The sequence below is a fragment of the Mesorhizobium sp. M0676 genome, from assembly GCF_040320535.1.
In the GTDB taxonomy this organism is placed as follows: domain Bacteria; phylum Pseudomonadota; class Alphaproteobacteria; order Rhizobiales; family Rhizobiaceae; genus Mesorhizobium.
This window is the reverse complement of sequence record NZ_JAMYPU010000003.1, coordinates 170715-228385: the sequence shown is the minus strand read 5'-3', so window position 1 is coordinate 228385 and position 57671 is coordinate 170715. Positions and strand designations below refer to the sequence as shown.

49 protein-coding genes and 1 pseudogene (2 of these 50 cut by a window edge) are annotated in these 57671 nt (G+C 62.8%); 33 read left to right on the top strand and 17 right to left on the bottom strand.

Translation table 11 applies throughout. The features are described from left to right. Window positions 1-1542: the 5' portion of a dipeptide ABC transporter ATP-binding protein gene (locus NKI35_RS05015; RefSeq protein ID WP_352738871.1), read on the bottom strand. Its footprint begins 261 nt before the window's first position; the window shows 1542 of its 1803 coding nt (coding positions 1-1542); it begins with the start codon at window positions 1540-1542; its stop codon lies off the left edge, out of view. 191 nt (window positions 1543-1733) lie between these two features. On the opposite strand from NKI35_RS05015, the gene NKI35_RS05010 reads away from it, so the two are divergent. The 8 genes from NKI35_RS05010 (at window position 1734) to NKI35_RS04975 (ending at window position 10221) form a co-directional block, all read left to right on the top strand. Next, window positions 1734-3092: an LLM class flavin-dependent oxidoreductase gene (locus NKI35_RS05010; RefSeq protein ID WP_352738869.1), complete on the top strand. Its 1359-nt coding sequence runs from the start codon at window positions 1734-1736 to the stop codon at window positions 3090-3092. A 15-nt stretch (window positions 3093-3107) separates the two neighbouring features. Then, window positions 3108-3884: a DUF427 domain-containing protein gene (locus tag NKI35_RS05005; RefSeq protein ID WP_352738867.1), complete on the top strand. Its 777-nt coding sequence runs from the start codon at window positions 3108-3110 to the stop codon at window positions 3882-3884. A 33-nt stretch (window positions 3885-3917) separates the two neighbouring features. After that, entirely contained in the window at window positions 3918-5558 is a 1641-nt protein-coding gene (locus NKI35_RS05000; protein WP_352738865.1) for an ABC transporter substrate-binding protein, read from the top strand. A gap of 37 nt (window positions 5559-5595) precedes the next feature. Next, entirely contained in the window at window positions 5596-6555 is a 960-nt protein-coding gene (locus tag NKI35_RS04995) for an ABC transporter permease (protein WP_352738863.1), read from the top strand. Continuing rightward, window positions 6552-7433: an ABC transporter permease gene (locus NKI35_RS04990; RefSeq protein ID WP_023694219.1), complete on the top strand. Its 882-nt coding sequence runs from the start codon at window positions 6552-6554 to the stop codon at window positions 7431-7433. Before NKI35_RS04995 ends, NKI35_RS04990 begins: the two co-directional genes overlap by 4 nt. A 100-nt stretch (window positions 7434-7533) precedes the next feature. Then, window positions 7534-8019, top strand: coding sequence for a hypothetical protein (locus NKI35_RS04985; RefSeq protein ID WP_023694218.1), 486 nt, complete (start codon window positions 7534-7536; stop codon window positions 8017-8019). Window positions 8020-8184: 165 nt separating this feature from the next. Further along, window positions 8185-9624 (top strand): aldehyde dehydrogenase family protein, encoded by a 1440-nt coding sequence (locus NKI35_RS04980; RefSeq protein ID WP_023694217.1) that lies wholly within the window; start codon window positions 8185-8187, stop codon window positions 9622-9624. A 15-nt stretch (window positions 9625-9639) separates the two neighbouring features. After that, complete coding sequence (locus NKI35_RS04975; protein WP_023831212.1) at window positions 9640-10221, top strand: DUF1349 domain-containing protein; 582 nt, start codon at window positions 9640-9642, stop codon at window positions 10219-10221. Window positions 10222-10240: 19 nt separating this feature from the next. Here NKI35_RS04975 and NKI35_RS04970 read toward each other — a convergent pair whose 3' ends face one another. Then, window positions 10241-11020: a helix-turn-helix transcriptional regulator gene (locus NKI35_RS04970; protein ID WP_352738860.1), complete on the bottom strand. Its 780-nt coding sequence runs from the start codon at window positions 11018-11020 to the stop codon at window positions 10241-10243. A gap of 110 nt (window positions 11021-11130) precedes the next feature. Here NKI35_RS04970 and NKI35_RS04965 point away from each other — a divergent pair, with 110 nt between their 5' ends. The 5 genes from NKI35_RS04965 (at window position 11131) to NKI35_RS04945 (ending at window position 18490) form a co-directional block, all read left to right on the top strand. Then, a complete protein-coding gene (locus NKI35_RS04965) occupies window positions 11131-13290 on the top strand; it encodes a hydantoinase/oxoprolinase family protein (RefSeq protein ID WP_352738857.1) in 2160 nt (719 codons plus the stop codon). A 12-nt stretch (window positions 13291-13302) separates the two neighbouring features. After that, window positions 13303-15507 carry a hydantoinase B/oxoprolinase family protein gene (locus NKI35_RS04960; RefSeq protein WP_352738855.1) on the top strand — a complete coding sequence of 735 codons (2205 nt, stop codon included), beginning with the start codon at window positions 13303-13305 and terminating at the stop codon, window positions 15505-15507. Next, complete coding sequence (locus NKI35_RS04955; RefSeq protein WP_352738853.1) at window positions 15504-15989, top strand: acetone carboxylase subunit gamma; 486 nt, start codon at window positions 15504-15506, stop codon at window positions 15987-15989. The genes NKI35_RS04960 and NKI35_RS04955 overlap by 4 nt, the downstream gene beginning before the upstream one ends. 101 nt (window positions 15990-16090) lie before the next feature. Beyond that, the gene (locus NKI35_RS04950) at window positions 16091-16918 is read left to right on the top strand and encodes an SDR family NAD(P)-dependent oxidoreductase (RefSeq protein ID WP_352738851.1); all 828 of its coding nucleotides are present in this window, start codon (window positions 16091-16093) and stop codon (window positions 16916-16918) included. 288 nt (window positions 16919-17206) lie between these two features. Beyond that, the gene (locus NKI35_RS04945) at window positions 17207-18490 is read left to right on the top strand and encodes an O-antigen ligase family protein (protein ID WP_023689977.1); all 1284 of its coding nucleotides are present in this window, start codon (window positions 17207-17209) and stop codon (window positions 18488-18490) included. Between the two features lie 10 nt (window positions 18491-18500). Here the strand turns inward: NKI35_RS04945 and NKI35_RS04940 are convergent, their stop codons facing one another. The 3 genes from NKI35_RS04940 to NKI35_RS04930 form a co-directional block, all read right to left on the bottom strand. Continuing rightward, on the bottom strand, window positions 18501-19592 hold the full coding sequence (locus tag NKI35_RS04940; RefSeq protein ID WP_352738849.1) for an acyltransferase family protein: 1092 nt from the start codon (window positions 19590-19592) through the stop codon (window positions 18501-18503). A gap of 177 nt (window positions 19593-19769) precedes the next feature. Continuing rightward, window positions 19770-20993 (bottom strand): polysaccharide biosynthesis/export family protein, encoded by a 1224-nt coding sequence (locus NKI35_RS04935; RefSeq protein WP_032904309.1) that lies wholly within the window; start codon window positions 20991-20993, stop codon window positions 19770-19772. A gap of 217 nt (window positions 20994-21210) precedes the next feature. Further along, window positions 21211-21888 carry a sugar transferase gene (locus NKI35_RS04930; RefSeq protein ID WP_023668816.1) on the bottom strand — a complete coding sequence of 226 codons (678 nt, stop codon included), beginning with the start codon at window positions 21886-21888 and terminating at the stop codon, window positions 21211-21213. A gap of 607 nt (window positions 21889-22495) precedes the next feature. Here NKI35_RS04930 and NKI35_RS04925 point away from each other — a divergent pair. Beyond that, the gene (locus NKI35_RS04925; RefSeq protein WP_023668815.1) at window positions 22496-22768 is read left to right on the top strand and encodes an exopolysaccharide production repressor protein; all 273 of its coding nucleotides are present in this window, start codon (window positions 22496-22498) and stop codon (window positions 22766-22768) included. 47 nt (window positions 22769-22815) lie between these two features. On the opposite strand, the gene NKI35_RS04920 is transcribed toward NKI35_RS04925, so the two are convergent. The 6 genes from NKI35_RS04920 to NKI35_RS04895 form a co-directional block, all read right to left on the bottom strand. Then, a complete protein-coding gene (locus NKI35_RS04920) occupies window positions 22816-24651 on the bottom strand; it encodes an ABC transporter ATP-binding protein (protein WP_352738847.1) in 1836 nt (611 codons plus the stop codon). A 5-nt stretch (window positions 24652-24656) separates the two neighbouring features. After that, window positions 24657-25634, bottom strand: coding sequence for a phosphoenolpyruvate carboxykinase (ATP) (locus NKI35_RS04915; RefSeq protein ID WP_352738846.1), 978 nt, complete (start codon window positions 25632-25634; stop codon window positions 24657-24659). Beyond that, complete coding sequence (locus NKI35_RS04910; protein WP_352738844.1) at window positions 25631-27550, bottom strand: lasso peptide isopeptide bond-forming cyclase; 1920 nt, start codon at window positions 27548-27550, stop codon at window positions 25631-25633. Before NKI35_RS04910 ends, NKI35_RS04915 begins: the two co-directional genes overlap by 4 nt. Window positions 27551-27553: 3 nt before the next feature. Then, window positions 27554-27928, bottom strand: coding sequence for a lasso peptide biosynthesis B2 protein (locus NKI35_RS04905; RefSeq protein ID WP_023684235.1), 375 nt, complete (start codon window positions 27926-27928; stop codon window positions 27554-27556). A 25-nt stretch (window positions 27929-27953) separates the two neighbouring features. Continuing rightward, window positions 27954-28253, bottom strand: coding sequence for a PqqD family protein (locus NKI35_RS04900; protein WP_352654632.1), 300 nt, complete (start codon window positions 28251-28253; stop codon window positions 27954-27956). Between the two features lie 134 nt (window positions 28254-28387). Then, window positions 28388-28540, bottom strand: coding sequence for a lasso RiPP family leader peptide-containing protein (locus tag NKI35_RS04895; RefSeq protein WP_023684233.1), 153 nt, complete (start codon window positions 28538-28540; stop codon window positions 28388-28390). Window positions 28541-29026: 486 nt separating this feature from the next. On the opposite strand from NKI35_RS04895, the gene NKI35_RS04890 reads away from it, so the two are divergent. From NKI35_RS04890 to NKI35_RS04850, 9 genes are all read left to right on the top strand, one after another. Next, window positions 29027-30151, top strand: coding sequence for a nucleotidyltransferase family protein (locus tag NKI35_RS04890; protein ID WP_352738841.1), 1125 nt, complete (start codon window positions 29027-29029; stop codon window positions 30149-30151). A gap of 142 nt (window positions 30152-30293) precedes the next feature. Further along, a complete protein-coding gene (locus tag NKI35_RS04885; RefSeq protein WP_023742531.1) occupies window positions 30294-31316 on the top strand; it encodes a glycosyltransferase family 2 protein in 1023 nt (340 codons plus the stop codon). A gap of 127 nt (window positions 31317-31443) precedes the next feature. Further along, window positions 31444-31839, top strand: coding sequence for a cytochrome P450 family protein (locus NKI35_RS04880; protein WP_352738967.1), 396 nt, complete (start codon window positions 31444-31446; stop codon window positions 31837-31839). 121 nt (window positions 31840-31960) lie between these two features. Then, entirely contained in the window at window positions 31961-32860 is a 900-nt protein-coding gene (gene exoK, locus NKI35_RS04875) for an endo-1,3-1,4-beta-glycanase ExoK (protein ID WP_352738839.1), read from the top strand. A 54-nt stretch (window positions 32861-32914) separates the two neighbouring features. Then, the gene (locus NKI35_RS04870; RefSeq protein ID WP_352738837.1) at window positions 32915-34246 is read left to right on the top strand and encodes a UDP-glucose dehydrogenase family protein; all 1332 of its coding nucleotides are present in this window, start codon (window positions 32915-32917) and stop codon (window positions 34244-34246) included. A 31-nt stretch (window positions 34247-34277) separates the two neighbouring features. Next, the gene (locus tag NKI35_RS04865) at window positions 34278-35357 is read left to right on the top strand and encodes a glycosyltransferase (protein ID WP_023668804.1); all 1080 of its coding nucleotides are present in this window, start codon (window positions 34278-34280) and stop codon (window positions 35355-35357) included. Window positions 35358-35580: 223 nt separating this feature from the next. Further along, window positions 35581-36822: a glycosyltransferase gene (locus tag NKI35_RS04860; RefSeq protein ID WP_023736210.1), complete on the top strand. Its 1242-nt coding sequence runs from the start codon at window positions 35581-35583 to the stop codon at window positions 36820-36822. Between the two features lie 221 nt (window positions 36823-37043). Next, window positions 37044-38213 (top strand): glycosyltransferase, encoded by a 1170-nt coding sequence (locus tag NKI35_RS04855; RefSeq protein WP_023736209.1) that lies wholly within the window; start codon window positions 37044-37046, stop codon window positions 38211-38213. After that, entirely contained in the window at window positions 38210-39673 is a 1464-nt protein-coding gene (locus tag NKI35_RS04850; RefSeq protein ID WP_023684224.1) for a lipopolysaccharide biosynthesis protein, read from the top strand. The genes NKI35_RS04855 and NKI35_RS04850 overlap by 4 nt, the downstream gene beginning before the upstream one ends. A 225-nt stretch (window positions 39674-39898) precedes the next feature. Here NKI35_RS04850 and NKI35_RS04845 read toward each other — a convergent pair. Continuing rightward, window positions 39899-40948, bottom strand: a pseudogene (locus NKI35_RS04845) (polysaccharide pyruvyl transferase family protein); the annotation flags it as partial. A 294-nt stretch (window positions 40949-41242) separates the two neighbouring features. On the opposite strand from NKI35_RS04845, the gene NKI35_RS04840 reads away from it, so the two are divergent. The 6 genes from NKI35_RS04840 (at window position 41243) to NKI35_RS04815 (ending at window position 48878) form a co-directional block, all read left to right on the top strand. Further along, window positions 41243-42415: a glycosyltransferase gene (locus NKI35_RS04840; protein ID WP_023729637.1), complete on the top strand. Its 1173-nt coding sequence runs from the start codon at window positions 41243-41245 to the stop codon at window positions 42413-42415. A gap of 42 nt (window positions 42416-42457) precedes the next feature. Continuing rightward, window positions 42458-43453 carry a glycosyltransferase family 2 protein gene (locus NKI35_RS04835; protein WP_352738834.1) on the top strand — a complete coding sequence of 332 codons (996 nt, stop codon included), beginning with the start codon at window positions 42458-42460 and terminating at the stop codon, window positions 43451-43453. Beyond that, window positions 43450-44397, top strand: a complete 948-nt coding sequence (locus tag NKI35_RS04830; protein ID WP_352738832.1) for a glycosyltransferase family 2 protein — start codon at window positions 43450-43452, stop codon at window positions 44395-44397. The genes NKI35_RS04835 and NKI35_RS04830 overlap by 4 nt, the downstream gene beginning before the upstream one ends. Next, complete coding sequence (locus NKI35_RS04825; protein WP_023668796.1) at window positions 44387-45337, top strand: glycosyltransferase family 2 protein; 951 nt, start codon at window positions 44387-44389, stop codon at window positions 45335-45337. The genes NKI35_RS04830 and NKI35_RS04825 overlap by 11 nt, the downstream gene beginning before the upstream one ends. Before the next feature lie 75 nt (window positions 45338-45412). Continuing rightward, window positions 45413-46309, top strand: coding sequence for a UTP--glucose-1-phosphate uridylyltransferase GalU (gene galU, locus NKI35_RS04820; protein WP_023668795.1), 897 nt, complete (start codon window positions 45413-45415; stop codon window positions 46307-46309). Between the two features lie 190 nt (window positions 46310-46499). Continuing rightward, window positions 46500-48878 (top strand): polysaccharide biosynthesis tyrosine autokinase, encoded by a 2379-nt coding sequence (locus NKI35_RS04815; protein ID WP_023816349.1) that lies wholly within the window; start codon window positions 46500-46502, stop codon window positions 48876-48878. An 89-nt stretch (window positions 48879-48967) separates the two neighbouring features. Here the strand turns inward: NKI35_RS04815 and NKI35_RS04810 are convergent, their stop codons facing one another. Together NKI35_RS04810 and NKI35_RS04805 are read right to left on the bottom strand one after the other, a co-directional pair. Continuing rightward, a complete protein-coding gene (locus tag NKI35_RS04810) occupies window positions 48968-49669 on the bottom strand; it encodes a metallophosphoesterase family protein (protein ID WP_352738829.1) in 702 nt (233 codons plus the stop codon). Between the two features lie 71 nt (window positions 49670-49740). Next, the gene (locus NKI35_RS04805) at window positions 49741-51648 is read right to left on the bottom strand and encodes a propionyl-CoA synthetase (protein ID WP_352738825.1); all 1908 of its coding nucleotides are present in this window, start codon (window positions 51646-51648) and stop codon (window positions 49741-49743) included. Between the two features lie 218 nt (window positions 51649-51866). Here NKI35_RS04805 and NKI35_RS04800 point away from each other — a divergent pair, with 218 nt between their 5' ends. The 4 genes from NKI35_RS04800 to NKI35_RS04785 all read left to right on the top strand — a co-directional run bounded on the left by NKI35_RS04800 (window position 51867) and on the right by NKI35_RS04785 (window position 54923). Continuing rightward, window positions 51867-52664, top strand: a complete 798-nt coding sequence (locus NKI35_RS04800; RefSeq protein WP_023689998.1) for a DUF2259 domain-containing protein — start codon at window positions 51867-51869, stop codon at window positions 52662-52664. 545 nt (window positions 52665-53209) lie between these two features. Continuing rightward, a complete protein-coding gene (locus tag NKI35_RS04795; RefSeq protein ID WP_023684213.1) occupies window positions 53210-53497 on the top strand; it encodes a PqqD family protein in 288 nt (95 codons plus the stop codon). Next, on the top strand, window positions 53497-53931 hold the full coding sequence (locus tag NKI35_RS04790) for a lasso peptide biosynthesis B2 protein (RefSeq protein ID WP_023668789.1): 435 nt from the start codon (window positions 53497-53499) through the stop codon (window positions 53929-53931). Before NKI35_RS04795 ends, NKI35_RS04790 begins: the two co-directional genes overlap by 1 nt. Continuing rightward, the gene (locus tag NKI35_RS04785; RefSeq protein ID WP_023694189.1) at window positions 53928-54923 is read left to right on the top strand and encodes a phosphoenolpyruvate carboxykinase (ATP); all 996 of its coding nucleotides are present in this window, start codon (window positions 53928-53930) and stop codon (window positions 54921-54923) included. The genes NKI35_RS04790 and NKI35_RS04785 overlap by 4 nt, the downstream gene beginning before the upstream one ends. An 8-nt stretch (window positions 54924-54931) precedes the next feature. Here the strand turns inward: NKI35_RS04785 and NKI35_RS04780 are convergent, their stop codons facing one another. From NKI35_RS04780 to NKI35_RS04770, 3 genes are all read right to left on the bottom strand, one after another. Then, entirely contained in the window at window positions 54932-55957 is a 1026-nt protein-coding gene (locus NKI35_RS04780) for a nucleotidyltransferase family protein (protein ID WP_352738965.1), read from the bottom strand. A 448-nt stretch (window positions 55958-56405) separates the two neighbouring features. Continuing rightward, entirely contained in the window at window positions 56406-57392 is a 987-nt protein-coding gene (gene dhaK / locus NKI35_RS04775; protein ID WP_352738823.1) for a dihydroxyacetone kinase subunit DhaK, read from the bottom strand. Window positions 57393-57414: 22 nt separating this feature from the next. Next, on the bottom strand, window positions 57415-57671 hold the 3' portion of the coding sequence (locus NKI35_RS04770; protein WP_023668784.1) for a hypothetical protein. 169 nt of this gene lie beyond the right edge of the window; only the last 257 of its 426 coding nucleotides appear in the window; the start codon falls outside the window, past its right edge; it ends in the stop codon at window positions 57415-57417.

Below are 57671 nucleotides of genomic sequence, written 5' to 3'. Positions count from 1 at the left end.
GACCAGCCGGCCGCGATAAAGCACGCCGATCCGGTCGGCCATATAGCGCACCACCCTTAGGTCGTGGCTGATGAACAGATAGGTGGTGTCCTTGTCGCGCTGCAGGTCGTTGAGCAAATTGAGCACGGTCGCCTGCACGGAAACGTCGAGCGCAGAGGTCGGCTCGTCCAACACCACGAGCTTCGGCACGCCGGCAAAGGCGCGCGCAATCGCCGCCCGTTGGCGCTGGCCACCAGACAGCGATCTCGGCTTCTGGTCGATGGTCGTAGCGGCAAGACGAACCGAGGCCAGCAGATCGCCGACACGCTGCTTCACCTCGCTGCGGCTAAAGCCGGCGAGCCGCCGCAGCGGACGGCCGAGGATCCTGCCGATCCGCTGGCGCGGATTGAGCGTGCGGTCGGGTGACTGGAACACCATCTGCACGTCGCGCCGTTCGCTCAGGCTTCTTTTCTCGACGCGCGGCGCGACAGTGCTGCCGAACAGCTCGACCGACCCAGCGTCCGGCGTCTGGAGGCCAGTCACGATCCTTGCCAATGTCGACTTGCCGGAGCCGGATTCGCCGATCAGCCCGAACGTCTCGCCCTGGGCTATCTCCAGGTCGATATCGTGCAGGACGGCCTGAGAGCCGAAGGCGTGGCTGATGCCTTTGCAGGCGACGGCGATCGGACGTGCGGCTTCCGGTTGATCGCTGCGGACAGGCTTCGACGGGCCGGTTGTGTGCATCTCGGCCAGCCTGCCGTCGCGCTTGGTGAAGTTGAGCGCCGGGATCGAGGCGATCAGCGCCTTGGTGTACGCGTGAACAGGGTTCTCGAAGACATCGTTGGCGATGCCGCTTTCGACGACGGTCCCCGACTGCATCACGGCCACCCGATCGCAGGCCCGGCGGACCATGTTGATGTCATGGCTGATCAGCAGAACGCTGGTTTTGTGATCGCGGCGCAAATCCTGCAGGATGGCGACGATCTCGGACTGGACGCTGGCGTCAAGCGCCGTCGTCGGCTCGTCCAGCACCAGCAGCGACGGGTCGAGCGCAATGGCAATCGCGATGTTGGCGCGCTGCTGCATGCCGCCCGACAATTCGTGCGGATAGAGATCGAGCACCCGTTCCGGATTGCTCACCCTGACGCGGCCAAGCAGCTCGGCGGCGCGGGTGCGTGCTTCGTCCTGCCGAACCGGGCGATGCCGCATGATCGTTTCGGTGATCTGCCGGCCGATCGTCATGGCCGGATTGAGTGCGGCGCCCGGATGCTGGTAGACAGCGGCGATGCGGTCACCCCTTAGCCGGCGAAGCTGCTCGCTGGAAAGATCGCGGATCTCGCGGCCCTGGAATTCGAGCGCCGACGCGGCGATCCGGGCGTTACTCGGCAGATAGCGCAGAATAGCGAGAGCCACCGAGCTCTTGCCCGATCCGGACTCGCCGACAAGGCCGAGCGCTTCGCCTTCGCCGATGGCGAGCGACACGCCGTTGACGGCCGGATGCGATCCCCGGCGTCCATCATAGGCGACGGTGAGCTGCTCGACGTTCAGAACCGATGACGACATGTCTTGCTGAAACCACTTTCTTCCGGCGCGGTCTTCGAGGGCAATCGCTTCCGCTTTCGCGCCGCACAATCTCTATAAAATTACTCGAATTAAGCTGGAGCGCAATCTACCTTTGACCGCTCAGGAGAGATTGTCGCAGCCGGTCGAGGCATCGCGACGGTCGCCTGAAGCAGTTCTGCAAGGAGACCGGCATGGCACGCGACCACATGATCCTCAGCGCGTTTTTCTTCAATCCGCAGGGCGATCATCGCATGTCGTGGCGCCATCCGCGCGCGCCGGGCCGCGAAGTGCTCGACTTCGACTTCTACCGCGATCTCGTCCAGTCTGCCGAGCGCGCCAGGATCGATACGATCTTCGTCGCCGACCATGTCGCGATCTGGGATTCCGTACAGAGCGGCGTAGCCCATTACGCCAATGCCCGCCTGGAACCGCTGACGCTGTTGTCGGCGCTTGCCGGCGTGACCAGGCATATCGGCCTCATCACCACCGCCTCGAGCTCCTACAGCGAGCCCTACAATGTCGCCCGCATGTTTGCCTCGCTCGACCATATCAGCAAGGGCAGGGCGTCTTGGAATGTGGTGACGTCGGCCATGGACGAGGAGGCCCGCAATTTCGGCCGCGACGGCAATATCGAGCACGCCTTTCGCTATGAGCGCGCCACCGAATTCCTCGATATCGTCAAGGCACTGTGGGACAGCTGGGAAGACGAAGCCCTGCTTATCGACAAGGCATCGGGCTATTTCGCCGATCCCGACAAGGTCCATGCGATCAACCACAAGGGCCCGCACTTCAAGGTGCGCGGACCGCTCAATGTCTCGCGCCCGCCGCAGGGCCATCCGCTGATCGTCCAGGCCGGCTCGTCCGAAGACGGCAAGAATTTCGCTACCGCGCATGCCGATGCGCACTTTGCCATCTACAGCACCAAGGAAGACGGCATCAAATATAGGCAGGACATCAACGAGCGCCTCGCCCGTTACGGCCGCAAGCCCGAGAGCTTCAAGATCCTGCCGGGCATCCTGCCGATCGTCGCAGCTTCCGAAGCGGAGGGACGCGAGCGGCAGGAGTATCTGCAGAGCTTGCTTCCCGATAGGGTCGGCATCGACCTTCTCTCGAGCTGGAGCGGCGTCGATCTCTCCGTATATCCGCCGGACGGCCCGCTGCCGCCGCTGCCGGACGAGAGCACCTTCAATGGCGGCCGCACCTCGCTCAATCGCGTCAAGGAATGGTCGAAGCAGAACCTCACTCTGCGCGAGATCGCTCGTAAGCTCGCCAACAGCGGTTCGGTGCCGACTGTCGTCGGTACGCCCATACAGATCGCCGACCAGCTGCAGGACTGGTTCGAGGCAGGTGCCGCCGACGGCTTCAACTTGATGTTCCCGCTGCTGCCGGAGGACTGGGTGAATTTTGCCGAGCAGGTCGTGCCGGAACTGCAGCGCCGCGGCGTATTCCCAACCGAATACGCGCCGGGAACGCTGCGCGACCGCTTCGGCCTGGCGCGGCCGGCCAACCGCTTTGCCGAACAGCGCGACAATGCGCGCGCCGTATCCTGACTTGGGGCAACTGATATGACCGCAGCGCCAAAACTTCAGCCCCGCGAAGCCACGGCTCCGCAGCTCATCAATGTTCTGCACAGCCCCAAGCGCATTCGGGTCAAATTCGCCGGCCGCACCATCGCCGACAGCCGCAACGTCCTGGTGCTGCGCTCCAACCATTTTCTGCCGATCTATTTCTTCCCGGCCTCCTCGGTGGACCGCTCGCTCTTGAAGCCGTCCGAGCATCGCCAGCCGCATCCAGTCGGCGGCGAAACCACCTATTGGGACCTGGAGACGGGATCGAAAGCTTCTCCCAATGCGGCCTGGTCGTTTGTCGCGCCGCCGGATGAAAGCCTGTCGCCACTGGCCGGCCGCATCGCCTTCACCTGGAAAGCGGTCGACCAATGGTTCGAGGAGGAGGAAGAAGTCTTCGTCCACGCCCGCGACCCATACGCCCGCATCGACGCTCTGCAGAGTTCAAGCCATGTCCAGATCTGGTTCGACGGCGAAGTGATCGCCGACAGCCATCGCCCGGTGCTGCTGTTCGAAACGCATCTGCCGACGCGTTTCTATTTGCATCCGGACGATGTCAGGCTCGACCGTCTGGTCGACTCGGAGAGCACGACGCGCTGTCCCTACAAGGGCATCGCCTCCTACTGGTCGGGCCGGCGCGCCGACGGCTCGGTGAGCCCTGATATCGCCTGGAGCTACCGCGATCCCATTGCCGAAATGCCCAAGATCAAGTGCCTCATCGCCTTCTACCCGCAAGCCGTCGACCGCATCCATCTCGACGGCGAACCCGTCGCCTAACATCCATCAGTCATTTCAGACAGGGGTTTCAGAATGACCAACTGCAACGATATCGAGCTTCGCAATCTTTCCGGCGATATCTGGAATGTCGCCGTCGACGAACACCAGGCCGGCTTCCTCAAGCGCCGCGATCTCCTGAAATACGCAGCCTTGATCGGCCTCACAGGCTTTGCCGCCTCGCAGGGACTTGTTGGTTTCGGCACGGCGCGCGCTGCCGGCGCCGGCGGCACGGTCCGCGTTGGGCTCGGACAGCCGACCAAGGCGATCGATCCCGTCTCCATCACCGATCCGGCCAGCATCGGCGTCATCAGCCAGGTCGGCGAATATCTCATCCTCGACGATCCCAAGGACGGTCTGCAGCCCAAGCTCGCTCTGTCGTGGGAGGCCGACGAGACCGCCAGCCGCTGGACCTTCAAATTGCGGCCGGGCGTGAAATTCCACGACGGCCGCACCGTCACCGCCAAGGATGTGGTGGCGAGCTTCGAGCGGCTGGTCGATCCGGCCAGCGGTTCGTCCGCTTTGTCGGCCTATAAGGGCATCCTGTCCAAGGGCGGCGCCAAGGTCGTCGACGACCAGACAGTCGCCTTCGATCTCGACGGGCCCAACAGCAACTTCCCCTTCTATGTCTCGTCCGACGTCTACAATGCCGTCATCCTGCCGGCCGACTATGCCGCCGATTTCGAGAAGAATTTCAACGGCACCGGCCCGTTCAAGCTCGAATCCTTCCGCCCCAAGCAGGGCGCCAGCTTCGTGCGCAACCCTGACTATTGGGGCGACAAGGCGCTGCCCGACCGCGTCGAAATCAAGTTCTTCGACGAAGAGCAGGCGCAGGTGCTGGCGCTGCAGGCCGGCCAGCTCGACGTCATCCCGAGCACGACCCGGCTGGAATTGGCGATCGAGGGCAATCCCAACTTCAAGCTGCTCAGCGTGCAGGCAAGTTCGCATGACGAGGTGCATCTGCGGACCGACCAGGCGCCGTTCACCGACAAGCGCATTCGCCGCGCCTTGGCGCTCACCATTGACCGCGAGGCGGTGGTCAAGGGCTTGCTCAAGGGCCGCGCCATCGTCGGTAACGACACCCCGTTCGCGCCGATCTTCCCCTCGGCCGATCCGTCGGTGCCGCAGCGCAAGCAGGACATCGCCGAGGCCAAGCGCCTGCTTGGCGAAGCCGGCGTGCCGAACGGCTTCCCGGTGACGCTGACCACCGAGCGCGCCTATGACATTCCCGATTATGCCGTGCTGATCCAGAATTTTGCCAAGAAGGCCGGCATCGACATCAAGCTCAACGTGCTGCCGCAGGACGCCTATTATGGCTCGGCGAAGTTCGGCTCGTCGCCATGGCTCGATTCCAATCTCGGCATTACCGATTTTGGCCATCGCGGCACGCCCGACATCTTCCTCAACGCGACGCTGAAGAGTTCGGGCGCCTGGAATGCGGCGCATTTCAACAACCCGGCCTATGACGGGCTGCTGCTCGAATACGGCAAGGCCCGCGACCTTCAGGCGCAACGCCTTGCCGCGAGCAAGATCCAGACCTTGCTGCTGGACGAGACGCCGCTGATCATCAGCTACTTCTCGCAATACAGCCGCATCGTCTCGTCGAAGGTCGAGGGCGTCCGCTTCACGGCGATCTCGCATCTGCTGCTCGACCGCGTGACGTTCGCCCAGGCATGATTGCGAGACGTCCAGCCACTCCGGGCACTAAAATCCGATGCTGACCGGCCGCACTGTGTCGGTGCGGGCAGCCTCGCTTCTGCTCACGCTGTGGCTGGTCAGCGTGCTGGTGTTCTTCGCCGGGCAGGTTCTGCCCGGCGATGTCGGTCGCCTCATGCTCGGGCCGTTCGCCGATGCCGAGGCCGTCGCGGCGCTGAACAGGCAGCTCGGCGCCGACCAGCCGGTGCTCGTGCAATACTGGCACTGGTTCAGCAGCGTGCTGTCAGGCGATTTCGGCACCTCCCTGTCGCTGCGTCTGCCGGTGGCGCCCTTCGTTCTGGAAAGCCTCAAGCGCTCGGCGGCCCTTGCCGGAATTATCCTCGTCTTTCTGCTGCCGCTGGGCATCGGCGCCGGCATCGTCGCCGGTCTCAACCAGGGCCGCTTTATCGACCGCCTGATCGTACTCGCCGGCGTGTCCTTCGGCATTGTCCCGGACTTCGTCTCCGGCCTGCTGTTGCTCATCGTCTTCGGCCTGTGGCTGAACTGGTTCCCGATCACCGGCGCTGCTCCCGATGGCGCCGGGCTCTGGGTCAGTGGCTATTACCTGATCCTGCCGGCGCTGCCGCTGGTGCTGAACCTTGCCGGCTACATCGCCCGCATGACGCGGGCCGGCGTGATCGAGGCGCTGGCCGCCGACTATACACGCACCGCCGTCCTGAAGGGCCTCGAGCGTCGCGAGATACTCATCCGGCACGTGCTGCGTAATGCGCTGACGCCGACCATCGCCGTGCTGGCGACGCAGACCGGTTACATGCTGGGTGGTCTGGTGGTCATCGAAGCCCTGTTCGGCATACAGGGCCTCGGCAACCTTGTCCTCAACGCCGCCAAGGCGCGCGATTTCCCGATGCTCGAAGCCGGCGTGCTGGTCATGGCGACCATCTTCGTGCTGTCGGCCGCGGCAGGCGATCTCGTGAATGCCTTGCTCGATCCGCGGCAGCGCCGCCGTGTGTCGCCATGATGGAACTGATGGAATTGCCGGAGCGCCGTACGCTGGGCTGGCGGGCAGCAAGTCGCATCCGCGAGACCGTTTCGCAGCTGCCGCCCTCTGTCATCATCGGCTCGCTGATCCTGCTGTTCTGGGTCGGCTGCGCCGTGTTCGGCAGCCTGTTTGTGCCCTACGATCCCTATGCCGAGGATTTCCTCGCCATGCTGGCGCCGCCTGATGCCGCGCACTGGTTCGGCACCGACCAACTTGGCCGCGACGTGCTGTCGCGCATCGTCGTCGGCTCGCGTGACATCCTGCTGGTCGCGCCGGCAGCAACACTGCTCGGCGTTGCCGCCGGCAGCGTGCTTGGCCTCGTGCTCGGCTATTTCGACGGGCTGATCGACGCCATCGGCGCCAGGCTGCTCGACACGCTGATGGCCTTTCCCTTCATCGTTCTCGTCACCATGACGCTGGTCGCGCTTGGGCCATCGAACCTCACCGTCATCCTTGTGATCGGCATCGCCTATGCCCCGCTGGTGGCACGGACGGTGCGTGCCGCCGTGCGCGAGCAGCGCGAACGCGACTATGTCAGCGCCGCTCGTCTCGGCGGCGAGAGCGCTCTTTCCATCATGTTCCTCGAGATCCTGCCTAATGTCAGGGAAACCATCCTCATCGAGCTGGTCACAAGGCTTGGCTACGCCTTCTTTTCGATCGCCACGCTGAGCTTCCTCGGCCTCGGCATCCAGCCTCCCTCAGCCGATTGGGGACTGGCGGTCGCCGACGGCTACGGCTTCCTGACCGGCGGCAAATGGTGGGTGGTGATCTTCAACTCCGCAGCCATCGTTTCGCTTGTCATGGCAACCAATCTGATCGCGCAAGGCATGGGGGCCTTCGAAAACAGCGACCGGTGAAGAGCGGAACGCTCAGCAAAGCTGACGCGCAATCGCGGACCGTGCGCTAAAATCGTTCCTCGTGATTCGGCTCTGACAGGGCCTCAAAGCAAGGAACGGCATGAGCAAGGCCCTCATTACATTCGCATTGGTCGCGGTGCTCACCGCATTGCTCATGGCGCTCAGCCTGGCGGTGGCCAGGCACGGCTATCCCTATGGCGCGATCGGCGTGAGGCGGCTGGACGGCATTGCCGATGCCGGCTCGTTCCTGCCGCTCGCCGCCGTCTATTTTTTCGGCGCCATGCTGATGATGATCCTGCCGATCCGCGCCGCCGGCATCGTCTTGACCCATGCTGCGGATGCGCTGTTCTGGGCGGTGATTGCCCTGTTCGCCACAATTGTCGGCTGTCTCGTCGCCCGCTGGGCTTTCGGCCAGAGCAGCGTGCTGTGGGCGCTCCTGAACTGGCGTTTCCTGTTCGCCGCGGCCATCGTTGGCAGCCATTTCACCATGAACGAGCTGCGCCGCAACATCCTGCTCAGGAGCCTGTTCTTCGTCATCTTCGCCGCGGCGACGCTGGCTTGCCTGTTCTGGACTTTTCCGACCTGACAGGGCCGCTTTATATTGTCCATCTTGAGGTCGCGGCTTTCATAGCCGCGCGCCATCGGCTATCCAGTCCGCAGCTAGATTTCAGCCCTCACAGTGTCGTCATTTGTCTGATAAATGATTCAGGCATACGGCACCCCCAGCGAACCAATACAAGGAAACCGCGACATGAGCCTGTTTCGTAAAAATCTGATCGATGGCGAGTGGGTAGGCGAGGCCGGCTCGCGCAACATCAATCCCTCGAACACTGGCGATGTCGTTGGCGAATATGCCTCGGCCGGCGCCGAACAGGCAAAGCAGGCCATAGCGGCGGCCAAAGCCGCCTTCCCGGCCTGGTCGCGCTCCGCGCCGCTGGTGCGCCACGCCGTGCTGAAAAAGGCCTCGGACGAGATCATGGCGCGCAAGGACGAGATCGGCCGCGCGCTGTCGCGCGAGGAGGGCAAGACGCTGGCCGAGGGCATTGGCGAGACCATCCGCGCCGCCCAGATCTTCGACTTCTTCGCCGGCGAGACGCTGCGCCTGTCGGGTGAATTGGTGCCCAGCGTTCGCCCGGGCGTCGGCGTCGAGATCACCCGCGAAGCCGTCGGCGTCGTCGGCATTATCACGCCGTGGAATTTCCCCATCGCCATTCCCACCTGGAAAATCGCGCCGGCACTCACGCATGGCAACACCATCGTCTTTAAGCCGGCCGAACTCGTCCCCGAAAGCGCCTGGACCATTGTCGACATCCTGCACCGCGCCGGCCTGCCGAAAGGCGTGCTCAACCTGGTCATGGGCAAGGGCTCGGTGGTCGGCCAGGCCATGCTCGACAGCCCCGACCTCAACGCCATCACCTTCACCGGCTCGGTCGGCACCGGCAAACGCGTCGCCGCGGCAAGCGTCGAGCACATGCGCAAGTTCCAGCTCGAAATGGGCGGCAAGAACCCGATGGTTGTGCTCGACGACGCCGACCTCGCCACGGCTGTCGAGTGCGCCATCAACGGCGCCTATTTCTCGACCGGCCAGCGCTGCACGGCATCGTCGCGCCTGGTGGTGACCGAAGGCATTCACGACCGCTTCGTTGCCGCGCTCAAGGAGCGCCTGGAAAAGCTCGTCATCGGCGATGCGCTCGATGCCAAGACCCAGATCGGGCCCGTCGTCGATGCGAGCCAGCTGAAGCAGGACGAGGACTATATCGCCATCGGCAGCCAGGAAGGCGCCAACCTCGCCTTCGGCGGCGAGCGGCTGGACCGCGAAACACCCGGCTTCTATCTCAGGCCGGCGCTGTTCACCGAGAGCACCAACGCCATGCGCATTTCGCGGGAAGAAATCTTCGGGCCGGTCGCCAACGTCATTCGCGTCAAGGACTATGACGAGGCGCTTGCGGTTGCCAATGACACCCCCTTCGGCCTGACCTCCGGCATCTGCACCTCTAGCCTCAAGCATGCCACGCATTTCCGGCGCAATTCCGAGGCCGGCATGGTGATGGTCAATCTGCCGACCGCCGGCGTCGACTTCCACGTCCCGTTCGGCGGCCGCAAGGGCTCGAGCTACGGCCCACGCGAGCAGGGCCGCTATGCCGCGGAATTCTACACCACGGTGAAGACAGCCTACACATTTGCCGGCTGATCGACGGGTGACCCGATGACAGCGGCGAAAAAGGAACTGACCTGGCTCAACCCGCCGCCGCATCATGCCTTCGGCGATGGCATCGTGCATGTGCGCACCGGCGGGGAAACCGACTTCTGGCGCGAAACCTTTTACGGTTTCTGGCGTGACAATGGCCATTTCCTGTATCGGCCGGTCGAGGGTGACTTCAGCGCCGAAGTCACCGTCAAGGGCGACTACAAGGTGCTCTACGACCAGGCCGGGCTGATGCTGCGGCTGAGTGAAACGCACTGGATCAAGGCCGGCATCGAATACACCGACGGGCTGGCTTACTTTTCGGTGGTGGTCACCAACGACACCTCGGACTGGTCGCTGCTCAGCATTCCCACCGGCCCCGACGGCGTGCGCATCCGGCTGACCCGCCATGCCGAGGCGATCCGCATCCAATATCTTGATACCACCGACGGCAAGTGGAAGCCGGTGCGGCTGGCTTATTTCCCGATCTCCAAATCCGTCGATGTCGGCATGATGTGCTGCTCGCCGCAGCGCGAAGGGTTTGAGGTAACATTCTCCGGCTTTACTGTCGGCCTGCCGATTTCCAGGCAATTGCACGACTGACGGCCATGTCGATGGCGGACTAACCGTCTGCCCGATGCTGGAAGAACTGCAAAAACAGCTCCCGTTCGGTGGTTATGTCGAGCTTCTCGTAGATGCGGCGGCGGTGGTTCTTCACCGTGCCGACGGCGATGCCGAGCCGTTCCGCGATGTTGGCGGTCGGATGTCCTGCCAGGATCAACTGCACCAATTCCCGCTCGCGCAGCGACAGCTCCGGCCATAGGCTCGCCGGGATGGTCGGCTCCTGCCGGGGCGAGGCGCCGGGGCCGGTCGGCGCCGATGTGCGGGAGAATTCCGTCCCCCGCGCCTCAATGTCGAGTGCATGCAGCGCCTCGAACACCGGCAGCCGCTCGTCCAGCAGGGCGATCTCGCTCTCCTTGAAGGTGGAGGTCGAGCGGTCGAGGAAGATGCCGAGGCACCAGTCGCCGCCATCGGCCAGCATGATGCCGACCTCATCGCAGATTTCCGACTGCGCCAGGAAGCCGGCTATGTACTGGCCGCGCTTGGCCTCGTCATCGGCAAGCCGCTTCAGCGGCAGGATGCCCAGCCGGCGTTCACGCCGCCACGAGGCATAGAACGGGTCGAAGACGTAGTAATTGTCGAGATAGCGCCGGACCATCTCGTCGGAGAAGCGCCGGTGCTTGATGAATTCCGGCGTCTTCGTCGCCGAATATCGGGTCACGGTGACGAGATCGTGCTCGATATCCGCGCCGATCAGGTCGATCAGGCAGTCGACATGCCTGTCCGTACCGGTGGCGGCAATCGCCCGGGCGAGCAGCCCCCAGATATTGCCCATGCGCATGCCCTTTTCTCGGCGATCCCGGTCCGGCAGTCATTGTGTCTTTTGGCATATGGCGCCAGGCCGCCCAAGGAATCTAGCTTGAGCCATCCTAGAGCAATCCTGAGGCGACCGTGACACAACCCAACCTCACCAGTCCCATCGTCGGCAATCCAATCGTCATCGGCATCGACGCCGGCGGCACCATGACCGACACGATCCTTGTCGACCAGGACGGCCACTTCAAGATCGGCAAGTCGGCAACCACGCCCAAGAACGAGGCCGAAGGCTTCCTCGCATCGGCCGAAGACGCGGCCGACGCCTGGGGCATCTCGCTGGAGCAGCTGTTCTCCGGCGTCCACGTCGTGCTCTATTCCGGCACCGGCATGCTCAACACGCTGTTGTCGCGCACCGGGCGCCGGCTTGGCCTGATCACCACCAAGGGCCTGGAAGACATGATCCTGATGGGCCGCGGCCTGCAGGCCTGGGCCGACTATTCCTATGCCGACCGGCTGCATGCGGTGACCCACCATCATCCCGATCCGCTGGTGCCGCGCCGCCGCACCCACGGCGTCACCGAGCGCATCGACCAGTTCGGCGACGTCGTGCTGCCGCTCTATGAGCATGAGGTCGCGATTGCAGCCAGGAAGCTGATTACCGGCAAGGTCGAAGCGATCTGCATCATGACCATCTTCTCGCACGTCAATCCGGTGCACGAAAAGCGCATCGCCGAGATCTGCCGCGAGGAGGTGCTGAAAGCCGGCGCCGACATCCTCGTCTACACCAGCCACGAGGTCCGCCCGGTCATCCGCGAACAGTCGCGGCTGAACTCGGTGCTGATCGAGGCCTACGCGACGTCGCGCGGCCGCAAGCAGCTCAAAGGCATCGAGGACGTCTCGAAGAAATACGGCTTCAAATACGGCGTGCAGACTTTGCTCTCCTTTGGCGGCCTGACCTCGATCAATCATCCGCGCCTGCACGAAACCATGATTTCGGGCCCGATCGGCGGTATTCTCGGCGCGGCCTATGTCGGCAAGCTCATCGGCAACGACTCCCTGATCTGCTCGGACATGGGCGGCACCTCCTTCGACATGGGCGTGATTTCGCGCGGCCAGGCGCGGATCGAGAACGAGCCGCTGATGGACCGTTTCAAGCTCAACGTGCCGACGTTGCATCTCGACACGATCGGCGCCGGCGCCGGCATGATCCTCAAGGTCGACCCGCTGACCAAGAAAGTCTCGCTCGGGCCGGAAAGCGCCGGTTCCGACCCCGGCCCCATCTGCTTCGCCAAGGGCGGCACTGAACCCACCATCGCCGATTGCGACGCCATACTAGGCCGCCTCAACCCGTATTATTTCCTCGGCGGCAAGGTCGTCTTGCAAGTCGAGAAGGCGCGCAAAGCGTTTGAGGAAAAATGCTCCAGCATCCTCGGCGTCGGGGTCGAGGAGGCGGCCGAAGGCATGATCGACATGCTGGAAGCCGATGCCAACAACGCGCTGCGCCGGGTCATTTCCGGCCAGGGCATCCATCCCTCGGAATTCACGCTGCTGTCCTATGGCGGCTCTGGTCCGCTGCATCTGGCCGGCTGCTCCAGGGGCATCGGCTTCAAGGACATCATCACCTTCCAGTTTGCCGCCGCCTTCTCGGCCTTCGGCTGCACCACCGCCGATTTCATGCGCCGGCACTCGGTGTCGACGCAGCACGACATCGGGGCGCGGGCCAGCGATGACGAATTGATGGCCTTCGGCAAGAAGGTCACCAATGTCTGGAACGACCTGACCAAGGCCGCGGTCGACGAAATGATCACCGACGGCCATATCAGAGACAAGATCAAGACCGTGCCGTTCCTGATGATGCGCTACACCGGCCAGCTCGAGGATGTCGAGGTCATGGCACCGCTTGCCGAGGTCAATTCGGCTGACGACATGCGTAGGGTCATCGACGAGTTCGAGGCGGTCTACGCCAAGGTCAACCATCGCGTTTCGCGCTATGGCGAAGCCGGCTTCACCATCACCGAGCTCGGATTGATCGCCACCGCCGACAAGGTCAAGCCGGTGCTCTTGAAGCGCCGGCTCGGCAAGTCGGCCCCGGCAGCAGCGCACAAGGGCGTGCGCGAGGCCTATATCGGGGGACGCTGGCACAAGGCCAATCTCTACGAGATGGACCTACTGCAGCCCGGCCATGAGGTGATCGGTCCGGCCATCATCGAACATCCCGCCACCACGCTCGTTGTTCACCCGCAGGACCGTGTCCACGTCGATGAGTGGACGCTGCTGCATTACACCCATTCTTGAAAGGGCACCGCCATGTTGGACAAACCTGCCTCGGCTCTGCGCCTTCGCGAACGGCTGCTCGATTCAGAACGGCTGATGGAAGAGACCGGCTGCTATGACGGCATCACCGAGCTCACGCTACGCAACCAGGACCCGCTGAAATTCGAGACGCTGCACACCAAGCTGCGCGCCTATTGCGTCTCGGCCCGCGAAATGGCCCGCCGCATCTCGGCCTCGCCCGGCGTGCGCGAAGTCGGCGAAATGGTGGTGGCGATCTATACGCCCGAGGGCGATGCGATCGCGCTGTCCAACGGCATCATGGTCCACGTCCACACGATGAGCCGCTTCATCAAGTGGATGATCAAGAACGATTACGAGGAAAACCCGAAGATCCGCGAAGGCGACATCTTTGCCAACAACGATGCCTTCATCGGCACCGTGCAGGTGCCCGACGTCATGGACGTGGTGCCGATCTTCCATGAAGGCACGCTGGTCGGCTGGGCAGGTGCCGTCTGCCATGAGCTGGAGGCCGGCGGCATCACGCCCGGCGGCGACGTCTGCCTGGCGCAGGAGCGCTTCACCGAAGGCCTGTTCGTCTGCGCCGAAAAGATCGGCGAGAATGACGAGATCCGGCGCGACTACGTCATCCGCTGCGAGCGCAATCTGCGCATGCCGATCTACTGGGTGCTCGACGAGAAGGCCAAGGTTGCTTCCTGCATCGACATGCGCGAAAGCGTCAAGCAGTTGATCTCGGAGATCGGCCTCGACTACTGGATGAAGGTATCGAAGGAGTTCATCGAGGAGGGTCGTCGTGCCCAGCTCGCCCGCACCCGCCAGCTCACCGTGCCCGGCATCTATCGCGGCCACACCTTCTATGGCCATGTCACAGCGGGCAAGCCCGGCTTCCAGCTGCTTGGCGATCCCGACTGGCTCTACAACATCCCGATCGAGATGGAGATCACCACCGACGGCAAGATCACCATGGACTTCGAGGGCACGCAGCCCTGGGGCTACCATTCGATGAACTGCACGCCGGCCGGCATGGATGGAGGCATGTTCGTCACCTTGACCCAGCACATGAATTTCGAGGGCCTGGTCAATGACGGCGCCTGGATGGCGACCGAGCTGAAGCTGCCGCACGGCACCTGGACCAACCCCGACAATGAGATGGTGGCGACCGCCACATCCTGGGCGCTGCTGCTGCCGGCCTATGGCGTGTTCCAGCGCCTTTTGTCGCGCGGCTTCGTCGCGCGCGGCTTCGTCGAGGAAGCCTTCGTCGGCCAGGTCAACAGCCCGATGATCGAGATGGGCGGCGAAAGCCAGTACGGCACGCCGTTCGGCATGGCGCATTTCGAATGCGCCGCCGCCGGCTCCGGCGCGCTCGCCATCGCCGATGGCCTCGACACCGCCTATGTCGGCTGGAATCCAGAATCCGACATGGGCAACATTGAGGTCTGGGAACAGTCGATGCCGATGGTCTATATCGGCCGCTCGATCATGCCCAATTCGGGCGGCGCCGGCAAATATCGCGGCGGCTGTTCCTTCGTCTCGACCTGGCTGATCAACAAGACCTCGCACCTGCGACTGCACACTTCGGAACACTCCTCGCGGGTATTCGACAATGGCGGCATGTGCGGCGGTTATCCCGCGCCGACCTGCCAGAAGCATCGCGCGGTGCGCAACTCCAACATCCACGAACTGGCGGCAAAAGGCGAACCGCTCGCGCATGCCCCAGGTATCGATCCGCATGTCTCCGACTACGAGAAGAACATCGGCGGCGACCATGCCGTGGTCGAAGGCCCCTACATCACCTCGCCGCACAAGTGGGGGGACATCTTCAGCCATTCCTACAATGGTGGCGGCGGTTATGGCGACGTGCTGGAGCGCGATCCGGTCAAGACCGCCTGGGATGTCGAGAACGGTTTTCTCACCCGCCAGACGGCCATCCAGATTTTCGGCATCGTGCTGAAGGACGACGCCGAGGGTTATCCGGTTGCCGATATCGATGCCACGGTCGAACGCCGCGCCGCAATGCGCAAGGAGCGTCTGGCCAAGGCGATCCCGGTTTCGGACTGGATCGCTGCCGAACGCGGCCGTGTCGAGAAGGCCGACTTCGCGCCCGAGGTGAAGAAAATGTACGCCAGCGCGATCAAGCTGTCGTCGCGCTTCACCAGGGATTTCAGTGATTTCTGGGCCGTCGACGCCAAATCAATCTTCATGGCGGGAGCAAAGCGATGACCTCATACAGCAAGGAAGTCCTCGGCGATCTCTCAGCCGGCAAGCTGCCCTGGCCGCAGACAAAGCGCATCATGAGCGCCTACAAGGACGACGACCGCTTCTTCAAGATGCTCGCCGTCTATCAGGACCGTGTCGCCTGGAAGGACCCGATCCTGCTGCCGGTCTCGGATCACCTCTTCATCTGCCAGAGCGGCGACGAGCGCATCACCCGCTGCGAATGCGGCCACTCTTTCGGCGACTATCGCAAGAACTGGAAGCTCAAGGCTGCGATCAACGTGCGCAACACCGAGGCAGCGCTGCGCGAGATCTATCCCAATAGCGATATCCCCGATCCGCAATGGATGGAAATCCGCGAATTCATCTGCCCGCAATGCGGCACCATGCACGAGGTCGAGGCGGCAGCACCCGGCTACCCGATCATCCATGATTTCGAGCCAGATCTCGAAGGCTTCTACCGCGAGTGGCTGGGCAAACCGCTTTAGCGAAACTCGATGTTACGGCCGCGTTGCCGGCAAGGTAGCGCTCCTAGCCGGCGACGGACTATGAATAAACGCATCGTACGTCGCATCGGAGACTGCCCACCATGACAGACCTTTCCGGCCGCAGCGCCATCGTCACCGGCGGGTTTTCCGGCATGGGTTTCGCCATTGCTACGGCCCTGGCGCAAGCCGGCGCCAATGTCGCCGTCGGCTCCTACATCGCGCCCGCCGGCGCCGACAGATCAGACGCCGCCTACTATCCCGGCGCCGATGAACTCGAGCGCGTACGGTTGGCCCTGTCGGCACACGGCACCAGGGTTTGTGCCGCCCATCTCGATGTCCGCGACAGCGAGGTGACCAACCGGTTTGCAGCCGACGCGCAGGCCGCCATCGGCCCGGCCGACATACTGGTCAATGCTGCGGGCACCACCGCCGAACAGCCGGTCTGCGGCCATTCCGACGCGCTGTGGGACAAGATCGTCGACACCAATCTCAGCGGAGCGTTCCGCGTCACCCGAGCTGTGCTGCCCGGCATGATCGAGCGCGGCTGGGGCCGTATCGTCAACATCGGCTCGACGGCGGCTTCCGTCGGCTGGAAGGACAACCCGGCCTACTGCGCCTCGAAGGCCGGGCTGCTCGGCCTTACCCGCTGCGTGGCGCTGGAAGGCGCCGCGCACGGTGTCACCTGCGTCATGATCAGCCCCACCTGGGTCGAGACCGAACTGATGCGCCGCAACGTGGCGCAGGTCGTCGAGCGTGAGGGCAAGGGCAGAACCGCCGAGGAAGCGGTGGCCGAGATCGCCAAGGGCAATCCCCAGCAGCGCCTGGTGCAGCCGCAGGAGATTGCGGCACTAGCCGTGTTCCTGTGCTCGGATCTGGCCAAGGGCATCACCATGGAAAACATTCAGGTCACCGGCGGAGCGCTGTGGTAGCGGTCACCGTTTGAATTTTCGAACGAGCGAGCCGTATTAACGCCATTTGTCGGTTGCATGGTCGTTTTGGCTCTGCCCGCGGCAACTTTATCCCTCGCGGCAAATTTACCATTGAGTGACAGGCGATAGAGGTTATATTGTGCGCTGCACAATGGATGCCCGCTGATCGGGTCCGGCAAGGGCAGGTTCCGGCGATGGCGCATGCAAGGGCGGACCTGACGCAGAAAAGCCGACCATGGGCGCTTCAGCCCAGCCGAAAGGCGGTAGCATGAGAAATCCGGTACGGATATGAAGATCCCGAAATCCATTCTGATCGATCCGGACAACAACAAGGCCTATGCCGCCTTCGCCGTTGCGGTGTCGGTGTTTGCCTTCGCCTACTCCACCAATTTCGGCCAGATCCTGATCCTCGCCTACTATCTGGTATGGCTGCCGCTGCTGTTCGTCGATTATCGGCGTTTCGCCCGCGATCTCTCCAGCGCCTGGCTGCCGCTGCTGTTTGCGGCCTATGTCTGCCTGTCGCTGTTCTGGTCGCAAGCGGCCGGCACCAGCGCGCGGGCGGGGCTGCAATATTTCTCCCACATGCTGTGCGCCTACATCGCGGCGCGCACCATCAGCACGCGCACGCTGGTGCTGGGCTCGCTGATCGGCATCTTCATCGTGCTGCTGTATTCGCTGAAGGTTGGCGCCTATGCGCTCGACACTATCGACGGCACCACCAATTTCGTCGGCGCCTTCGGCTCCAAGAACCAGATCGGCTTCTTCGCCTCGCTCGGCATCTTCTTCTGCTTCGCTTTTCTGGCCTTCTACCGGCGCAACTGGATGAGCTTCGTCTGGACCGCGCCGATCATCCTGCTGTCGGTCTATATGCTGGCGATCGCCCACTCGGCGACGTCAGTCGCTTCGCTTCCGGCGGTGATCGGTGTCGTTGCTTTGCTTGCCATGAGCAAGGTTCTGTCACGCCGCTACCGCCGCGTGCTGTTCGTCGTCGGCGCTACGGCGCTGGTCGGCGGTGTGATGGCTGCGCTGAACCTTGGCCTGCTCGATGTCGTGCTCGGCATCTTCGGCAAGGATTCGACGCTGACCGGCCGCACCTATCTCTGGGAACAGGGCTGGGCCGCCGCGCAGCAGCGTCCGGTGCTCGGTTATGGCTATGCCGCCTACTGGATCCAGGGTTTTGCCGATCCGGAACGGCTCTGGGCCGAGTTCTACATCTCCACCCGCACCGGCTTCCATTTCCACAACACCTATATCGAGACGCTGGTCGAGCTCGGCTTCATCGGCGTGACGATGCTGGCGCTGATCATCCTGCGCTCCTTCTGGGGCCATGTTTCGAAGGTGGTGTTCGGTGACTGGAGCGCCGATTCAGTGGTACTCGCCGGCGCGGTCGGCATGATGCTGATCCGCTCCTTCTTCGAGGTCGAGATCCTCGGCCCCTATTTCATGGCCTCGTTCATCGTCTATTACGGCCTGTTCAAGTTGCGCCCGGTGCCGCTCGCCAGGGCAAGGCGGGCCTATGTTCCGGTGCCGGACGAGAACACCGCCAACGGCCGCATGCCGGCGCGCGTCTGACTTGCTTATCTCAGGCGACGGCGCGCTTGCGCAGCATCAGCCGCTGCAGGAAGCGGCGCAACGGCTCGTCATAGACGCGCGTGGCGATGTCGGCGATGACGATGACCGAAACCGCCATGACGATGCCGAACCAGGGATGATGCGCGAACGGGTCGATCGCTGCGGCCTTGCCCGCCCCGGCGATGATCATCAGCAGCGGCGTGTGGATGATGTAGATCGGGTAGGAAATCCGCCCCAGCCAGCCATAGAGGCCTGACAGGCGCGGCGCCGTCGTCGCAATAGTGCCGACCACCACCAGCGCCGGGAAGACCAGGACGACGCAGGCGAGATCGTAGGCGACGCGCGCGCCGCCGGCCGGCGCGATGGCAAAGACGATGAGCGTCAGCGCGATCGCACCCTCGACCCACCAGCCGCGCCGCAGGAAGCCGAGGGCGCTTTGATAGCGTGTCATGGACCGGCAAAGCAGCACGCCCAGGAAGAACGAGAAACAGACGCGCGGCAGGCCGCTGATGATGGTCGAGCCGGTCATGCCGAAGTCGAGCGTGCCGGCAATGATAGAGGCGACCACCAGCAGCACCAGGCTGACGGCGATGAGCACGCTCAGCACGCGTTTCGTCAGCAGGAAGAAGACGGCGACATAGGCGATGTTGACGATCAGCTCGAAGAACAGCGACCACGACGCGGGGTTGAGCGGAAAGATCGTGTGATAGGCATCGCTGACCAGCGGGATGAAGAACATGCCGGTCGTCAGCATGGTGCCGATCTCGGAGATCGGCATGTATTCCGCCGGAATCAGCCGGTTCTTGACGACGAGATAGAAGAAACCGAGCAGCGTGCCGGCGAGGTAGAGCGGGTAGAGGCGTATCAGGCGGATCGCCACGAACGTGCCGAAGCCCATGCCGTTTTCGATCTTGCGGTCATAGGCATGCGCGATGACGAAGCCGCTGAGCAGGAAGAACAGGTCAACCGCCAGATAGCTCGACGGCAGCACCTTGCCGGCGGCCAGGAACGGCGAGAAGTGGTAGAGCATGACGCTGATCGCCGCGACGCCGCGGATGGCATCGAGATTGAGGTAGACGTGGCGCGGTGCGGCGGGCTGCATGGAATGCCTTCAAGCGGTCGAAAAACGGAAGTTCCCGCCCGCACCCTGGCGCGAACGAGCCGAACTGGTTCCTCCCGCCTCCATCGCGCGGGCCTCGCCGAGCGAGCCCGAGCGCTAGAGCAATTCCGGGAAAAGTGGGAAACGGTTTTCCGTCCGGAATTGCTCCAAACAAACAGGTTACTGGCTGGCCGTCGGCGCCAGCTTCACCTTGATGACGTCGCCCGGCAGCACCGGCGTATCTTCCTTGGCGTCGATCTCGCTGGTCTTGCCGTCGGTCACGCGCACCAGCGAATAGATGAGCGCCGGCTCTTCATTGTTGTTTGTGATGGCGGCGGTCGTGGCCGGGTCCGATGCTTGGGCCATCAGGCCCTGTTGCATGTTGACCCTGAGTGCGGCTTCGTTGAGGTCTGCTTCGACCTGCTGCCGGTCGGCGGCAAGTCTCGAGTTCAACGTGTTCTGGGCATCGATGGCATCCTGCGTCGCCTTGCTGACCGACTGCTTGGCGGTGAGGACCGCCGTCTCATAGTCCAGGATCTTGCCCTGCAGATCGGTGACCGACTGTTGCGAGGAAAGCAGGCGTGCGTTGGCGACTAGGCCCTTTTGCGCCAGCGGACCGATACTGTCCGCCTGCTGCTGCGCCAGGTCGACCTGCTTTTGCTGGTTGACGATCTTTTTCTGCAGCGCCTCGATTTCGGACTGCAGGACCCCTTTCAGATCGTCAAGCGCCTGCAGCTTCAGCTTCAACGCTTTCTGGTCGGAGATCAGGATCTGCATTTCGTCGGCGACGATTGTCGCCAGGCGCGGGTCGCCCTCGACTTCCTTAGGCGCCTCGAAACTCTCCTTGCCGGCGAGATCGGCATCGATGCGGGCACGCTTGACGATCAACCGCACGCGCTGGTCGTCATAAATGTCGAAATTGCCCTTGGCGGTGATCAGGTCCTTGCCGAGCTGGGTGCCCAAATCGGCGTTGCGCCGGATGCCGCCGGCGATGCTGATCGCCTTGAGCACGGTCAGCTCCGGCACATAGGGAAACTGGCCAGGCGTCTGGATCTCGCCCGAGATGTAGAACGGCCGAAACTGCACCATTTCCACCGAGGCTTCCGGCTTGTCCGACAAGGCAAGCTTGCGCTGCAGGGCGACGCTGATCGCGGCCGCAACCTCCGACGTGGTCTTGCCGGCGGCCGGCAGTTCGCCGACGAACGGCACCGACAAATTGCCGGCGGGGCCGACCGAATATTCTCCGTTTACCGCCGACCAGTCACGAAACGTGCCTTCCACCGTCTGCCACTCGGCGACGCGGATGTTGAGCTTGTCCTGCGAGCCAAGCCGGTACTCGTCGGCCATGGCTGGAACCGCGAGCGACAGTGCGAGGCACGTGGCGACGAGCCGTGCCGGCCGCATCGGGCCGGCAAGGCGAAAATACGCTGATATGTCTGTTTTCAACTGACGTTTCCGATCCGTTTTGGCCCCATCCGCCCGATAGGCCTGCTGCCGAGTGCCTCCTTCGGAACCTGGCAGAACACTATGGCTGCAATGCGAGACCGGCCCATCGCCGAATAGCTTTGGACCGGATTGGCTTCGGGCCGTGCCGGCCCGATTGCTGACCAGTTGCGGTCGGTCAGTAGGAACCGCGCGACATCCACACCGCAGGCACGGTCTTGAGGATGATGCGAACGTCTTCGAACAGCGACCAGTTCTCGACATAGTGACGGTCGAACGCGACGCGACTGTCATAGGAGACATCGTTGCGTCCGCTGACCTGCCAGAGCCCGGTCAGGCCCGGCCGCGACTTCAAATAATAGACCGCGGCGCTGCCGTAGATCTCAAGCTCGTCACGCACCACCGGGCGAGGCCCGACAAGGCTCATATCGCCCTGCAGGATGTTGATGATCTGCGGCAGCTCGTCGAGGCTGAGCTTGCGCAGAACGGCGCCGACGCGGGTGACGCGCGGATCGTTCTTCAGCTTGCGGGTCGCGATCCATTCGGCGTTGGCTTCCGGATTGGCCGCGAGATAGGCGGCCAGCACACGTTCGCCGTCTTCGACCATGGTGCGGAACTTGAGGCAGGGGAAAATCCGCCCACCGCGTCCGATGCGCTTGTGGCCGTAGAAGATCGAGCCGCCGTCGGAAAGCTTGACCAGAAGGGCCACCATCAGGAACAGCGGGCTAAGCGCCACCAGGCCGACAAGTGAACCGAAAATATCGAAACTGCGCTTCAGCAGCCCGCCGATGGGTGGCGGAAAATCTACGCCGACATGCGAAAATGCCGCATTGGCCGACTTGGCAACGTCCCTCATGCAAAAGCTCCATACGTTGAACGGATGGTTTATGCCACGATACCAAAAAAATGCTGCAGCGCAACACACAATTTCCCATATGGCTGAAATAGTCACGTCAGGAATTGACTAAATAATAAACGCTCCTTGCCAAAATTTTGCCCTTTATGGCGGGTTTGTGACGACTAATCAGCAACCGTAGGAAATGTAATGCCTTTTTTCGGCGGGTTTTGGGCAAATCGTCCTTTGCCGCAGAGGAAACGGCTTTAACTGATTTTCGAATCACTGGCTTTGCTAAATTAATCAAGTAAAATACTAATCAACATTGTAGATTCTACTGTAGTATAAAGCGCATGACGAGTTAGGCCACCACCCCTGCGTGTGCATCGCAGCATGGCGGAGTCCAAGCCGCCGCCAAGCCGAAAATTATTGCTGGTTGCCCTTGCCGTCAGTTTCGCGCCTTAATAGAGTCGCAAATTATTCCTGATAGAGTCTGGATGGGTTGGGAAGGCCGGAAGCAACCGGCCGAAAAAGAGCAGCTAAATAAGCTCGCATGGCGAATGGGGAGATACTCGGGTGGGTAAGTCATCGCTTTTGCATGCTCGGGCCGGTTGACGGGCCGCCGAACATGTCACTACCAAAATTCGTCATTGGAATGGTTTTCGCCCTCGCGATCGTGGTCGCGTGGTCCTATGTCGACGGCGCGACGGTCACCACAACGGTGCTTCGCGTCATCGGCTGCGCTGTCCTCATCCAAATCGGTTATTTCCTGCTGGTGTATGTGATGATCGCCAGGAGCGCGCCGACATCGGCCGACAGGGCTCGTGACGCCGAAAGAAGCCTCGGCGCCGACAAGGCGGTTGAAGGCGAGAAGCTCTCGGCGAGGCGCAGCGTGCATTGAACAGTCTGAAGCCGCAAGGTCGGCCTCGGATCATCTTGCAGCCGGACTCAGCCTGCTTCGGCCGGCTCGGGTTCCGATTGCTCGCCTGAAAGCATTTTCGACAGGCGGCTGCCGGCCTTCGCTTTCAACCTCTGATATTGCCCCACTTCGACGATTCGTCCGTTTTCGACTGCAACCACCCAGTCGGCGAAGGCGATCATCGATGGCCTGTGCGCAATGGTCAGGATCGTCATCGATCCGCGCAAGCCGTCGATCGATTTGGCGATCAGGGACTGGTTCTGCCAGTCGAGCGCGCTGGTCGCCTCGTCGAGAATGAGCAGCGAAGGTTTGCGCAGCAGCGCGCGCGCCAGCGCGATGCGCTGGCGTTCGCCGCCCGAGAGCCGGACGCCGCGGTCGCCGACCACCGTGTCGAGCCGCAACTCCAGCCGCTCGACGAAGTCGGCGCCATGCGCAGCGCGCAGTGCAGTCCACAGCTCCGCGTCACTGGCTTGCGGCGCGGCAAGGCGCAGATTGGCGGCGATCGTATCGTGCAGCAGGAACACGTCCTGCGGCACATACGCCACCTGGTCGCGCCAGCGCCGGCGGTTGGCGGCGCCGATCTCGACGCCATCGGCCAGGATCTTGCCCTCGCTCGGTTCGAGCAGGCCAAGCAGCATGTCGGCAAGCGTGCTCTTGCCCGAGCCTGACGGACCGATCAGCGCCGTTACCTTGCCGGCGGGAAGGCCAAAGGTGACATCGCTCACCACCGGCTTGCCGCCGGCCTCATAGGCAAAGGAGACATTGCGGATGTTGAGCCCGACATCGAGCGACAGCTTGGCATCCGATTCGAGGTTTGCCGGCTCGCGTTCGGCATCGAAACGCGCCTGCATGTCGCGCATCGAGGCATAGGCCGGCAGGTTGATCAGCACCTGCTGCGCCTGCATCTGCATGTCCATGAAACGCGGCGCGATGCGCATGAACACCAGAAGCAGGACAACGATCTCGGCCAGCGAGAGGTTGAAGCGGACCAAAGCGACATAGATGAACAGGCTCAGACCAATGACGCTGGCGACCTGGAACAGAGCGGTGCCGATGGTGCTGTTGCGCACATAGTTGATGTTGTCGGCCTTCATCTTCTCCAGCGTCACGCGAAGCTGCGCGTAATAGGTCGCCTCGACATTCAGGCTCTTGGCCACCTTGATGCCGCCGAGGAACTCCGAGACCGTTCGGTACTGCTCCTGGCGATTGCTGGTCAAAACCCGGCCGAAGGCGCTGGCTCGTGCCCGAAACGGCTGCAGCGCCAGGAAGGTGACGATGCCGACGACAATGGCAAACGCCGTCATCACTGGCGAAATGAACAGCGAGACAACGAGATAACCCGCCAGAAGCACGGCGATCTGCACCAGCATCAGCAGCGAGAACGCCGCCGACTGCACGCGGTCGATATCGCCGGTCAGCGCATGGTCGAGATCCGAGCTGCGCATGCGCGCGAATATCCCCCACCGCGCCTTGCCGATGCTCTCGAACAGGTTCATACGCAGGCGATTGATGAAGTCGAGCAGCAGCCGCGCCATGTAGACGGATTTATAGCGGTTGAACGCCGCCTGCAGCGCGACAAGCCCGACCAGCAGGCAAAGCACCGTGGTCAATTGCAGCGTTCCGTCCGGCGCCAGCCAGCGCACCCAGTCGCGGTCAGGCAACCTGACCGCGAAATTCTGCTCGGGTCGCCCAACCAGATGCAGCAGCGGCACCAGAAGCAGGATCGAGATGCCTTCGGTCAGGCTTCCCAGGATCAGGAACAGCAATGCCGTGAAGGTCCTGCGCCCGCCGATCCGGGCCATGGCGGCGCCGAAACCGGCGACATCGCGGTAAAACGAAAAGCGCAGGATCTGCGATGCGGACATGTCAGTCACCGCGGCCCTTTGTCGGCCGCCAGATCGTTTTCGATCAGGGCGACGGCTTCGCCGATACGGTCGAGCCCGGTGGGCACTTCGAGGCGACAGACGCCGATCTGGCTGGCCAGGGCGGCGCATTGGCGAAGATGTGTCGTGGCAAAATCGCCGACCAGGGCTGGACGGCCGAAACGCGTCACATAGGAAAATTTGATGATTGCCGGCAGGGCGCCGATGCCTGGCAGCGGCGTGATCGCTGCTTTGTCGCTGCGCTCGAGGATATAGATCCGGGTCGCCGGCACCGCGTCTGCCGCAAATCCGGCGTGCAGGCGATGCTGCATCTTGTCGATCGCCGCATGCACCTGCGGGCGTATTTCTGCCTGGCGGATGGGAAACGCGGCGGCCGCATCGGCGGCGAGTTTCAGCTGCGGAAAGCCCGGAACGATCATCGGGCGGTCCGTGAGATCGAGCGCCACGACATCGTCGGTCAGCAAGCGATGGCCGGCCCGGATCATCGCGCTTGCAATCGTCGATTTGCCGGCGCCCTTGTCGCCCATGAAGACCGCGCTCTTGCCGCCGACCGCAATGGCGCTGGCGTGCAGGATGAGCAGGCCGCGCTGGTGCAGGAGCAGTGCCATGACCGGACCGAGCAGCGGAAACGCCAGCAGCGCGTCGACGACATTAGGCGCCGGCTCCACCTCGATGCGGCAGGCATCGGTAATCAGGAACGCGCCGACCGTCTGCCATGCCAGATATTGCTGCCGCGCCTCGAAGCGGAAAGCAGTTCCGGTCTCGGGCGAGGGTTTTGGCAAGTCGATCGGGCCGACTGTAATCACCACATCGACCGCCGCCGGCGCGCTCGGCTCCAGCTCGGGCAATTCGACTTGCGAGCTGATCGTCAGGCCATAAGCCCTGTAGAAGTGTTGCGCGCGAGCCTTGGGATGGCAGGCATCGCGGATCGAATCGGCGGTGAGTGGCATGTTGGCCGGTGTCATGCATGGCTCCCGCGCTGTTCCACCTGCCTTAGCCACAGCGACAACGCGATCGAACGCCAGACATACTGGACATCGGGCAGGGTGGCTTCGTCCGGTTGCCGAGCGATGCGGCCATAGGCGGCGGTCACCTCAGGCAGGTTGACGTAAGGGGCGATCCGCGCCGCATCTTTCACTAGCACCTTGTCCAGGAGATCGCGGTGATTGCCGAGCATGCCTTTGACCAAATTGGAGGTGAAATCGATCTTGTCGCGCCGCCACTGCACCGCCGGCGGCAGGATACCTTCCATGGCGCGGCGCAACACCGAGCGGCCAAAACCACGGTTCAGCTTTTCTGCGCCGGGCAGCGCCAGGCAGAACTCGACCAGCGGCTTGTCCCAGAAGGGGTAGCGCGGCTCGACGCCGAAATTGGCGGCGGCCTTGTCGAGAACCTCGAAGGCGTGCGGCACCATGCCGTTCGACAGCAGCCAGCGATGGGTCAAGGTCTCGCTAGCGCTGACGGCGGGCGGCATATAGCCGGCCCTGCGGAACCGCTCGACGAGGTCGGTGCGCATCGCCAGGTCCGGATTGATCAGGCCGCGCCAGCTCGTCGCCGGCCGCCCAGTTGGATGGCGCCGCAATTTGCCAAGCACGCGGTTCGCGAACCGCTTGATTCTCGCGATGCGCCAGGCCGGTCCGTAAAGGGTAAGGAACTGGTAGTAGAGGCCGAGCATGCCGTCGCCATAGGTGTTGGAGGCGCTGCGCAGCTCGCGCCACAGCTCCATCCATTTGCCGGCGTCGGCGAGTTCGTGCAGATGGCCGTGGCCTTGCGAAACCACCTCGTCGCCACCATGGCCGTCCAGCAGCACCTTCATGCCCTTGGCGCCGGCCGTCCTGTAGATGTCGCGGGTCAGCGACAGGCCGGGGGCCAGGAACGTTTCTTCCTGCTCCTCCAGAATGCGTTCGAATTCCGCGAAGGGCGCGTAGTTGCCGACGGAAATCAAAGTGCCGTCGACCTTCTCCTGTCCAAGCACTGCCTCGATGAAAGGCCGCTCGTCCATCGGCGAACCCCTTTCGAACACCAGCGAGAAGGTCGGCAGCCTCGGCTTGCGCTGCGCGGCATTCTGAAGGCCCGCCACGCAGGCGATCGAGGAGGAATCGAGGCCACCGCTCAGCATCGCCCCGACCGCCCGCGTGCCGCGCATGCGGTTGCGGACCGATTGCGAAAACAAATGCCGGAATTCCTCGGCCGTATCCGATCGCATCGGCCTTGGCGAGGGTTCGATCTGCCAGTAGCGGCGCAACACCACCTGGTTCCCGGTCACCGTCAGGCTATGGCGCGCCGGCAGGCGGAAGATATCGGCATAGGCAGTCGATTGCGGATCGTCGGGCAGCCCGGCGAGGAAGCCGGAAATCTGGTGTTCGCTGATGCGCATGTCGACGCCGCCGACATCGAGGATCGGCCCGATCTCGGAAGCAAAGACGAAACGCCGGTCGCTCGAATGGTAATAGAAGGGTTTGACGCCGAAATGATCGCGCACGCAAAACAGCTGCCGGCGCTCGGCGTCCCAGATGGCAAAGGCGAAGTCGCCCTGCAGATGTTCGGGACAGGCTTCGCCCCAGCGCAGATAGGCGCGCATCACAAGCACGGCGTCGGCAACCGAATTGTCCCGGATGCCGAGCCTGGCCAGCAATTCGTCGCGATTGTCCAGCCGGCAGTCCGCGGTGATCGCGAGCTTGCCGCCGGCCATGGTCAGCGGGCCGGGGCCGGCTTCATCGGTGGTGTTGAGCCAGGCGTGCCCAAGAACGACGCCCTCGTCCATCCACCACGAACTGCCGTCAGGCGCGCGATGTTGCATGCGGGCAAGCATGCGCTGAATGTCGGCCGCGGCGGCCGGCTTGCCTTCCTGCCTCAGCAGAATTCCGGCGACGCCGCTCATCGCTCACTGGCCGTGGTCGACGAGATGGTTAAACCCGCCAAGCGAGCCGCCGAGCACGATGTGGTCGCCGCTGACCAGCCAGGCATGCGCCTTCAACTCGGTGCCGGTATCGCGCTCGATGCCGATGCGGATTTTTGAGGCGTTGCCCTGGCGGGCAAGCAAATACTGGCCGGAAAGCGCTTGGGTCAGACAGCTTGCGCCAGGCACCAGGCGGGCAGCCGCAGCCACGCCCCAGGCGACACGCCTGAGATCGCCGATGTCGGCCGGTTCGCGCGCGTCGAACCGGGTCACCATGCCGCGAATCCTGTTATAGGAAAGCAGCGTCAGCCCCAGCCGCACCACCACGACCACCGCAAGGCAGTGCGCGAGAAAGAGCATCTCCGGCCCGCTCAGCGAGAAAGCTCTAGACAAGTTCCTCATCATGGAGCCTCGCAAGCCCGGCGTCCGCCAAGCCCTTCAACAATCCATCGACATCGGCCTTGCAGCGTTCCGGATCGACATTGTAGCGGTCCAGCACGGCGCTGCGGATTTCGGAAATCGGCCGCGGCTCCTGGATCAGCTCCCAGATATAGGCGCCGACGCTGTTCAGGCTGTAATAGATGTTGGACCTCATATCGAGCAGCGCCAGGCCGTTGCCAAATTCGCAGGCCACGGCATCCTTGCTCGCGCTGACCCGATCATGGTCCGAGGGGTTCCAGTCCATTCCTAAACCTCACTCACAACACCAACGCTTCGGCAATTCCGGACAAAGACGCGAGAGCCGGGGTTTGACCCCCGACTCTCCTTAGTGCGCTCTGTTTGCAGAGTCCGGACTTTGTCACCCCAACGAGAGAAGACTCAGGAGAAGGTGAGTTCGCCGACCGGCGTATGTGCCGGAAACGAGGCGTCGAGTGCCGTAGTACCGCTACCGCCTTGCGTGATGGTCTCGATCGAGCCGTGGACCGTCAGGCTAGGGGTTTCGTACTCATGCTTTTCAACATTCTGTTCCAATTTACTCTCCACTTGTGGACTGGAAGCGGCCTGTCGATTGCCGGCAGCGAGCTATTGCTGCACCGCAATAGCTGCATGGCAGCATTTATGAGTCAAGCCTGATTTACCCGCCGTTAATCAATTCTCGGTTTCGGTTGCCTTCAATGGTGATCAAAACCGCTTGCATTTTCACAGCCTAGGCGATTTCAGCGGAGTGTCCGTGGTGCTTAACTAAGAAACTGATTTTACTACGTTAAATTTTCCCGTCGAATGCTCGTCATTTAGGCGCTAACGCGTTCCCACAAGATTGTTGCTGACGCGCCGGGCACAGGCTCCGATCAGGCGACGCCTTGCATCACGTTGTACGACTGTGTCGTTAGACGCTCAGGTTGCAGGAAAATTGTCTCCAAAGGAAAAACTGGACGCGGCGCATGAATTTGGCGATGCTTTGCTTCGCAGTTGCAATATAACGCGCCTGGCGAATTTTTTGCGGAGATGCTGCAGCATATGGCATTGCAGGAAGGGACCTTCGAAAGGTTGCGCGCCGCTGGCTGCGCCGACGAAGTGGCCTATGTGCAGGCTTGCCTGCGGCTGTTCTTCGCCTCCAGGGCGAGCCCCAGCGCCGCGCCTGCACCGGCCATCTCCGTTGCCGATGTTTGCGACATCGCCAGGCTGAACAAGGTCGCCACCTTCATGCTGAAGGCGCTGTCGCGCCCACCGGCGGGCGAGACGCCGCCGGGATTGCTCGAGTGGCTCGACACTTATCGCCGGCGCACGATTGCGATGAACTCGTCCGGCATCATGGATTCGATGGCCATCGACAAGGCGCTGCGCGGCAGCAGCATCGATTTCGTCTTCCTGAAGGGCCCCCTCCAGCAGCAACTGCTCTATGGCGACCATTTCATGAAGCCGTCCGGAGATGTCGACATATTGGTGTCGCCGGCCGGCTTCTTTAGAGCTCGTGATGCGCTGCGCTCGATCGGCTACGAGGTCGCCGGCAAGTCCCGCTCCGTCTGGTGGGTGCGCTTTCTGGGCGAGCAGCACATGGTTCGCAGCCAGGGTCGGAAATTGTCCACCGTCGATCTCCATTACCGGCTCCAGCAGCCGGGATCGCCCAGCCCGCGCGATACGGAAGGGTTCCTGCGCCGCAAGCGCGCGCTTGCGATCGCCGGCTCCAGCGTGCCGTTCATCTCGGCCTCCGACACTTTGCTTCTGTCCTGCATCAGTGTCGCAAAGGCGCTGTTCAACCGCGAGCCATGCGCGGGCTATGTCTGCGATATCCGGGCCGCTGCCGGTCGGCTGAGCGAGGCCGAGCAGCAGACTGTGCTCGACTACGCGGCCGAGCAGGGGCTGGCTGACACCCTGCTGCTGGGCCTGCGCGCCGCCGATGTGCTGCTTGGTGGCGCCGGCACGCTGCTGTCGGATCGGGCCACCAGGATCCTGTCACGCATCGGCAATGAAGACCTGTTCCACATGGTCATCGCGCCGTGGCTGTCGTCGCTCCGATGGCCGCAACGGCGCACCGTTTTGTGGGAACTGTGCGGCCGCGAACCTGTCCGCTACCTGACCGAGGCCGGCTGGGCCGCGTCAGCCGACCTCAGCCGGCGGATTTTCGAGCGGGAAAGCCGGTGACGATGAGGGTCGTCATGCAGCAGGCAGATAACGTTCCGTTCCGATCCGCTGGGGATGGATCGGGGGATGGATCGGGGTCCGGCGCCGCGCGCCGGGAGGGCGAGGGGCCTCGCGACACTTTATGCAATCGAAAGGCCACCCTATGTCCATGACAGAATCCCGGGTCTGCGTGATCATCGCGGCGCGCAACGCGGCCCGGACCATTCCCGCAGCCATCGCCTCGGCGCTGCGCGAGCCGGAGGTGGCGGAAGTCGTTGTCGTCGACGACGCCTCCACCGACGACACCGCAAAAGTGGCCAGCGCTGCCGACGATGGCAGCGGTCGGCTTTCGGTCATCCGGCTCGACGTCAATCGCGGCCCGTCCTTCGCTCGCAATGCCGCCATTGCCGGGTCGAAATCGCCTTTCATCAGCATTCTCGACGCCGACGATTTCTTCCTTCAGGGACGGTTTCGCCAGCTGTTTGCCAGCACCGACTGGGATTTCGCCGCCGACAACATCATGCTGATCCGTGACGATACGGCGACCGACGTCTCTAAGATCGTCGCCCCGTCCTTTTCGGCGGACCCGGAATTCCTCGACTTCGAGCGGTTCATCGAGGGCAACATCTCCAGACGGCGTGTCCAGCGCGGCGAACTCGGCTTTCTCAAGCCGGTGATATCAAGAGCTTTCCTCGACAGGCATGGGCTGCGTTACGACGAGAACCTGCGTCTCGGCGAAGATTATGAACTGTACGCCCGCGCCTTTGCCCTTGGCGCACGCTTCAAGGTCATCCGTTCCTGCGGCTATGGCGCGATCGTGCGCGCCGATTCGCTGAGCGGGCGCCACAAGACACAGGATCTGAAGCGCCTCGCCGATGCGGATCTGGCACTGCTCAAGATCGACAGCCTGCCGGAAGGCTCCAAGGCCCTGCTGCGCAAGCACGAGCGGCATGTGCGTGACAAATACCGGCTGCGCAATTTTCTCGATGTGAAGGCCGAGCGCGGCATGGCGTCTGCCGCCGCCTACGCGCTGGCCAGCCAGTCGAACTTCATTCCCATCGTTGTCGGCGTGGCCGCCGACAAGCTCGATGCGTTGTTTCGCCACGCCGGTCTGCCCCCGCGGCAGCAGCCGGTGCCGCCCTTGCGCTTCCTCATGGCCGCTACCAGCACGGCGGCGCAAAAGTAGGCTCCGCCAAGTCCGGGACGGCGGCCGCAAGGCTGAAAAAATTGCCTTTCTGAAACTCGGAGGTTGCCTACACGCCCCGACGATGGCACTGTATGTTGCGGTGCAGCAATTTTGGAAGGCCAACCGGATGGCTTCAATTTTCGGCTTCAGGTCCAGGGACCCAGCGCGCGACAAGCAGACCGATCTGGCGCGTTTCGACCGTCTGGCAAAGCTGTTGGATCAGATCACGGCCGAGATTGCGGCCGAGAAGACCGGGTTGGAGGCCCGCTACCGGTCGAAGTCCACCAACGCGGCCTTCCTGGTCGAGTCGATGGAGAACGGCTCGGCGTTGGCAAGCAAGCTGTCGGAAGTCGGCGAGCTGACGAAGTCCATCCTGAACTGCGAACAGCGCATCGCCGAGCTGGTGCGCCAGACGAGCCGGATGAAGGAACTGCGTCATTCACTCGACGCGATCGTCGGCGAGGATGGCCAGAGTTCTGACTCGCACGGGGAATATGTCAAACCCGCAGGTCGCTTCGGCTGAATACGGTCACACGAGACACAGAAGAGAAAGTTCGGGGACGGAGGATCGGGATCGGCCCGTTAGCAATGTGGGCCAATCGGTGACTTTGGGTTGGGGCGGAACAGCACAAAGGTGAATTGATATGAACGCAGATCCGAAGACGACGCCCATGGCGGCAATCGATGCCATGATTTCGACGCGGCCAAATCGGCCAATGCGTCTTGTAAACCCAACGCGTCTTCTATCCATTGGTGCGCTTCTGTTGGCGGCAGCCGCAGCTCTGCTCGGCGCCGCCCACCCCTCCCGCGCCCAGGACGCCTCCCCGGAGATGCAAAGCGCACCGTCCTTCGTCGACGATTTCAAGAGTTTCGATCGTTCGCGCTGGTATGTCTCCGACGGCTGGTCGAACGGCAATCACCAGAACTGCACCTGGTCGAAAAGCCTGGTAAAAGTTTCCGACAACATGCTGACGCTCGGCTTCGAAAAGCGCAAACTGAAGGACCGCGAGTTCGCCTGCGCCGAGATCCAGACCAAGCAGCGCTTCGGCTATGGGACCTATGAAGCACGGATGAAGACCGACACCGGATCCGGTCTCAACGCCGCTTTCTTCACCTATATCGGCCCTGCCGACAAACAGCCCTGGTATGAGATCGACTTCGAGGTGCTGACCAAGGATACATCCAAGGTGCAGGTCAACAGCTACATCGCCGGCAAACCCAAAAACGAGAAGCTGGCCGAGGTCGAAGGCGGCGCCGACAAGGGCTTCAACGACTATGCTTTTATCTGGGAAAAGGACCGGCTGCGCTGGTACGTCAACGGCAAGCTGGTCCAGGAAGTGACCAATCCCGAGCAATTGCCGACCCACTCGCAGAAGATATTCTTCAGCCTCTGGGGCAGCGACACGCTGAAAAACTGGATGGGCGCCTTTTCGGACCCCGGCCGCCAGGTGACGATGCAGGTGCAGCGCGTCGCCTTCACCGCACTCGGCCAGCCGTGCCAGTTTCCGGAATCGTTGGCATGCAGTGTAAGCAGCATAAAGTAATCTGAACCGGCCCGGCCATATAAGGCCAAAGGGCGTGAACAGGAATTAACCCGAATGAATTTGACGGTCTTTGGAATTGGCTATGTCGGTCTCGTGCAGGCCGCGGTGCTGGCTGAGGTCGGGCACCAGGTGGTGTGCGTCGATGTCGATGAAAAGAAGGTCGAGCGGCTCAACCAGGGCCTGGTGCCGATTTTCGAACCGGGACTGGAGGCCCTGGTCAAGGAGAACCACGCCGCCGGCCGCATCAAGTTCACCACCGATGCCGCCGCCGGCGTCAAGCATGGCGAGATCCAGATGATTGCGGTCGGCACGCCACCCGGCGAAGATGGTTCGGCCGACCTCAAATATGTGCTGGCGGTGGCCGAGACCATCGGCCGCGAGATGGACGGTCCCAAGATCGTCGTCGGCAAGTCGACCGTGCCGGTCGGCACCTGCGAAAAGGTGAAGGCCAAAATCGCCGCGACGCTGAAGGCGCGCGGGCGCCAGGACCTGGCTTTCGACGTCGCTTCCAATCCTGAGTTCCTCAAGGAGGGTTCCGCCGTCGCCGACTGCATGAAGCCTGACCGCATCATTGTCGGCACCAACAGCGAGGGCACCGAGGCGGTGATGCGGGAGCTCTACGCGCCGTTCAACCGCAACCACGAGAAGATGATCGTGATGGACGTGCGCAGCGCCGAATTCACGAAGTACGCCGCCAACTGCATGCTGGCGACCAAGATCTCCTTCATGAACGAAATGGCCAATCTGGCCGAGCAGCTCGGCGCCGACATCGAGGAGGTACGCAAGGGCATCGGCTCGGATCCGCGCATCGGCTACCACTTCATCTATCCCGGCCTCGGCTATGGCGGTTCGTGCTTTCCCAAGGATGTCCGCGCGCTGATCAAGACCGCCGAAGGTGTCAAGTTCGACGCCAAGCTGCTGCGCGCCGTGGAGGAGCGCAACAATGCCCAGAAGTCGGTGCTGTTCGACAAGTTGCACCGTTATTTCAAGGGCAGTCTCAAGGGCAAGACCTTCGCGCTCTGGGGCCTCGCCTTCAAGCCCAACACCGACGACATGCGCGAGGCGCCGGCGCGCGTCCTGATGGAGGCGCTGTGGCAGGCCGGCGCCAATGTGCAGGCCTACGACCCCGAGGCGATGCAGGAATGCCAGGCCATCTACGGCCTGCGCGACGACCTTTTGTTGTGCGGCACCAAGGAGGCGGCACTGCGCGGCGCCGACGCGTTGCTGATCGCCACCGAATGGAAGAGTTTCCGCGCCCCGTCCTTCGACGCGGTGAAGGATGCCCTGACCACGCCGGTCATCTTCGATGGCCGTAACCTCTATGATCCCAAGGTCATCGCCCGTCACGGCATCGAGTATTTCTCGATCGGCAGGATGGCGGCGTGAAGGCAGGGCGGCACAACGCGGAGCCAGGTTCATGAAAGTTCTGTTTGCAGGCGGCACCGGCTACACGCCGCAATTCAGCGGGGGCGTCCAGTCGAGCACCCACCACCTGGTCGAGCAATTGCGCGAAAACGGTCACGAGGCATCCGTTCTGGCAGCGCTGTTCGGCGACGGCATGTTCGGCTTCAGGGCGCGCGCCAAGATGAAGCTCCTTCGTCAGCGCGCGGTCATCGACAATTTCCCGGGCTATCCGGTTGTACGGGCGTGGTTCCCCTGGGAAGCGGCCGACTTCGCCGTCAAAAAGTTGAGGCCGGATGTCGCGGTCGTGCAGTGCCACAATTCGGTGCCGATCGGCAGAGAGCTGCAGAGGCTTGGCGTGCCGCTGACCGTCTATCTGAGGAATGTCGAATTCGACGAATTGGCCGGCGATCTGCGTGAGCTCCATTCGGCGGTCTATATCGCCAACTCCGAGTTCACCGCGCGCGCCTATAAGGCAAAATTCGATATCGATTCGACGGTTATTCCGCCGACCATCAATCCCGCGTTCTACAGCACACCGACGACCGGTGAATTTGTCACGCTCATCAATCCATATGAGGAAAAAGGCTTCGATCTTGCGGTGCGCATTGCCGCCGCCTGTCCCGAGATCCCGTTCCTGTTCGTCGAAAGCTGGAAGCTCGACGACGATCATCGAGCCCGGATCGAAGCAACAATCTCTCCCCTCCAGAACGTCAAGCTGGAAAGCCGCACCAGCGACATGAAGACGGTCTACGGCCGCACGAAAATCCTGCTTGCGCCCAGCAAATGGGAAGAAGCCTGGGGCCGGGTGGCCTCGGAAGCGCATTGTAGTGGCATTCCCGTGGTCGGCTCGCGGCGCGGCGGTCTGCCGGAAGCGATCGGCGCCGGCGGCGTGGTACTGGACTACGACGCCCCGCTCGCCGACTGGGTCGCAACGATCAGGCGGCTGTGGAGCGATGAGGCCGAGTACAAGCGGCTGTCAGCGACAGCACGTCAGTTTTCGGAGCGGCGGCAGATGAACCCCGACAGCCAGTTCGCAACGTTCATGGGCGTTCTCGACCGCGCAAGACGTGTCGGTTTGGAGCGCGCAGCCTAAACGCGTCGTGTTGCATTTCAGCTGAGACGCTGCACGACCGTGGTCGCGCAAAGTTCCCGTTAGCCAGGTCCAGGCGTCGTGCGCCCGTCCGGATCACTTTTAATTGCTGCAGTGCAATATTTTGTGGCACTGCAGCAATCAACGTGTATTCTGCCTGTCTACATTAGGGCTTGTGCGATATGGACCGCTTGGTCCGAGCAAGCCCCAACCTTATGGGCGGGTCATGCGCGTGGGCTTTGTCGTCGGCGAATTCCCTCTGCTTTCGGAAACCTTCGTCGTGGACCAGATGGCTGGGCTGCTGGCGCGGGGCTTTCAGGTCGAAGTGGTCTGCGAAAAGATGCAAGGTGACCACCGAATTGACCGGCAAAGCGAGCCGATGGCGACGCTGCTCGCCAGAACCCGACATTGGTGGCGATGGGCCGCTGTAATCAGCAAATTTGTACAGCGTCTGCCGCCGCGTCTGCGATACAAGGCCTCGACCGTTCTCGACATCGCCTTTGCACGCCGCCTGAACCGCTGCGACGTGATTGTCGCCCACTTCGGACAGAACGGCGAGAGAGCAGCCGCACTGAAGAAATGGAAGGTGCTCAAACCACCGATCATAACCATCTTTCACGGCGCGGACGTGGCGATCCCGGCGCGGCAGGCAGTGCTCGCGACACAATATGCCGGGCTGACCAAGCATGGGACCCTGAACCTGCCCGTCAACGATTACTTCCGCACGATGCTGCTGGAAGCCGGCCTGTCCCAGGCGAGCACGACGGTCCACCATATGGGAATTGACACCCGCGAAATCGGCTATCGCTGGGAATCGTGGGAAGGCACCCAACTGGTCGTGACGACGGTTTGCCGCCTGGTCGAAAAGAAAGGCGTCGAGTTCGCCTTGCGAGCCCTGGCCTCCCTCAAGGCCTCCCAGCCGCAGCTAGACTGGCGTTACGACATTGTTGGCGACGGTCCTCTGCGGATGAATCTGGAGAAGCTGGCCGTAGAGCTGGGCTTGGCTGGTCGCGTAACATTCCTCGGCAGCCTCCCTCACGCAGAGGTGAAAAGACGGCTTCGCATGGCGCATCTCTTTTTGCTGCCAAGTATCACTGCCAGCGACGGGGATATGGAAGGCATTCCGGTCGCGCTCATGGAGGCCATGGCCGCCGGATTGATTGCGGTCAGCACGTATCATTCGGGAATCCCGGAGCTCATCAAGGATGGGGAGACGGGGTTGCTTGCGCCCGAGCGAGATATTTCAGCGCTTGCCGGCAAGCTTACCTGGGCCGCGGAGCACCCGACCGAATGCGAGCGTATCGCGCTTGCCGCACGCCGCAAAGTCGAGGAGGACTTCAACGCAGATGTTCTGAATGAACGTTTTGCGCAGATCGTTACCCAACTGGCCACATCGAGCCCTGCGCATGCACCCACCGGTCATGTCGGCGTTTCCGAGGGCTTGGCGGATCCTTCATCTGCCGGCTGACACTGCTCCTCTGCGTTTGATCGGCAGGCACGCCAAGCTGAGGGAAATCTTGCTACACTGCACCAAAAATGTTGCAGTGCAGCAAGACCTGTACTAACGTTCCTGCGGGTGGGCCAACAGCGGTAGAGTTCCATGCTGCATGTCTTGTGCTTCCGCCACCCTGTCTTCGGCCCGGCTTTTGTCAAAGGGACACCGGCTCCCCGGACGAGCGCATCCTGCCGATGAAGATCTGCTTTGTAGTCGACAAGTTTCCCTCATTGTCCGAAACCTTTGTTCTCGACCAGATAGCCGGATGCCTTGAGCGCGGCATGGAAGTCGGCGTCGTCTGCAACGAGACGTCCTTCGGCAGGGACAGCAACATCGATGATCCGCGCTGGCAGGCGTTGCCAGGAAAGGTCGTATGCTGGTGGGGTGGCCTGGGTCGCTATCGCCCGCTGCTCAGGAAGTGGTCCGGCAGGTTCTGGGACAAGCTCTCGACCGCCATCGACATTGCTCATGCGCGAAAACTGCAGGGCGCCGACGTCATCGTTGCCCATTTCGGCAACAACGGCATGCGCGTGGCCCGCGCGATCAAGCGCGGGAGGATTTCCGCTCCCCTGGTGACGATATTTCACGGCCGTGATGTCGGCGAACCGCTGCATGACAATACGCTCGCGCGCTACAAGATTGTGTTCGAAAAGGGCGTTCTTCAACTGCCGGTGAATGCGTTTTTCCGCGATGCCTTGATTGAGGTCGGTGCATCGCCGGAGCAGGTTGTGGTTCACCATATGGGGGTGCGGCCGAGTGACATCGACTATCGGTGGCGTTCATGGGAGCAGGCTACGCTCTCCTTCATCTCGGTCTGCCGCCTGACTGAAAAGAAGGGCATCGAATATGCGCTTCGCGCGCTTGCTGGCCTGCCGCGGCGAGACTGGATCTACTCGGTGATCGGCGGCGGAGAACTTCTCGAGCAGCTGAAGGGGATCGCCGCAGAGCTTGGCATTGCCGACAGGGTGAATTTTCTTGGGCCCCGGCCGCACAGCGAAGTCAAACAGCGTCTGCGCGATGCGCATGTGTTCCTGCTGCCCAGCGTCGGCGCCCGCGATGGCGATCTGGAAGGCATTCCGGTTTCCCTGATGGAAGCGATGGCCGCCGGCCTGACGGTGGTCAGCACGTATCATTCCGGGATCCCTGAACTGATCGATGATCACAAGACGGGTTTTCTCGTGGCTGAGCGGGACGTTGCGGCGCTGACCGGAAAGCTTGCCTGGATCGCCGAGAATCCGAAGCCGTGTGAAGAGATCGCTCTCGCGGCGCGCAAGAAGATCGAGGCCGAGTTCAACTCCGATCTGCTGAACCAACATTTCGTGGAAATCGCCATGCGGCTTGGCGAAACGAGGTCGCTTGCATGAACGCCAATCCGCCCCCCCAGTTCGGTCGTGTCGCCCTGCGCGGCGGGCTGGTAACCATCGGCGCCCAGGGCTTCAAGATGGCGATCCAGTTTCTCTCCGTCATCGTGCTGGCCCGTCTGCTCGTCCCCGAGGATTTCGGTCTGGTGGCTTCCGTCGGGCCGATCGTGGCCTTCGTCGGGCTGCTTCAGAATCTGGGCCTGCAGCAGGCTGTGGTTCAGCGCAAGGACATCAGCAACCAGCAGCTCAACCAGGTGTTCTGGATCAGCGCGCTCGTCGGGCTGGGTAGTGCCGTGGTAGTGGCCGGCCTGGCGCCTGCCATCGCCGCGTTCTATGGCGATCAACGTATGTCCGGCATCACCCTTGGCTCCGCCCTGCCGCTGCTTCTCGGCAGTCTCGCCGCAGTGCCGCTGGCGTTGATGAACCGGCACCTGCAGTTCGGCCAGCTCGCACTGAACGACGTGATAAGCGCCGCCGCCGGACTTCTGGCCGCCGCGATCGCGGCCTATGCGGGGTTGGGCTACTGGTCGCTGGTCATCGGCCCGGCGGTTTCGGCAGCTATCGCCCTGGCTGCCGCCTGGCTGGTGGCGCGTTGGACGCCTTTGCGGCCGGACCTGAAGGTCGATGCCGATATATTGTCGTTCGGCGCCAACCTGACCGGCTTCAACCTCGCCAACTTCTTCTCGCGCAATCTCGACAACATTCTCATCGGAAAATATTCCGGGGCGATCGAACTCGGCTATTACGACCGCGCCTACAAGCTCCTGTTGTTCCCGCTTCAGAACATCAACCAGCCGCTTACACGGGTCATGGTGCCGCTGCTCAGCCGCATCCACGATGACAAGGCCCGCTTTCGCGATATCTATGTGCGCACCAACTGGATGCTGGCGGCCGTTACCATGCCGGGCATCGCGGCGCTGACGCTGACCTCCAATCAGATCGTCGGACTTCTCTTCGGCGCGGGCTGGGCACCGGTCGCACCGATCTTTGCCTGGCTGGGCATCGCCAGCCTGGTCCAGTCCGTTTCAAGCACGACGGGATGGATATTCATCTGTCAGGGCAAGACGAAGACCATGTTCCATTGGGGCATCTATTCGTCGCTGACGACCGTCGCTGCCTTCGTCGTTGGCCTGCACTGGGGCGCCGTCGGCGTTGCCGCGGCCTATGCCATCAGCGGTTACGTGCTGCGCGTTCCCGTGCTGGCGCTACTGGTCCATCGCGTCGGTCCGGTGACCGCCGCCGACTTCCTGCTCATGCAGGGGCTTTTCATCGCCTCGTCCCTGCTTGCCTGGTTCCTGTACCTGTGGTTGCCGGCGTCTCTAACGGGCCAGTCAGACCTGCTCGCGGTCTTTTTGGCGCTTGCCCTCAACTACGGCATCGGTCTCGTTTTCATGCTTGCCGTCCCGCAGTCGCGACGCGCTTTGTTCACCACCCTGTCCAACGCCGCGCGCAATATCCGCTGAGCGGCCGGCGATCAGCGGCGCCAGCAGGTTTGTGGCCGACATTGCCGAAGCATGTTCTTCGAGCACGGCCTGAAGGCTTGTCTTGCGATAGCGGTCGAGATCTCCCGCAAACCGGCCGAGCTTTTCGCGCGCCTCTTCGGGCGTCACGGTGTCGATGTCGAGCAGCACATCGTCGACACCGATTCGCTTGGCCACTTCCTTGGTTTTGAACTCGTAGGCGATCGGCAGCACCGGCGTGCCGACGCAAAGCGACATGATCATCATATGCATGCGCGTCGCGACGACGAAGTCGAAGCCCTTCACCAGCGCCATCAACTGGTCCGGCGTGTGGAACGAAGCGTCCACTGTCACGTGGCTGGCGATCTCAGGATCGAGCTTGGCAACGATGGCCTGCGCGGTCTTGGAATCGTCATGGGCATATTCCGGCACGCCCTGACACGTGGAGACGAAGGTCACCTCCTTGCCAAGGTCCCTGACAAGAATTGTGGCGATCTCGCGGATCGAATCCAGATAGCGGCGCATGCCGCCCTCACCGTCGCTGACGTAGTTCCAGTGGCGGACCGAAATAGCGACGCGGCCCGTCGACGCCGGCGGCTGGCTGGAAGCGAGACGCTTGCCGATCCTGTCGGTATCCGCCAAGGCGAATACGGCATCGGCCACCACGTGGCACTTGCCGAGATCCTTCACCAAATCCCGGATATGGGTCCGCGACCGTTCGTCGCGCAGCAGGACGAGCGGGCTGCGGTTAAAGATCGGGCCGAGCTCCTGGCGGTTGTAACTTTTGTCGAACGGACCGAGGGATTGCGTGAAGAAGACCGGATCCTTGCCAAATACGGCATCGAGCCTGAACTGATTGAGGCGTCGTTCGAGATTGTAGTTCTCGACGAGATAGGTTCCCCCTGTGGTGACCACCATGTCCGCGTCGGCGTAGATATCGAGACCGCGCCGGTCGCGATAGCTGAAAAAATTGCCTAGGGCGCTGCTGCCAAACCAGCGCAGGGCCTGGAGAACGAGCCGATTGTAGATCGGCTTGAACCGGTCCCTCAGCCCGCTGCCATTCTTGTATCGGAACAGGGATTCCGACAGCAGCTTATGAAATTCGAGGTCGGGATAATCCGTCTTCGGATAGAGTCGTTCCGCAACCTCGGGCTGGCTGTCGAAGACGGCAAACCGCACGTCGCCTTGCACGATCGTCTTGAGAATGTGGCGGATCGCCAGCAGAATCGCCGCATCCCCGGTATTCAGGCAGACTGTGTTTTCAACGACGATCTTCATGGGATACCTCATTTCGTCAGCAGATTCCGCGGCGTGGCCTGCGGTGCCTAGGACGGGCATGGTGACCGAAAATACCCACGCCAGGACGATCCCGATGCGGCTCGCGTCACAATCCATCGCTGCATCGGGCTGGGTGACCAGCCAGAGCGGCGCTCAAGCCCGACGGAGGGTAACGCATCAATTTTGCAGTGCAACAAAAAACGTGCACTTATGCTACGGCGCACCAAAAATGTTGCGATGCAGCAAAAGCTGGGTTAGCATTCCCGTGGGTGGGCCAACAGCGGTCGAGTTTTCATGCTGCATGTCTTGTACCTTGTGCACGATGTTTCCGACCCGGCGGTGCGCCGGCGGATCATAATGCTCAAGGCAGGCGGCGCGCGGGTCACGTTGGCCGGCTTCCGTCGGACCACAAATGCTGTTCCCGACGTCGAGGGGCTGCAGCCGGTCGACCTCGGCGCGACGCGTGACGGCCGATTCGGCCAGCGTCTGGCGGCGGTCGCCAAGGCGGCGCTGTCGATAGGCTCGAAGCTTGCGGCGATGCCGAAGCCCGACCTCATCATCGCGCGCAATCTGGAAATGCTGGCGCTGGCCAGGCGCGCCAAGGCCGCCTTTCGCGGCGGCGTGCCGATCGTCTACGAATGCCTCGACATCCATCGCCTGGTGCTGCGCAATGACATGCTGGGCAAAGCACTGCGCACAGCGGAGCGTTATCTCGCCCGCGACGTGAAGCTTCTGGTGACGAGCTCACCGGCCTTCATCGCCAATTATTTCAAGCCGTTCGGGCAGGTCGCCGCACCGGTGGAACTGGTCGAAAACAAATACTTCGAAACCGCGCCGATCGCCTTGGATGACAGGTCAAAGGCCGAAAACCCTGCAGCACCCCCGTGGCGCATCGGCTGGTTCGGCGCGCTGCGCTGCCGCCGCTCGCTGGAGCTGCTGGCCGACTTCACGCGCCGTCAGGGCGGGCGCTTCGAGGTCGTCCTCCGGGGCCGTCCGGCACTCTCGGAATTCCCGGATTTCCATGCTTTTGTCGAGGCCGAACCCTATCTCTCCTTTCGTGGCCCCTACCGCAACCCGGAAGACATGGCCGCGATCTACGGCGAAGTGCATTTTTCCTGGGCGATCGATTTCTTCGAGGAAGGGCAGAATTCGGAATGGTTGCTGCCTAACCGCCTCTATGAGGGCTGCCGCTTCGGCGCCGTACCGATCTCGATGGGCACTACCGAGACGGGGCGCTTTCTCAACCAGCAGGACATTGGCATCCTGCTTTCCGATGCCACGCCCGAAATCCTGGAAACCGCGCTCGGCCGCATGGACCAGGAGCACTTCGGCAAGGCCAAGGCGCGTGTGCTGGCCCGCAACCCACGAACCTGGAGTTACGACCGCAGCGACTGCCGCGCCTTTGTCGACAGGCTGCGCGGCCTTGCGGTTGCCCCTGGTTCGTTCGCCACCGAGGCACTGGCCTGAAGGATGACCAATGACAAAAGTGCAGTTCATGGAAAGGCGCCGATGACGCAAACCGAAGCGCTGCCGCCAAGCCTGATCGTCATTCCGTGCCTGAATGAGGCAGCCCATATCGGCGCGTTGCTCGAGCAGCTCAGGCCGGCAGCGCTAAGGCTCGGCGCCCGCATCGTCGTTGCCGATGGCGGCAGCACCGATGGTACTTTGGCCATTGTCGAAGAGGTTGCGGCCAAGGACCCTCAGGTCGTCCTCCTGCACAACCCAAAACGTATCCAGAGCGCGGCGATCAATCTCGCCGTCGCCAGCCTCGGTGACGGCGCCGAATACCTGATCCGCATCGATGCCCATGGCGGCTATCCCGCCGATTATTGCGACCGGCTGGTCGAGGAGGCGCTCGCCACTTCAGCCGATTCGGTCGTCGTCTCGATGCTGACCAGCGGCAGCGGCGCGGTGCAGAAAGCGGTCGCGGCGGCGCAGAATTCCAAGCTCGGCACCGGCGGCTCCAAGCATCGGCACTTCTCGGCCGGCGAATGGGTGGACCATGGCCATCACGCGCTGATCCGGATCTCGGCCTTCACCGCGGTCGGCGGCTATGACGAGACCTTCAGCCACAATGAGGATGCCGAACTCGACTACCGCCTGCGCCAGGCTGGCTACCGCATCTGGATGAGCGGCAAGACGCAGATGGTCTACTATCCGCGTTCGTCGCTGAAGGGCCTGTATTTCCAATATCTCGGCTATGGCCGCGGCCGCGCCAAGAATGTGCTCAAGCACCGCATGATCCCGAAAGTTCGGCAGATGATCCCGCTGCTGGTGGCGCCGGTCGTCCTTCTCGCGGTATTTTCCTTTATCCACTGGCTGGCGGCGGTGCCGCTGCTGGTCTGGGCTTCGGTCTGTCTGGGCTACGGCGCTGTGACCGCCATCAGCCAGCGCAATCCCAACAATGTGCTGGCGGGCATTTCGGCGATGGTCATGCATTTCGGCTGGTCGCTCGGGTTTTGGCTGCAACTGCTCGGCTCGCGATCGCAGCGCGGGGTGGCATGATGGTCGCCGACAGCCGCCGAATCGACATCTGCGTCTGCACGTTCCGGCGGCCGGAACTGGCCGACACGCTGCGGTCGCTCGCTGCCATGGATATGCCTGCCGGTTTCGGCATCGGCGTCATCGTCGCCGACAATGACGACGAGCCGACCGCCGAGCCGCTGGTGACCGCGCTGGCGAGCGAATTGAAGCTCCTGGTCCACTACCGGCACGCCCCGGCGCGCAACATCTCGGTCGCCCGCAACGCCTGTCTTGATGCCAGCACGGCCGATTTTCTCGCCTTCATCGACGACGATGAAACCGCTTCCCGGCAATGGCTGGCCGAACTGATTGCTATCGCGGAGACAAGCGGCGCCGAGGCCGTGCTCGGTCCGGTGCGGGCGCTCTACCGCCCGGATGCGCCGGACTGGATGCGCAAGGGCGATTTCCATTCGACCTTGCCGGTCTGGGTGCAGGGCGAAATCCGCACCGGCTACACCTGCAACGTCCTTTTGAGGATGAGCGCCGACAGCTTGCGCGACCGTCGTTTCAGCCTGGCGCGCGGCCAGAGCGGCGGCGAAGACACCGAATTCTTCGACCGCATGGTCAAGGCAGGCGGTCGAATCGCCTTTGCGCCGGAGGCGTTGGTCGAGGAAGTCGTGCCGCGTTCGCGAGCCGCTTTCGACTGGCTGCGCCGCCGCCGCTTCCGCTTCGGTCAGACGCATGGCCACCTTGTTGGCCACAATGCGGGCGCAGTCCGTCGGGCGAAGGAGGTCGGCCTCGCCTCGGCCAAGGCCGCCTATTGCTTCGGCATGGCGGCGTTGACTGCGATTAGCCCGGTCCGCCGCAACCGCAGCGTGCTGCGCGGCATCATGCATGTCGGCGTCGTCAGCGGCCTGGTCGGTATCAGCGAAATTCGCCAATACGGACTGTCTTCCCCGCAGCAAGGAGCCAAGCGTGCAGCCTGACGTCTCCTTTGTCATCGCAGCCCACAATGCCGCGGCCACGCTCGACCGGGCGATCGCAAGCGCCATGGCCCAGCGCGATGTCAGCGTCGAAATCATCGTCGCCGATGACCAGTCGCGCGACAACACGCTCGACGTCGCAAGAGCCTATCCAAAAGATGTCGTCAAAGTGGTTGCGCTGCCGGCAAATCGTGGCCCTGGCGGCGCCAGGAATGCCGGCCTCGACCTCGCCACAGGCCGCTGGGTCGCGGTGCTCGATTCCGACGATGCCGTCCTGCCCGGGCGGCTCGCCGCCATGATCGCGCGAGCCGAAAGTGCGGGCGCTGTAATCGCCGTCGACAACCTCCAGGTGGTGCGCGAGGACGGCATTGCCGAAGCGACGATGTTTCCCGCCAAATATCTGGAGGGCCTGCGTGAAATCACGCTCGCCGACTACATCGCTGGCAACATCGTTTTCGAATCCACGTTCAACCTTGGCTATCTCAAGCCGATCTTCCAGCGCCGTTTCCTGATCGAAAACGGGCTTCGCTATGATGAAAGTCTGAGCATAGGCGAGGATTACATCCTGCTCGCCAACGCGCTGGCCAAGAGCGGAAAATGCGTCGTCGAGCCGACGACCGGCTATATCTACCACATCCGCACGGGCTCGATCTCGCGCGTGCTCGAGCTTCACCATATCGAGGCGATGCGCAAGGCCGACGCGGTCTTCGCCGAGACCAATTCCATGGACGCTGCTGCTGCGGCCGCCTTCGCCAAACGCGCCCGCAGCCTGCGCAAGGCGGCATCGTTCCTGTCGCTGGTCCAGCACATCAAGGCGCGTTCGCCGTTGAAAGCGATACGCACCGCGCTAAGTGATCCGGCGGCTGTCAGGCACATGTCGATGCCGATCGCCGTCCGCCTCAAAAGGGTGGCGGCGCAGTTTGCCGTCGGCGCGGAGAGGTAAGGAGGGCGAGTACATGAAGACGTTTGTTCGTGGCCTGCAACAGGCTGAAATCGATCTGCTCAGAAGGAATTTGCGATGAAGAAAATCAGGAAGGCAGTCATCCCTGTGGCGGGGCTTGGAACACGGTTCCTGCCGGCAACCAAGTCGATTCCGAAGGAGATGCTGCCCGTGGTCGACCGGCCGGTCGTCCAATATGCGGTGGACGAGGCCTTCGAAGCCGGCATCGAGCACATCGTGTTCGTCACCGGCCGCAACAAGGCTGTCATCGAGGACTACTTCGACCTGCACCCCGAACTGATTGGAACGCTCGAACAAACCGGCAAGAAGACCCAGCTGGAGGCGCTCGAAAGCATGCTGCCCGTGGCCGGCGCCACCAGCTTCATCCGCCAGCAGTCGCCACATGGTCTCGGCCATGCGGTGTGGTGCGCACGCGAAGTCATCGGCGACGAGCCCTTCGCGCTGCTGCTCCCCGATATGGTGTCGTTCGGCCGCCGAGGTTGCCTGGCTGAAACAGTCGATCTCTATCAGCAGACCGGCGGCAATGTGATCGCCGTCGAGCGCTGTGATCCCAGTGAGACCAGCAAATACGGCATTGTCGGGCGCGGCGCCGAGACAGGCAGCGGCTTCGAGGTGACGGCCATGGTCGAAAAGCCGGCGCCGGCCAATGCGCCGTCGAACTACTACATCAACGGCCGCTACATCCTGCAGCCCGAGATCTTCTCGCTGCTGGGCAACCAGCAGCGCGGCGCCGGCAACGAAATCCAGCTTACCGATGCCATGGTGCGGCTGGCGAAAAGCCAGTCTTTCTTTGCCCAGCCTTTCAATGGCCGCATGTTCGACTGCGGCTCCAAGGAAGGCTTCATAGAGGCGACCATCGCCTTCGCGCTGGCGCGCGACGACATGAAGGGACCTGTGCTGGAAATGCTGCAGGCGTTCGTGCGGTCGCATGAGCGTCAGGAAGTGGCCGCATAATGCCCATCTTTCGAGGGCATATGCGTTTGGACGATGGCGCGGCTCATGCCTGCACGCCTGGCCGCTCAGGCCCGGCGCCGGATGGCATGAAGCTTGCGTTGCATATCTTGCCCCCGATCTCCGCAGCTTCGGACGAGGTGGGACCTGACCCGTCTCGCTCCGGCGCCTGTAACCTAGAATTGGATCGAAGATGAATTATGCCAGCTTTCCTCTCGACAAGAGGATGCCATTGCCCAACCCCGATCAGGAAAAGGGTGAAGACTTCATCGACGTCGAGCGCCTGCTTGGCATGGCGGCGCGTCAGGTCAAGGTGGTGGCGGTCTGCGCCATCATCGGCCTGTTCCTGGGGTTGCTCTATCTGCAGACCACGCCCAAGCAATACATGTCGGTCGCCAGCGTGCTGATCGACGAAGGCCTGAACAAGGTCATCGACGACATCTCGGCTGCATCCGTCACCATGCAGACCGACGCCGCCCTGCTCAGCCAGATCGAAATCATCACCTCGGCGCGGCTGGCCTCGGTGGTGGTCGACAAGCTGAAACTCGACCAGAACGCAGAGTTCATGAACCCGCCGCAATCGGCGCTGGTCAAGGGCATCGGCTTCGTGCGCGGCGTGATCGGCTATTTCCGCTCAAGTTCCGCCGAGCAGATTCCCGGCATGGAAAACGTCGATGAGGCGACACGCCAGGCCATGATGCAGACGGCGCGCCACGACTATGCCGTGCTGAAGCTGCAGAGCGAGGTGCTGGCGCAGCGCAACGGCCGCTCCTATGTGCTCGCCATCGGTTACCAGTCGACCAATCCGGCGCTCGCCACCGCCATCACCAAGGCCTATGCCGACGCCTATCTCGCCGACCAGCTCAATGCCAGCTTCGACGCCACCGAGCGCGCTGCGGTCTGGCTGCAGGGCCGGCTGACCGAGCTTCGTCAGAACTCACAGGCGGCCGCTATGGCGGTCGAGAAATTCAGGGCCGAGCATGGTCTGGCCGCCAACAGCGACGGCCAGCTGATCAGCGACAAGCAGATTGCCGATCTCACCGCGCAACTGATCGTCGCGCAGGCCGATACGGCGCGCGCCAGCGCCCGCTATCAGCAATACAAGACCATCGTCGAAAGCGGCTCGGACAATGCCTTCAACGATTCCGCCATCTCAAGCGATCAGCCGGCAAGCTCCGTCATTGCAACGCTCAAGACCCGCTATCTCGCAGTGGCCAAGCGGCTGCAGGACGTGACGGCCAATTTCGGCGCCGACCATCCGCAGGCGGTGGCGCTGGCCAAGGAAAAGGCCGACCTGTCGACCCAGATTTTCGGCGAGTTGAAGCAGCTGACCGAAAGCTATCGCAATGAATATGAAGTCGCGCTTTCACGCGAGACCTCACTGAGGCAGAAGATCGCCGACGCGGCCGGCAAGAGCTCCATCGACAACCAGAGCCAGGTCAAACTGCGCGAACTCGACCAGCAGGCGCAGGCGCTGACCACGCTCTACCAGACCTTCCTTAGCCGCTACGAGGAGGCCTCGCAGCAGCAATCCTTCCCGGTCGGCAAGGTCCGCATCATCTCGGATGCCTCAACGCCGCTTTCCGCCTCAAGCCCGCGCACCTCCAGGGTGCTGGCGCTGTCGCTGGTGCTTGGCGTGCTGCTTGGCGCCGGCTTCGGTGGCCTGAATGAGTTCAACGAGCGCTTCTTCAGGACCGGCGAGGACATTCGCGATCGCGTCGGCCTCAAATTCCTCGGCTATTTGCCGATGATCGGCGGCAGGCTCGGCAAGGACGCCGACGACGGTGCGGCGGATGCCAAAGGCGCCAACACATTGTCGGCGGCCGAGAAACGGGCGCGCTTGCGGGTCAGCGTCGATGCGCCGGCATCGATGTTCTCCGAAACGCTGCGCAACGCCAAGATCGCCTTCGACGTCGTCATGGAAGGGCAAGGCAGCCGGGTCATAGGCGTGGTCTCGGTCCTGCCCGGCGAGGGCAAGTCTACGGTCGCCGCCAATCTCGCCGGATTGCTGGCCGCCAACGGCTCGAAGACGCTTTTGATCGACGCCGATCTGCGCAATCCTGGCCTCAGCCGCAACCTCGGCATGGAGGCCGAGCAGGGGCTGATGGAGGCCGTGGTCAACGGCCAGACCTGGCAGTCGGTCGGCAAGGTCGACCGCCAGACCAAGCTGGCGATCATCCCGGCCGTGCTGCGTGGGCAGTTCTCGCATACCAGCGAGCTGCTGTCGTCGGCCGGCATGCGGCGCTTCATCGACAACGCCAAGGAGACGTTCGAGTACATCATCGTCGACCTGCCGCCGCTTGGCCCCGTGGTCGACGCCAAGGCGTTTGCGCCGCTGGTCGACGGCTTCGTGCTGGTTGCCGAATGGGGCCGCACGCCGCGCGCCATGGTGCGCTCGCTGCTGGAGCAGGAACCCTACGTCGCAAGCAAGGTCGTCGGCGCCGTGCTCAACAAGGTCGATCTGAAGAAGCTGCCGAAATACGGCTCGCTCGGCGGCTCGGAAAAGTTCTTCGACCGCTATTCGACCTACTATCTGGAGAAATCGGACGTGCGGGCCAAGACCGCGGCCTGAACGGAGCGCGATCCTGAAAAGGAGCGTGATCCGGAAAAGCGGATCCGGTTTTCGGAAAGGATCACGCTCAAACGAAGAAGCACGGCAGGTCAGGAAAAGATCAGCTTGCCGAATTTACCGGCGATCCTGAGCGCTGTCAGCCGGCCGCTTTGAAAGGCGCCGGTGTCGATGCCGAGCCTTCGCCCGTCAAGCCTGGGGATATCGACCGGCGTGTGCCCATGCACCACAAAGCGGTCGAGCAGATAGGCGGCGTTGAAGAACTCGTCGCGGATGTTGAGCAGGTCCTGCTCATCCTGTGCGACCAGGTCGATACCCGGCCTGATGCCGGCATGGACGAAAACGAATTTATCCGAACAGAGCAGCACCGGCAGGCTGCGCAGGAAGTCGATATGGCTGGCCGGAATGACCTCCTTCACGCGCCGGTCGACCGCGTCGCTCGAGGCATAGAGGCTGGCAAGCCGCGCCGGATCGACCCCATAGGAAAACAGAGTCTCGCGGCCGCCGACCGCCAGCCAGCGGTCCCGCGACAGATAGCCGTCGAGATAGTTCAGCATGGCCACTTCGTGGTTTCCCGCCAGGCAGACGCGCAGGAACCCTGTTGGCGGCAGCGCCAAGAGGTGGTCGAGCACGCGCGCCGATTGCGGCCCGCGATCGATATAGTCGCCGAGCATGACGATAATCTTGCGGCCGCGAAATTGCAGCGCGTCGAGCTGGATCTTCTGCTCCAGCGACAGCAATTCCTTGTAGCAGCCATGCACGTCGCCGATCGCGTAGACGACGGTGTCGTCCATATCCATTTCCAGGCGCTCGCGCGGCGCCGGCCGGGGGGGCCTGGATCGCTGGAACAACGCCACTGGGGCCGTCAGACCCCGATGCCGCGGGCTTTGAGCGCCGCGGTGATCTCGTCAAGAATGGCGGGATCGTCGATAGTCGCCGGCATCGTCCATTCTTCCTTGTCGGCGATCTTCTGCATGGTGCCGCGCAGGATCTTGCCGGAGCGCGTCTTGGGCAGGCGCTTGATCGTCACCACGGTCTTGAAGGCCGCGACCGGGCCGATCCGTTCGCGCACCAGCCCCACCACTTCGCCTTCGATGGCAGCGGTATCGCGCGACACACCGGCATTGAGCACGACGAAGCCGAGCGGGACCTGGCCCTTCATAGCGTCAGCGACGCCGATGACGGCGCATTCGGCAACATCGGGATGCGCTGAAAGCACCTCCTCCATGGCTCCGGTCGACAGCCGGTGTCCGGCGACATTGATGATGTCGTCTGTGCGCGCCATGACATAGAGGTAGCCGTCGTCGTCGATCATGCCGGCATCGGCCGTCTTGTAGAAGCCGGGAAATTCCTCGAGATAGGCTTGCCGGAAACGCTCGTCGGCATTCCACAGCGTCGGCAGGCAGCCGGCCGGCAGCGGCAGTTTCACCGCCACATTGCCAAGTGTGCCGCGCGGCACTTCATGGCCGGCATCGTCGAGCACGCGAATGTCGTAGCCCGGCATCGGCACGCCGGGCGAGCCGTATTTCACCGGCAGCAGGCCGAGGCCCGCCGGGTTGATGGTCATCGGCGAGCCGGTCTCGGTCTGCCACCAATGATCGACCACCGGCACGTTGAGTTTCTGCTCCGCCCATTTGATGGTTTCCGGGTCTGCGCGTTCGCCGGCCAGGAACAGAGTGCGGAATTTCGACAGATCGTATTTCGGCACGAATTCGCCCTTGGGGTCCTGCCCCTTGATGGCGCGGAAGGCCGTCGGCGCGGTGAACAGCGCGACCACGCCGTGTTCTGCGATCACCCGCCAATAGGTGCCGGCGTCGGGTGTGCCGATCGGCTTGCCCTCGAACAGCACGCTTGTCGCACCATGCAGCAGCGGTCCGTAAACGATGTAGGAATGGCCGACCACCCAGCCGACATCGGAGGCCGCCCAGAATACTTCGCCCGGTCTGACGCCGAACTCGTTTTCCATCGTCCATTTGAGCGCGACCATGTGGCCGCCATTGTCGCGCACGATGCCCTTCGGCTGGCCGGTCGTGCCGGAGGTGTAGATGATGTAGAGCGGGTCGGTGGCGAGCACCGGAACGCAATCGACGTTGGCGCCCGCGGCGCGCTCGCGGGCAACGGCGTCGGCAAAATCGATATCGTAATGCTCCCTCAGATCGCAGCGCAGCTGGTCGCGCTGCAGGATCAGGCAGGCGTCCGGCTTGTGGCGGGACATTTCGATCGCCTTGTCGAGCAGCGGCTTGTAGGCCACGACACGTCCAGGCTCCAGGCCGCAGGACGCGGAGATGACCAGCTTCGGCTTGGCGTCGTCGATGCGGGTGGCGAGCTCGTGCGAGGCAAAGCCGCCGAACACCACCGAATGCACCGCGCCGATGCGGGCACAGGCAAGCATCGCGACCGCCGCTTCGGCCACCATCGGCATGTAGATGATGACGCGGTCGCCTTTGCGAATGCCGCGGTTCTTGAGCACCGAAGTCAGCGCTACCACTTCGCGCTTCAATTCGGCATAGGTGAATTTCTTGACCGTGCCGGTGATCGCGCTGTCGTAGATAAGTGCGATCTGGTCGGCACGGCCGCCTGCGACATGGCGATCGAGAGCGTTGAAGCAGGTGTTGCAGGTGGCGCCGTTGAACCAGCGCCCGTAAACGCCGGCCTTGGCATCGAAGACGCTGGTCCACGGCGAATACCAGTCGATCGCCTCGGCCGCATCGGCCCAGAATTGTTCTGGGTCGCGTTTCCAGCCGTCATAGACCTCGTGGTAGCGTGACGCCATTCATCCCTCCTCGGGAAAACTCTCTATCTTGCAATAGCCTATGCGGGTTTTCCCGGCCACGTCTTTCCCCAAATGCCATGTCTTTCCCGAAATTTGGCGCTTGGCCGATCTCGCCTTGGCCATAAATTGCAGGCACCATGGCCGGGTTTGAAATCGGGGCAGGGCGCGCAATGACGGTACGATACGGGGTTGGATCTGCCGTTGGAGCAGCGCTGCTGTTGACGATCGTTTCCGCCGCCCAGGCCGGCGATGCCGCCGCGCGGCGCATCATCGGCTTTTCCCCCGACGGCAAATATTTCGCCTTCGAGCAATATGGCGAGCTCGACGCTGCCGTTTCCGGCTGGTCGCAGATCGACATCATCGACACAAGCACAGACGAGTTCGTCGGCGGCAAGCCGATCCTTGTCCTCGATGAATCGGAAGAGGCGACCACGACGGTGGAGCAGGCACGGGCGCAGGCCGCAAAGCAGGCCGCGCCAATCCTGGCCAAATACGGCATCGCCGAGCGCGGCACGCGCACGGCCTCCGACAGGTTCACCTTCCCGGACGACACGGTCGAGTACAACGACATTTCCCGCCTCGAGCAGGCCGCGCAGAAATGGCTGTCGCCGTTCTATGGCGAAACACAGATTTCGACCATCCAGCTCGATGAGATTTTGGCCGACAGCAAGACGGACTGCTCGGCAAGCTTCGATGACGCCAAGCCAAGCGACCAGGCTCTTCCGAGCGACAAGACACTTCAGGGCGAAAAGAAACTTCAAGGCGCCAAGACGGGCAAGGCGCGCGGCTTCCGCCTGTCGCTGCAGGGGCAGGACGGCAAGCCGTTCAAGGTGCTGCACGAGGACAAGGCCGTGCCGGGCTCGCGCAACTGCCCGACTTCCTACAGCCTGTCGGAATCCTACGAATACACCCCGCCCGGCAGGCCGGCGGTAGTGGCGGTGCTGGTGCAGCGCTTCAGCCAGGGCTTCGAAGGACGCGACCGCCGCTTCATCGCCGTAACCGGCCATGCACGCTAAGCCGCGGCCCGTCTTGTGGCAGGCAGAAAAAGCTCATGCGCCCGGAGAAAGCAGGGCGTTCGTGTCGGATATCAGTCTTAAAGCGGCAAGGCCGCCAGCATCAGCCCGACGCCACCCGCAATCAATATGGCGGCTGCCAACGCTTTTCGATGACGTTCGAACGCGGTCGGCGCCCGCTCCCAGTTGTAACGCATACCCAATGCTCTCCCAAAACCCCGCGACTCCATAGCTTACTTTAGGTAAGAAAAGCAACACCTTGACCCTGCGAGATAGCTGGCTTGACCGTTTGCGGCGGTGATTCCCAGCCGCAATCACCGACTATTTCTGGGGTGCTTCCCCGTTCTCAGGCTCTGAATGATGTGGAAGTTACCACAATCTGAAATTGGATGTCTCCATTAGGCTTCGGTTGCCTGTGTCGTGAGGATGGTGGCGTTGCCGGATTGCCACAGAACGGTCAGGCCGGCTTGTTCTCCCTCTCGTCCGCGCAATGGACAGACCCGCATCGCCGCGCTATCTGCTCTCCAGGAAAATGGTGGAGGGGCTCCATGGCCCAAATCGGTTCTGAAATGGTTCTGCGGCTGGCGGACGACGCCTCGGTCCAGCATGTCGGCGACGGCGCCGTCGTGCTCTTGGCGCGCAGCGGCCAGCTTTACACCTGCAACGGCACCACCGAAGCCTTTCTCGACAAGGTGGACGGCGCCCGCAGCCTTGACCAGATCGTCGTCCTGTTGTCTGACGAGTTCGAGGTCGACAAGGGCACGCTCGACCAGGACATGGCGGCGCTGGCCGCCGAACTGGTGAGCGAAGGCATTCTCGCCGACCCGGCTCCCTGATGGTGGACGGCGTTCTCCTGCGCGCTTTGTTTCGTGTCCATTTATGGGCAAGCGCGCGGCTGATGCCGACCCTGATCGGCCGCCGCAGCTTCGAATCGGTGCTGAAATGGGCGCCGCTCAGCGCACCCACCCCTTATCGCGGCCTGTCGTCAGCCTACATCGTCGCTGCCGTCAACCGGACCGTCCGGCACCCCTGGCTGATGCGCGACCGCAGATGCCTGCGCGAGGGCCTGCTCGCCCACCGCTTCCTGCGCTTTGCCGGCTTCGATCCGGATCTGCGCTTCGGCGTCGATCCGAAGTCGATGCAGGCGCCGCGTATGTCTGCCCATTGCTGGGTCTGTCTCGATGGCCGCCCGGTGGTCTCGGACAGCCTCCCCGGCATGGTGCAGATCTATCGCCATCACGCCGATGCCGGAAAGGCGCACGCTGCTTGACCGGTCCGGCGACCACCTTCTGCTATGATCTCCAGGGCCAGGTCATCAGCATATCGGCCTCGCGGGCCGATCTCTGGCCGAGCTTCGACCTCTTGCTCGGCACGTTGCGCGTGAGCGGGCCGGTCGAGCCCGATTTCCGCGTCGACATCGTCGAGACGCGGGAGTTACCGGAATCGCCTGCCGGAAAACTCGCTTTCGACGGCGAGGTGCCGGAGGACGGCCATTGCCGGCTGATCGACGGTGGCGGCACCGTTCATCTGGTCTTTCCCGGCCTGCAGACCGTCTCGATCAATGCCGATGGAGGCTGGGCCGAGATACGAGTCCATCCCGATGCCAAGGTCAAATGGACGGTGCTGATGATGGTGCTGGATGCAGCACTTGATGCCGGCGACCAGCACATGCTGCACACCGCCGGCCTGACATTGCCCGGCCGCGAGGCGCTCGTGCTGATCCATGCGCCGAGCGGCACCGGCAAGTCAACGACGTCGCTGGCGCTGGCGTCGCAAGGTTTCGGCCTGTGCTCGGATGACGCCATGATCCTCAAGGTTTTGGCCGGTGGCGGCATCACGGCCTGGGGCTTGCCGCGCAAGGTGAAGGTCCACCGCCACACCGCGGCAATGCTGCCCTTCGTGGCGCCTTGCCTTGGCGACAAATGGGACGCCAATGGCGAGCAGGCCGTCTCGCTGGAACGTCTCGCCGAGATCATCCGCATCGAGGAAACTGTCGGCAGACCGGTTGCGGCACTGTTTCATCTCGCCCGCTCGGCGGACGCGCAAACCCGGCTCGTGCCCATGACCAGGACAGACGCCATGGTGGCGCTTGCCACCGACAATGTCAGGACCGGCATGACCGGCCTTTTGCCGGCGCAGAAGCGCCGCATGGCAACCATCGCAACGCTGGTCAAAGCCGTCCCGACATTTACCCTGGAAGTCGGCGCGAACCCGGCCGAGGCGGCCCCGCTGATCCGCTCGGCGCTGGCGGCGCGGGACTAAAGCACACTTCAGGCAGAATGCGGCTTTGGCCTGGCGAGGCGCTGGATCCAGCGGAAGGCGTCGCGGCGCAGGCGCGAATGCATCTTGTCCCTGGAATTGACGCCGAGCAGCGTATCGCCGGTGATCAGCCATTTGGCCAAAAATATCGAGAGGTCGGGCTTGATGCGGTCGGCCAGTTCGATCGCGCGCGGTGCATCAAACAGCCGCCCCGTCACATTGAGAACCGTCGCCAGTTCGAGCTCGATGCCGCTGATGCGCGCCGCCTCGAAAAGCCGGTCTTCATCCGCGGGCGACCGCAGCGCGCGCACGCCCTGCAGCACATCGACGCAAAGCTGCAGCCGGTGGAACTTGTGCCCGCCGGCGGCGTGGACAATGGCGATGGTCAGCAGCGCGGCCGGCGTGTCGGCCTCGCTGCCGTCGATGATCTGCAATTCGCGAAAGCCCAGCGACAGCCGCCGCCGCATGCCGGAATCATGCACCAGGTTGCCGTGCAGTTCGATCAGCAGGCTGGTATTCTCCTTCTCCAGCCACTTGAACTCCTGCAGATCCTGCGACTGCGCCTCGCCGCTCCAGAGCTCGAAGCCGCATCCGGCAATCACCGTGTTGGCTTCAATGATGCTGGCCGGCTCGACCAGAATGTCGATGTCGGTGAACGGCCGGTCAGCGGCGTGGCGGTAAAGTTTGCGTGCGAAGACCGGACCCTTGACGATGCGGGCCGGAACATTTTTCGCCGCCAATGCCTTCATGATGCGGTCGCCATGATATTGCAGCAGCATCGATTGGCCGGTCGCCAGCGTCGAGCGATCACGCAGTTCCGACAGCCTTTGCCGCAAGGCTGCGTCCGCAGGCAGTTGGGCGTCGCCGATCTCGCTGAGCTTGCGCAGCATGATCGGCAGCACGCCGTGGAACTCGGCATTGGCGAGCAGTGCCAGCAAGCTTTCGGCAGCAACGTCACGGCCAATGGCAACCGTCGCCTCCGGGTCGGCGAAGGTCAGCAGCAGTTTTTCATCGGCAGGCGCAAGAGATGGCAGCATCAAACCCGGATTGCGTTCGCCCACATCAGCAATTCCCGTCCGGAATTGCGTCAAACAACCAACTCAGAGGAGCGTATGTTGCAGAAAAGCATGCATGAAGCCAGCGTGTGGTGGCAGAACCAGCTCATGAATTGACTTTCCACGGTTTCGGTCCATTCTTTTGCACTGGACTGAAAAGGGTGTTTGGAATGGCCAAGAAAAAGTATGGAGCGCCCGTGCTGCGCAAGGCAGGAAAGTTGTCCAGCGTGGTGGCCGGGCCGTCGCTGCCGATACCGCGATAAGACTTCTACGGCTTCGGTTTGGATGAAGCCGGAGCGGTCGGCCGCAAGGCAAGCCGCGCTGCAGGCGGGCAATCTGTCGGCGTGACTGCGGGTAACGGTCCGTCCGGTCCCGCAGGCTAAGGCAAGTTCATAAGCCGCCTGTTCGGGATATGGGCAAGGCCCCTCCGTTACAGTCCCCAGCGCAGCGCGGCTGTGTGCACCGGCGCGTCCCACATTGACGTTGCCTCGTCATCCAGCATGGTCAGCGTGATCGAGCAGCCGGCCATGTCGAGCGATGTCACGTAGGACCCGACCAGCGAGCGGGTCACCGTCACGCCCTGTTTTTCGAAGATGTTTCGGGCGCTGTTGTACATCAGATAGAGCTCCATCAGCGGCGTGCCGCCAAAGCCGTTGATGAACAACAGTGCTGGGCCTTTCGCCCTGTCGCCGAGATCGCCCAGGATCGCGGCGCAAATCTCTTCGGCGATCGCATCGGCGCTTTTCAACGTGTCGCGACGCCGGCCGGGCTCGCCATGAATGCCGACGCCGAATTCCATCTCGCCATCGCCAATCTCGAAGGTCGGCCTGCCGGCCGCCGGCACCGTGCAACTGGTCAGCGCCACGCCCATCGAACGCGTCGCGCTGTTGATGCGACCGCCGAGCGCCTTGAGATCCGCCAGCGCCATGCCTTGCTCGGCGGCGGCGCCGACGATCTTCTCCACCACCAGCGTGCCGGCGACGCCGCGCCGGCCGGTCGTAAAGGACGAATTCTCGACGGCGACGTCATCATTGATCACCACCTGCAGGACGCCGTCGGCCATTTCGCCGGCCATGTCGAAATTCATCACGTCGCCTTCATAGTTCTTGGCGATGAACAGGCAGCCGGCGCCGGTATCGACGGCGGCGGCCGCCGCCAGTATCTGGTCCGGCGTTGGCGAGGTGAAGACCTGGCCGGGGCAGGCGGCGTCCAGCATGCCGTGACCGACAAAGCCGGCATGCAACGGCTCGTGGCCGGAACCGCCGCCCGAGATCAGCGCCACCTTCCCCGGCTTCATCACCTTGCGGCGAATGAATTTGTGCTCCTCGCCCAGCACCAGGATGTCGGCATGGGCTGCAACGAAGCCGTTGAGGCTTTCGGTCAGCACCGTGTCGACGGAATTCATAAACTTCTTCATGTGTCCTCCCGACACAACACGATCAGCCGCCACTCCTGCCGGTGATGCTGGTGATCTTCTGGATGAATTCGTTGATCGCCTTGTCGAGCGCTGCATTCTGCTTGTCGTCGCCGAAATCGGGCACGATCAGCGAGACATGCCGGGTCTTGCGCATGCCTGCCGCAACCGACATCTTGCCGGGATGCGCCAGATGATAGGCAGCCAGAAACTGATCGCGCTCGGCCGGACTGAAATGGCAGACCGAAAAAATAGCCGGCAGATGTTTTGACGGGATCGGGG

Excerpts from the sequence above, each read along its gene's own strand:
- NKI35_RS04860 (WP_023736210.1), top strand. The coding sequence starts at position 35,581 with ATGCGCGTGGGCTTTGTCGTCGGCGAATTCCCTCTGCTTTCGGAAACC.
- NKI35_RS04980 (WP_023694217.1), top strand. The coding sequence starts at position 8,185 with ATGAGCCTGTTTCGTAAAAATCTGATCGATGGCGAGTGGGTAGGCGAG.
- NKI35_RS04930 (WP_023668816.1), bottom strand. The coding sequence starts at position 21,888 with ATGAGGGACGTTGCCAAGTCGGCCAATGCGGCATTTTCGCATGTCGGC.
- NKI35_RS04850 (WP_023684224.1), top strand. The coding sequence starts at position 38,210 with ATGAACGCCAATCCGCCCCCCCAGTTCGGTCGTGTCGCCCTGCGCGGC.
- NKI35_RS04905 (WP_023684235.1), bottom strand. The coding sequence starts at position 27,928 with ATGCTCTTTCTCGCGCACTGCCTTGCGGTGGTCGTGGTGGTGCGGCTG.
- NKI35_RS04910 (WP_352738844.1), bottom strand. The coding sequence starts at position 27,550 with ATGAGCGGCGTCGCCGGAATTCTGCTGAGGCAGGAAGGCAAGCCGGCC.
- NKI35_RS04925 (WP_023668815.1), top strand. The coding sequence starts at position 22,496 with ATGTCACTACCAAAATTCGTCATTGGAATGGTTTTCGCCCTCGCGATC.
- exoK (WP_352738839.1), top strand. The coding sequence starts at position 31,961 with ATGAACGCAGATCCGAAGACGACGCCCATGGCGGCAATCGATGCCATG.
- NKI35_RS04805 (WP_352738825.1), bottom strand. The coding sequence starts at position 51,648 with ATGGCGTCACGCTACCACGAGGTCTATGACGGCTGGAAACGCGACCCA.
- NKI35_RS04995 (WP_352738863.1), top strand. The coding sequence starts at position 5,596 with ATGCTGACCGGCCGCACTGTGTCGGTGCGGGCAGCCTCGCTTCTGCTC.
- NKI35_RS04815 (WP_023816349.1), top strand. The coding sequence starts at position 46,500 with ATGAATTATGCCAGCTTTCCTCTCGACAAGAGGATGCCATTGCCCAAC.
- NKI35_RS05010 (WP_352738869.1), top strand. The coding sequence starts at position 1,734 with ATGGCACGCGACCACATGATCCTCAGCGCGTTTTTCTTCAATCCGCAG.
- NKI35_RS04935 (WP_032904309.1), bottom strand. The coding sequence starts at position 20,993 with ATGCGGCCGGCACGGCTCGTCGCCACGTGCCTCGCACTGTCGCTCGCG.
- NKI35_RS04970 (WP_352738860.1), bottom strand. The coding sequence starts at position 11,020 with ATGCGCATGGGCAATATCTGGGGGCTGCTCGCCCGGGCGATTGCCGCC.
- NKI35_RS04945 (WP_023689977.1), top strand. The coding sequence starts at position 17,207 with ATGAAGATCCCGAAATCCATTCTGATCGATCCGGACAACAACAAGGCC.
- NKI35_RS04940 (WP_352738849.1), bottom strand. The coding sequence starts at position 19,592 with ATGCAGCCCGCCGCACCGCGCCACGTCTACCTCAATCTCGATGCCATC.
- NKI35_RS04900 (WP_352654632.1), bottom strand. The coding sequence starts at position 28,253 with ATGGACTGGAACCCCTCGGACCATGATCGGGTCAGCGCGAGCAAGGAT.
- NKI35_RS04985 (WP_023694218.1), top strand. The coding sequence starts at position 7,534 with ATGAGCAAGGCCCTCATTACATTCGCATTGGTCGCGGTGCTCACCGCA.
- NKI35_RS04950 (WP_352738851.1), top strand. The coding sequence starts at position 16,091 with ATGACAGACCTTTCCGGCCGCAGCGCCATCGTCACCGGCGGGTTTTCC.
- NKI35_RS04890 (WP_352738841.1), top strand. The coding sequence starts at position 29,027 with ATGGCATTGCAGGAAGGGACCTTCGAAAGGTTGCGCGCCGCTGGCTGC.
- NKI35_RS04865 (WP_023668804.1), top strand. The coding sequence starts at position 34,278 with ATGAAAGTTCTGTTTGCAGGCGGCACCGGCTACACGCCGCAATTCAGC.
- NKI35_RS04780 (WP_352738965.1), bottom strand. The coding sequence starts at position 55,957 with ATGCTGCCATCTCTTGCGCCTGCCGATGAAAAACTGCTGCTGACCTTC.
- NKI35_RS05005 (WP_352738867.1), top strand. The coding sequence starts at position 3,108 with ATGACCGCAGCGCCAAAACTTCAGCCCCGCGAAGCCACGGCTCCGCAG.
- dhaK (WP_352738823.1), bottom strand. The coding sequence starts at position 57,392 with ATGAAGAAGTTTATGAATTCCGTCGACACGGTGCTGACCGAAAGCCTC.
- NKI35_RS04855 (WP_023736209.1), top strand. The coding sequence starts at position 37,044 with ATGAAGATCTGCTTTGTAGTCGACAAGTTTCCCTCATTGTCCGAAACC.
- NKI35_RS04830 (WP_352738832.1), top strand. The coding sequence starts at position 43,450 with ATGATGGTCGCCGACAGCCGCCGAATCGACATCTGCGTCTGCACGTTC.
- NKI35_RS04915 (WP_352738846.1), bottom strand. The coding sequence starts at position 25,634 with ATGACACCGGCCAACATGCCACTCACCGCCGATTCGATCCGCGATGCC.
- NKI35_RS04835 (WP_352738834.1), top strand. The coding sequence starts at position 42,458 with ATGACGCAAACCGAAGCGCTGCCGCCAAGCCTGATCGTCATTCCGTGC.
- NKI35_RS04920 (WP_352738847.1), bottom strand. The coding sequence starts at position 24,651 with ATGTCCGCATCGCAGATCCTGCGCTTTTCGTTTTACCGCGATGTCGCC.
- NKI35_RS04885 (WP_023742531.1), top strand. The coding sequence starts at position 30,294 with ATGTCCATGACAGAATCCCGGGTCTGCGTGATCATCGCGGCGCGCAAC.
- NKI35_RS04955 (WP_352738853.1), top strand. The coding sequence starts at position 15,504 with ATGACCTCATACAGCAAGGAAGTCCTCGGCGATCTCTCAGCCGGCAAG.
- NKI35_RS04990 (WP_023694219.1), top strand. The coding sequence starts at position 6,552 with ATGATGGAACTGATGGAATTGCCGGAGCGCCGTACGCTGGGCTGGCGG.
- NKI35_RS04870 (WP_352738837.1), top strand. The coding sequence starts at position 32,915 with ATGAATTTGACGGTCTTTGGAATTGGCTATGTCGGTCTCGTGCAGGCC.
- NKI35_RS05000 (WP_352738865.1), top strand. The coding sequence starts at position 3,918 with ATGACCAACTGCAACGATATCGAGCTTCGCAATCTTTCCGGCGATATC.
- NKI35_RS04810 (WP_352738829.1), bottom strand. The coding sequence starts at position 49,669 with ATGGACGACACCGTCGTCTACGCGATCGGCGACGTGCATGGCTGCTAC.
- NKI35_RS04795 (WP_023684213.1), top strand. The coding sequence starts at position 53,210 with ATGGCCCAAATCGGTTCTGAAATGGTTCTGCGGCTGGCGGACGACGCC.
- NKI35_RS04790 (WP_023668789.1), top strand. The coding sequence starts at position 53,497 with ATGGTGGACGGCGTTCTCCTGCGCGCTTTGTTTCGTGTCCATTTATGG.
- NKI35_RS04880 (WP_352738967.1), top strand. The coding sequence starts at position 31,444 with ATGGCTTCAATTTTCGGCTTCAGGTCCAGGGACCCAGCGCGCGACAAG.
- NKI35_RS04840 (WP_023729637.1), top strand. The coding sequence starts at position 41,243 with ATGCTGCATGTCTTGTACCTTGTGCACGATGTTTCCGACCCGGCGGTG.
- NKI35_RS04960 (WP_352738855.1), top strand. The coding sequence starts at position 13,303 with ATGTTGGACAAACCTGCCTCGGCTCTGCGCCTTCGCGAACGGCTGCTC.
- galU (WP_023668795.1), top strand. The coding sequence starts at position 45,413 with ATGAAGAAAATCAGGAAGGCAGTCATCCCTGTGGCGGGGCTTGGAACA.
- NKI35_RS04975 (WP_023831212.1), top strand. The coding sequence starts at position 9,640 with ATGACAGCGGCGAAAAAGGAACTGACCTGGCTCAACCCGCCGCCGCAT.